Raw genomic sequence first — 55,994 nt, 5'->3', positions numbered from 1 at the left:
TAGCCCGGCTCCGGGCCGTTATTGAAGATCCACTCGGGGCGAATGCTGCCGCCCACCTTTAAACTGAGCGGTGCCAGCAACACATTGCTCTGCGGGTTTTTATCCAGAATGGTGATCTCGGCCTGTGCGCCGGCGGATAACGCCGACAGCAAGACGCCGCCAATGAATATTGGCGTTGTATTTTTTCTCATTATTACCCCTGCCCGAAAAAATTATTGTTATAAACACGGTGGTCTTAAGCCACGCAGAAATAATTAACCGATGTGAACAGCGCACGCAAGATATAAAATTTCACGCCATAACCTGTCATTATTTCAGGTTGGATTTAATTTCAGCAAAAACGTGTTAATCTGTAACGCAGAGAAAAATAATGTAATAACCGCAGCACAAAATAAACCAATCCGCACGTTTCACCCAAAATAAACCGGCGTGATTATCCGGGAATAAAGATAGCAAATAACAAATAAATATTATTGCCGCAGGTAAACCGTCACGCAGGGGAATTAACTCATGGCGGGAAATAACGACGGAGCGCATTGCACGCTCCGAGAGAGAATTCACTACTGCGCCAGCCAACCGCCGTCCATGTTCCAGGCGGCGCCGCGCACCTGCGCCGCCGCATCGCTGCACAGGAACAGCGCCAGCTCGCCGAGCTGCTCTGGCGTAACGAACGCTTGCGAAGGCTGCTTCTCCGCCAACAGCTCATCGCGCGCCCGCTGTGGATCGGTGCCGGCGGCAATGCGCTTGTCGATCTGCTGTTGCACCAGCGGCGTCAGCACCCAGCCGGGGCAAATGGCGTTGCAGGTGACGGGCGTGCGCGCGGTCTCCAGCGCCAGCGTCTTGGTCAGCCCCACCACGCCGTGCTTGGCTGCCACATAGGCCGACTTGTCTTTCGACGCCACCAGCCCGTGCACCGACGCCACGTTGATGATACGCCCCCAGTTGCGTTCGCGCATCCCCGGCAGCGCCAATCGGCAGGTGTGGAACACCGCCGACAGGTTGATGGCGAGGATGGCGTTCCATTTCTCCACCGGGAACTGATCCAGCGGCGCCACATACTGAATGCCGGCGTTGTTCACCAGAATGTCCACGCCGCCGAACTCACGTTCGGCATACTGCATCATGTCCGCTATCTGGGCCGCATCGCCGAGATCGGCGCCGTGATACCCCGGCGCGGCGCCCAGCCGCGCGACCTGCGCTTGTGCCTGCTCCACGTCGCCGAAGCCGTTGAGGATCACGCGCGCGCCGGCGGCGGCCAACACAGACGCTATCCCGAGGCCGATGCCGCTGGTCGAGCCGGTCACCAACGCGGTTTTGCCTTGTACACTCATGGTATCGCTCCTTTAAACAATGCCGGTCAGGTAGAACACGCCGATCACGAACAGCACCGCGGCGCTCTTGATCAGGGTGATGGCGAAGATGCCGCCATAGGCCTGCCGGTGGCTGAGGCCGGTGATCGCCAGCAGGGTGATCACCGCGCCGTTGTGCGGCAAGGTGTCCATGCCGCCGCTGGCCATCGAGGCCACCCGGTGCAGCACCTCCAGCGGAATCTGTGCCGCATGGGCGGCGGCGATAAAGCTGTCGGACATCGCCGCCAGCGCGATGCTCATACCGCCGGAGGCCGATCCGGTGATGCCGGCCAACAGGGTGACGCTGATCGCTTCGTTCAGCAGCGGGTTGGGGATCGCCGACAGCGCCTGCGACAGCACCAAAAAGCCCGGCAGCGCGGCGATCACCGCGCCGAAGCCGTATTCGGAGGCGGTGTTCATCGCCGCCAGGATCGCCCCGCCGACCGCCGTCTTGCTGCCTTCCGCCAGCCGGCCGCGAATATTGCGAAAACCGAACACCACCACCAGCAGAATACCCGACACCAGCGCCGCTTCCACCGCCCAGATGGCGGTGATCTTCGCCACGTCGGTGGCGATCGGCTTGGCCAGCCCCGGCAGCGTCAGCTCGTGGCTGGCGCCGTACCACTGCGGGATCCAATGGGTGAAGCCAAGGTTGAATACCCCGACCAAAATCAGCGGCAGGATGGCGATCAGCGGGTTCGGCAGGTTGATGTCGTCCGGGGTTTCCGGCTCGTTCAGCAGATCGGAGCCGTACCCTTCTCCCTTCAGCTGCGCCTTGCGCCGCTGGCGTTCAAGATACAGCAGACCGACCGCGATGATGAACAGCGAGCCGATCAGCCCCAGCCACGGCGCGGCCCAGGCATTGGTGCCGAAGAAGCTGGTCGGGATGATGTTTTGGATCTGCGGCGTGCCCGGCAAGGCGTCCATGGTGAAGGAGAAGGCGCCGAGCGCCACGGTGGCCGGGATCAGCCGCTTGGGGATACCGCTCTGGCGGAACAGCTCGGCGGCGAACGGATAGACCGCGAACGCCACCACGAACAGCGACACCCCGCCGTAGGTCAGCAGCGCGCACACCAGCACGATCACCGGAATGGCGTGACGCCGGCCGAGAATGCGGATCGCCGCCGCGACGATCGAACGGGAGAAGCCGGACAGCTCGATCAGCTTGCCGAACACCGCCCCCAGCAGGAACACCGGGAAGTAGAGCTTCACGAAGCCGACCATCTTCTCCATAAACAGCCCGGTGAAGGTCGGCGCCACCGCGCCGGGATCGGTCAGCAGCACCGCGCCCAGCGCGGCGATCGGGGCGAACAAAATCACGCTGTAGCCGCGGTAGGCGGCCAGCATCAGTAATCCCAGTGCTGCCAGGGCAATCAAAACGCTCATCGGTCACCTCAGTATCGTTGTTATTGTCAGGTACGGAGTGCGAAATTACGGTTTCAGCGCAAAGCGCAGCTGATGCGCCCGTCGCCGTTGAATGCGTTCCCTGCGTGCGTCATCCCAAAGATAAAATCCCCGGCCGCTGCGCTGGCCGGTATCGCCGCGCTGCAGCCGCTGTTCCACCAACGCCATCATCTCGTCGCCGGTCGCCAGTTCAGGGAACAGGTGGCGAGCGATGTCCGCCACCGTCGGCAGCCCGGTCATGTCGGCGGCCTCCAGCGGGCCGACCATGGCGTAGCGCCGCCCCAGCGAGGCGCGCATCACCTGATCCACCACCTCGGCGCTGGCGATGCCGCTGTGGACGATGTGCAGCGCCTCGCGCAGCACCGCAAACTGCAGCCGGTTGCCGACAAACCCCGGCGCGGCGCGCTCCAGCAGCACCGCCTCCAGCGCCATCCCGCCGAGCAGCGCCTGCACCGCCGCCAGATGGCGCGGATCGGTGGCGCGGCCGGGCACGATCTCCACCAGCGGGATCAGGTGCGGCGGGTGCCAGAAGTGGGCGATCAGCAGGCGCTGCGGGTGGGTCATGCGCGCCGCCAGCTCGTCCGGCGGCAGGCCGCTGGTGTTGCTGGCAATCACCGCGTCGTCGGCGATCAGCCCTTCCAACTGCTCATACAGCGCGTGCTTCAGCTCGAGCCGTTCCGGGATCGCCTCGATAAGCAGCCGGGCGCGCGCCACGTCGTTCAGCTCACCGGTCACGCGCAGGCGCGCTAGCGCCGCGTCGCGCTCATCGTTATCAAACTGCCCGACGTCGCTCAGCTCGGCCAGAATGCCGCTCGCCACCGCCGGCGCCTCCACCCGGCGCTGCGGATCCGGGTCATACAGCAGCACCTCATGGCCGTGGCGAATAAAGTGGGTGGCGATGCCCACCCCCATCAATCCGGCGCCCAGTACCGCATAATCAGATGACTGCATCGTGCCCTCCTCGGTTGTTTACGGGCGCTCTACCGCCAGCGCCACGCCCTGCCCGCCGCCGATGCACAGCATCGCCAGCCCCTTGTTCACCCCGCGGCGCTGCATTTCGTACAGCAGCGACACCAAAATGCGACAGCCGGACGCGCCGATCGGATGCCCCAGCGCGATCGCCCCGCCGTTGACGTTGACCCGCTCCGCCTCCCAGCCCAGTTCTTTGCCCACCGCCAGCGCCTGCGCGGCAAAGGCTTCGTTAGCTTCGATCAGATCGACCTCCTCCAGCCGCCAGCCGGCTTTCTCCAGGCAGCGCCGAGTGGCCGGCGCCGGGCCGATGCCCATGATCGCCGGATCGACGCCCGACGAGGCGTAACCGGCGATGCGCGCCAGCACCGGCAAGCGCAGCGCGGCGGCTTTTTCCGCGCTCATCAGCAACACCACGGCGGCGCCGTCGTTGAGCGACGAGGCGTTGCCGGCGGTCACCGTGCCCTCCTTGCGAAACGCCGGACGCAGCCGCGCCAGCGCTTCCAGGCTGGTGTCGCGCGGCTGTTCGTCGTGCTTAACAAGCGACGCTTCGCCCTTCGGCTTCGGCACCGTCACCGGCGTGATCTCCTGCGCGAAACGCCCGGCCTGCTGCGCCGCCTGCGCCTTCTGCTGCGAGCGCAGCGCAAAGCTGTCCTGCTCGGCGCGGCTGATGGCGTATTTCTCCGCCAGGTTCTCGGCGGTGATACCCATGTGGTAGTCGTTGAAGGCATCCCACAGGCCATCGTGGATCACGCTGTCCACCATCTGTGCGTGACCGAGGCGCAGGCCGGCGCGCGCGCCGGCCATCAGGTAAGGCGACCGGCTCATGCTCTCCTGGCCGCCGGCGATCACCGCCTCGGCGTCGCCGCTGCGGATCGCCTGCACCGCCAGATGCACCGCCTTCAAACCAGAGCCGCACACCTTGTTGATAGTCAGCGCCGGCGTCGTAACGGGCAGCCCGGCATTCAGCGCGGTCTGGCGCGCCGGATTCTGCCCGCAGCCGGCGGTCAGCACCTGGCCGAGGATCACTTCATCAATTTGCTGCGGCGCCACCCCGCTTTGCGCCAGCAGCCCTTGCACCGCCGCCGTGCCCAGTTCCACCGCCGTCAACGGCGCCAGCGCGCCGTGAAAACTGCCGACCGGCGTGCGCGTTGCCGCCACGATCACCACTTCACGTTGTTGCACATTCACCTCCGTCTCAGAAACGCATTTCAGGCACTTGATCCGGCACGATCAGCCGGCCGGCGGTTTTGGCGACAATCTCCGCCACGCTGACGCCGGGCGCGCGTTCGCGCAGCACGAAGGCGCCGTCTTCAATTTCCAGGTAGGCCAGATCGGTCAATACCTTGCGGATGCAGCGGGCGCCGGTCAGCGGCAGCGTGCAGCGCGGCAGCAGCTTGGACTCGCCGCTCTTCGAGGCGTGGGTCATCACCACGATGATGTTCTCCGCCCCCGCCACCAGATCCATCGCGCCGCCCATACCCTTGACCATCTTGCCGGGGATCATCCACGAGGCGATGTTGCCCTCGACGTCCACTTCAAACGCCCCCAGCACGGTCAGATCGACGTGGCCGCCGCGGATCATGGCGAACGACTGCGCCGAATCGAAGATCGACGCGCCGAGGCGCGCGGTGACCGTCTGCTTGCCGGCGTTGATCATGTCGGCGTCCAGCTGCTGCTCGGTCGGAAACTCGCCCATCCCCAGCAGGCCGTTTTCCGACTGCAGCATCACGTCCATGCCCGCCGGCACGTAGTTGGCCACCAGCGTCGGGATGCCGATGCCCAGGTTGACGTAGTAACCGTCCCTCAGCTCTTGCGCCACGCGCTGCGCCATTTGTTCACGGGTAAGCATGCGAATTCTCCTTATGCCCGCAGGGTGCGTTGTTCGATACGCTTCTCGAAGGTGCCCTGGATCAGCCGATCGACGTAGATGCCGGGGGTGTGGATCGCCGCCGGGTCCAGCTCGCCCGGTGCGACGATCTCTTCCACTTCCACCACCGTGATGCGCCCGGCGGTCGCCATCAGCGGATTGAAGTTCTGCGCAGTGTGGCGGTAGATGACGTTGCCGAAGTGATCGGCCTTCCAGCCTTTAACGATGGAGAAATCGCCGGTGATGGCGGTTTCCATGATGTAAGGGCGGCCGTTGAACTCGCGCACCTCTTTGCCTTCGGCGATCGGCGTGCCGTAGCCGGTGGCGGTGAAGAACGCCGGGATACCGGCGCCGCCGGCGCGGATCTTCTCCGCCAGCGTGCCCTGCGGCGTGAGATCGACCTCCAGCTCGCCGCTGAGCGCCTGCTGCTCGAACAGCGCGTTTTCGCCGACGTAAGATCCCACCACCTTGCGGATCTGATGGGTTTCCAGCAGCCGCCCGAGGCCGAACCCGTCGACGCCGCAGTTGTTGGAGACCACCGTCAACCCGCGCACGCCGCGCCGGCGGATCTCTTCGATCAGATTTTCCGGGATGCCGCACAGGCCAAAGCCGCCCGCCAGCACCGTCATGTTGTCCGTCAGGCCTGCCAGCGCTTCCTGGTAGCTGCCGACGCGTTTGTCGAGCCCTGCCATATCGTTGCCCCTGCATGTTGCGGCGCAGGGCGAAATGCCCTGGCTTGCGTGAGGGCATCTTCAGGTCACAAAAATGATTTGTTAATTTTGTTTTTATGCCTCATTCATTTAGAATTTTTATTAATCACACGTTAACCGACAATTAACAAAGAGTTAACGCCAACCAAAATGAAAATGAGCATCAAACAGTTACGCGCGTTTTTAGCGGTAGCTCACACTCTGAACTTCGCCCAGGCCAGCGAGCGGCTGAATATTTCGCAGCCGGCGCTCAGCCTGGCGATCCGTGGGCTGGAAGACGCGCTGGGCGGGCCGCTGCTGCTGCGCACCACCCGCCGGGTGACGCTGACGCCGGAGGGGGAAACCTTCTTCCCGATGGCGCGCCAGCTGCTGGCGGACTGGGACAACGCGGAAGAGGCGATGCGCCAGCGCTTCACCCTGCAGATGGGCAAGGTGGCGATCGCCGCCATGCCGTCGTTCGCCGGCAACCCGCTGCCGCCGATCCTCAAGGCATTTCGCGATCGTTACGCCGGCATCAACGTGGCGGTGCACGACGTCATCAACGAGCAGGTGTTTGAAATGATCCGCGAAGGGCGGGTGGAGATGGGCATCGCCTTCGAGCCGGAGCCGAGCGACACCCTGCACTTCACCCCGCTGTGCCGCGATCGCTTTCTGGCGGTGGTGCCGAAGGATTCGGCGCTGGCGCGCAAGGCGCAGGTAAGCTGGAAGGAGCTGCTGACGCTGGATTTCATCACCCTGCAGCGGCCATCGGCGGTGCGGCTGCTGCTGGAGCAGGAACTGGCCCGCAGCGGGCGAACGCTGGAGGTGGCGTTTGAAAGCCACCAGCTGGTGACGGTCGGGCGCATGGTGGCCAACGGCCTCGGCGCCAGCGCGGTGCCGGCGCTGTGCGAGCAACAGATGGATGAGCTGGGGGCGGTCTGCGTGCCGCTGATCGGCCCGATCATCGAACGGCGCGTGGGCCTGATCCGCCTGGCGCAGCACCAACTCTCTTCCGCCGCGCAGGCGCTGGCGACGGTGATCGAACGGGAAATGGCGGAGAGTGGCGCGCAGCCCGCGCTTAGACCGTAAACCCGACGTGCTTGCCGCCCGGCAGCTCAACGTCCAGGCGCAGCGTGCCGCCCATCGCTTCCACGTAGCGTTTCAGGGTCGAAATCTTCAGCTCGTTGCCGCGCCCTTCGATGGCCGCGACCGAAGGCTGGGAAATGCCCAGCGTTTTCGCCAGTTCCTGTTGGGAAATATTCAGCGCTTCCCGCAGCTGGTGCAGGTGCGCTTCAAACAGCATCTCTTCGGCCATTTCCTCGATGCGCCGGCGGCTCTCCGGGGTGCGGGAGGCCAGCAGTTGCTTTAAGGTGCTCATGGGTTACTCCTTGAAATAACACATCAAATATTGGGTGAACTGCGCATCCGCGATGGGCAACATCACTTTATAAAACCGCTTCTCATTACCCATTTTGTCGCCCGCACACAGCACAATCGCCTGCCGCGCCGGATCAAAGGCGAAAAAAGCGCGAATCGGCCGCCCTTTGTGCTGAATACGCAACTCTTTCATGTTGGGATGCAACGAACCTTTCAGCACGTCGACAAAAGGCCGCCGAAGAGAAGGCCCTGCACGCTCGAGCATCACCAGCGCGGCCAACACCTTTTCCTGCGTCGATTCATCCTGTTCACAGAGCCACCGATCAAACTCTTCCGTTGTCATTACCGTCCACATGGCATCTCCTGATTATAGAGTACAATCTATGACAAGACGATAGACCGGAATATATAATTTTCTCCAGACCGCCATTGGCGTTTTGCCTGGCAGCTCGCAAAAGAAACCGATAAGACACCATTCAGCAATTCAATCGAAAAAAGGAAAGGAGTGGCAGATTTAGCGAAATACCGCTGTTTTCAGATGATTCTCCGATCGAGAGCGTGAGCCAGAACCTGTTACCACCCTGTAGAAAATGTTAAGTTTCCTAAAAATAAGGAGGCTTTTCGACATGGAACAGAAGTCCAGCATCATCGCACCGGGCTATTGCATCGCCCAACAAACCGGCCCGCTCGCCTTCCACGCCAACTACCTGTTCGGTGGCAAGCTATCGGAAGCGGCACGCTTTTTTATGCAGCTCAATGCCGATACGCCGCTGGTTCAACCGGGGCAAATGCTGATCGTCGCCGATCCGCGCAATCATAATCAATCTACGCAGATCGCCGCCCTGATGCAGGCCAAGAGCCGCACCAGCAAAGCGGTGAAAGCCGGTGACAGCGATTTCTCCACCTTCTTGCACCGCAATTACGCCGCTATCGCCGCCTTCACCAGCTATGGGGAAACGGTCGTCGGGCTGGCTTCGGATGCCGGAGAACGCTACTTCAGCCAGATCAAAAATATCCTGGTCGAGATTGAAAAAACCTACCAAAATCAGTTCCGCACGAGTGGCGCTTTGATTGGCACGCAGTTTCAGGTGGAACGGGCGCGGCTGTTCGGTACATTAAAACCATTACTGAATCGCCTTACTCGTGCTCAACTCAATATGAAAGAGTATGCGCAAATCAAACACGCGCTGGGGCTCTCCAGTAAATCGCTGGTGCATGAATGGAGCACTGCCGGCGTCGGTGCCATCAAGGGCTATTCGAACTACGTCGACAGCGCCAGCCGTGCGGCCAAGTTTATGAAAGCCGGCGGCTGGATCGGCATCGGATTGAGTGGGCTGAACACCACCAACGACGTCTACAACGCCTGCACCACCGGCCGTGAACAGGAGTGCGCCAAGATCGCGGTGAAGGGATACAGTCATTTTGCGGCAAGTACTGCGGCGGAGATTTTGGGAGGTGAAGGTGGTGCGATGTTAGCAATGACAGCTTGTAGTATCGTCTTAGGCGCCTCCACGTTTGGTACCGGTATTTTAGCTTGCGGTATAGCAGGCGCTGCTCTGGGTGGCGCAGCTGGCAGTTGGGGTGGCGGTGTAGCCGCCGACAGCATTACTGGTTTCATTTTTGGTGAATAATGAAAATCGCTATCGTCCTGTTCTTCACTCTGACATTGATTAGCGCCCTGGTTCAGTACCTTTACTATCGGCGCTATAAAAAAGAATTTTCTGAATTCTATCAACGTTATGTACAAAGCGCCCATCCCTTGCCTCCATTTGTCATCTTCGCGGATAACCTTGGTTTGCTCGGTGTGTCTATCAAAGCGCAATGGTTCCGTTGGATATTGAATGGCAGAAAAATAAAGATAGGGAAAAACGCTTTTCTGAGCCCAAAAACCTACGAATTCGTGAATGAAAACACATCTCAACGCCTCAAAAACTGGCTTCGAAAAGACTTCATCTTAAGCGTGCTGAAAATGGGGTGTTTGGCGTTGATGTGTATCTTTGCTTTTTTGAGCAAGGCATAACGCCCCTTGAACCTTAGCCGGTGGCTTATGAAAACAGCATCACTTATTGCAGCCGTGCTGCTCTTACTTTGTTGGCTTGTTCAATATATTTACTCTCGTCGCTATAAACGCGAGTTCGATGTTTTTTATCAACGCTATACCCAACAGGGCCACTTTGTCCCTGCTCACGTCGCAATTGCCGATGGCCTTGGCTCTTTAGGTACTTCCATCAAAGCCCAATGGTTCAGATGGATCCTTTGCGGGAAGAAAATCAAGGTAAAGAAAAACCAATATCTTCCCGCCAAGATCTATGAATTTGTTCGTCTTTCATCATCTGAACGCTTGCAGACCTGGATGAAAAATAACGGCACGCTTTTGGCGCTGGAAGGCGTGCTCTTCATCATGGCATTGATCTTTATGATAATAGCGAGAATGTCGTGATTCAGGCTGCTCAATGAAAACCCTTGTCATATTATGCTTAACGCTGCTGGTTTTAAGCGCCTGCATCCAATTCATTGGCTACCGTCGCCATAAAAAAGAGTTTGACGCGTTCTATCAACGTTATGCCGGCAGTGGACATTTTATTCCGCCCCACCTCGCCTTTGCCGACGGCCTCGGCATGCTAGGTACCTCATTGAAGGCACAGTGGTTTCTTTGGATCCTGAAGAGGAAAAAAATCAAGATTAGGGGCCAGGTTTGGCTCGATGCGAAAACCTATGATTTCGTGCAAAAAACCGCCTCTCCTGAGCTACAGAAATGGCTGGCGATGGATTTTATACTTTTACTCGTAGAGGCCATTATTACCACCGTGGGCTGTATTTTTATTTACCTCATCAAGCATCAAGGTTGAGCAGACGCGTTGCTCCCCTCCACCGCCTGCACCGCCGCCTTCTGCGTGGCGCGCTGATATAAGCACAGCTCCCTGCCCGGCTTGTTTTTCATAAACGGCTGCGGGTAGCGCCCGCCGATAAACAGCGCCGAATAGCCGACGTCGTCGCCGTAGTGAACGATCGCCCCTTCCACCCTGGCGTTTTTTAGCCCGCTGGTTTTCAGGCAGGCGGCGCGCATCGCCCTTTCGCTCTCGGCCCACGCCTGTGGGGAAGACGCGGTGGCGTTGAACGCGGCCAGCGCGGCGATAAGCAGCCCTATTCTCTTCATCATTGCCTCTCCTTCAACGACCCGTCTCGCCAGTATAGACCGTGCCGGCGCGGCCAACCCGCCAACGCCGCCACGCTCTTTACGGCATTTTTATTCCACGCCCCGTTAACGTTACGGCGTTTTTACAGACAGTTTTTGCCGCCGCAGATACCCTTTTCACATCGCCGCTATGGCCTCACAAGAGAGTTGTCCCATGCGTTTATCCCTGCCTCTGGCCGTGACCGGTCTTCGTTCTGGAGCGCGCCATGCATTCTAATATCATCGGCTTCAATCCGCTGCTGGCGGAGCTGCCCGCTTCGCCAACGCGCGCCTTCCACAAAGAGCTGGAACACTACCTGCAGCGCTATCCGCAGACCGAACAGTTGGATATTTATCTGCACGATCTGAACGGCCAACTGCGCGGCAAGCGGCTGCCGATCGCCGAAGCCTTTGGGCTGGAGAAAGGCTGCTACTTCCCGCTGTCGATCTACGCCCTGGATCTGCACGGCCGGGTGATTGAAGAAAGCGGGCTGGGGCAGCGGGCGGGCGAGCCGGACCGTCTGTGCCTGCCGGTGCCCGGCACGCTGCGCCCCTGCGCGCGCGATCCCGAACGCCACGCCCAGCTGCTGCTGACGATGCAAAATGCCGACGGCGGCGCCTGCGAGCTGGAGCCGCGCGTGGTGTTGCAACGGGTGCTGAAGCGCCTGCACGAGCGCAACTGCTTCCCGGTGGTGGCGGCCGAACTGGAGTTCTACCTGCAGGATCCGCAGCACCCCGCCGCGGCGGAAGCCTGCCCGACGCAGAGCTTCGCGGTGGATGCGCCCGAGCGCCACCATGCGCTGCTGAGCGACATCGAACGGCACGCCCGCCTGCAAAACCTGCCGTTGACCGGCGTGGTGGCCGAAGCCGCCTCCGGCCAATATGAGCTGAACCTGCATCACAGCCGGCGCGTGCTGGAAGCCTGCGACCAGATCATGGCGCTAAAGCGCCTGACGCGGCAGATTGCCGAGCAACATCACCAGCACGCCTGCTTTATGGCCAAGCCCTGCGCCCACGCCGCCGGCAGCGGGCTGCATTTCCACATCAGCCTGCAGAACGAGCACGGCGAGAACCTGCTGACCGGCGCGCCGGGCGAACTGAGCGACAACATGCAGCAGGCGATGGCAGGCATGCTGGCGCTGATGCCGGCGTCGATGGCGATCCTGGCGCCCAACATCAACGCGTTTCGCCGCTTCCGCCCCGGCATGCACGTGCCGCTGCGCGCCTCCTGGGGCCACAACAACCGCACGGTGGCGCTGCGCCTGCCCTGCGCCGACAGCGCCAACCAGCGCATCGAATACCGCCTGGCCGGCGCCGACGCCAACCCTTATCTGGCGCTGGCGGTGATGCTCGGCGGCCTGCTGCACGGGCTGGAACACCCGCTGCCGCTGCCGCCCGCCGCCAACGGCTGCGAGAGCGACAACGCCGCGCCCTTGCCGCTCGGCCAACAGGAGGCGCTGGCGCTGTTCCGCCACAGCGATCCGCTGCGTGAGCTGCTCGGCCCGGCGTTCTGCACCCTGTGGCACACCTGCAAAAGCGCCGAACTGCGCCGCTTCGAGGAACAGGTCACCGCCGCCGAACTCGGCTGGATGCTGTAACCCCCCGGTTCATTAACCTAAGGATAATCATGAATATGCAACCGCAACGAGCGCCCGTGCAGCCGCTACTCTGCTGGCGCAAAGGCGTTTTTCATATCAGCACCGATCGGCAATTGTTGGATATCGAGGCGATCCAACGTTTTCTCAGCCTGCCGGATCGGGCGGCGGCCGAGCGCCTGGTGTACCACGGCCTGTGCTTTGGCCTGTACCGCAAGCGCCACCTGCTCGGCTTCGCCCGCATGGTGACCGATTACGCCACCTTCGCCTCGGTGAGCGAACTGTTCGTCAGCGCCGAATACCGCGGCGTCGGGTTGGGAAGCTGGCTGACGCGCTGCTGCCTGGCGCATCCGGCCTTGCGCGGCCTGCGCGTCACGCTGCCCGCCCTGCAAGCACCCTGGCGCGCCGATGGTTCGGCACACGCCCTGCGCGCCCTTCACTGATGAGGAGACCCCCATGTCTCGTTTGGTGCTGATTTCCAACAAGCAGTGCGACGGTAAGGATCTGGCCTGCGCCGGCCAGACGCTGGCGACCGATGCCGAACCGGGGCTGTGGCTCGGCTGGAACGGCGACGTGCAGAATTTCGCGCAGCGCCCGATCAGCTGCCGGCAGCGCGCCGGTTACGATCAGGTGACCTTTCCGCTGTCGATCGAGGAGTTTCGCCGCCACTATCAGGGCTATTACCACGACGGCCTGTGGCCGGTGTTCCACAACCAGCCGGAGAAGGCGCACTTCACGCCGGAAAACTACCGCGCCTATCGGCAGCTGAACCGCCGGTTTGCCGATATCGCCTGCGAGCACCTGTGCCCCGGCGATACCGTCTGCATCGACGACTACCAGCTGCTGCCCTGCGCCCAGGCGCTGAAGGAGCAAGGGCTGCTTAACGCCTGCGCGTTTTTCTTCCACCTGCCGTTCCCGTCGGCGGCGCTGCTGCGGCGCATCCCGGAACATCGCCAGCTCATCGCGTCGCTGCTGTTCTACGATCTGATTGGCTTTACCACCACCGACGATCGCAATGCCTTTCTCAGCTGCCTGGCCGCCGAGTTCCCGCTGGAGATGCTGCCCGACGACCAGATCCAGGCCAACGGGCATATTTTCGCCACCGGCATTTTCCCCGCCGGCATCAACGGCAGGCAGGTTTATTGATTTACGGCGGCGCGCACCCTTCAGGCGCGCCGTTTTATTTCGCCGCGATTTATTTTTACCGTCTTTATTGCCATCACCATGCGTTATTTTATTTTCCGGATATAGCGATTAAAAAATGAATATTTATCCTGTTACACATCAACCGTAAAAACCGCGCGACGCCAATTGCTTTTTATTGGCGAAAAACATTACCCTCTCCCTGCCATATTTAAACCGAGGAGGGCCCCATGGGCGATGAAAGTTTTAGTTTTACGCTAATGCTATTGGGCGTCTTTCAGTAATGCCATCCGCGTTGCATTCTGAAAGACACGGAATGCGGCAACCGTTCCCCTTCTGACGGCCTTTCCCACTCTGCCGGCCCACCCATCGCCCCGCTGCGAAAACAACGTCTGTCTCACCGCTACAGCGGTATTTATCTGGTGTCGCCGGGCATATTCCCCGAGCGCCGACGGATTTCTTATGGGAAAAATAAGGTATTGCGTTATGCAAAATAACCGGGGTACATCTGTTTTCAGAAAGTCTTATTTAAATGACTTTATCGTTATCGCCATCGGTGTTTTTTTCATTGCCTTTTTTATTCGTGCCTGGGGTGACATGCACGGTGACTTCAATGAACAAAACGTCTCTGCCATTAGTCTTGATGCCTGGAACCTGCTTTATTATTCGCTCAGAACCAGCATGCGCTTTCTCCTCGGCATGGCCTGGTCGCTGCTGTTTTCTGTAGTATTCGCCGTGCTGGCCGCACGCTATACGCCACTGCGCCGGGTGATCCTGCCCTTCGTCAACTTTATGGAGTCGGTGCCGCTGGTAGGGTTCCTGACCTTCACGACCGTGTATTTTCTCAACCTCTACCCGCACAGCGTGATGGGGCTGGAGTGCACCGCCATCTTCGCGGTGTTTACCGGCCAGGCTTGGAACATGATGCTGACGCTGTATCAGACGCTGCGCATCGTGCCCAAGGAGCTGGATGAAGCCGCCCGCAGCTTCAATTACAACCCGTGGCAACGCTTCTGGCGGCTGGAGTTCATCTATTCGGTGCCGGGCCTGCTGTGGAACGCCATGGTGTCGCAATCCGCCGCCTGGTTCGCCCTGGTGGCCTCCGAAGCCATTCCGGTCGGCGATCGCTCGGTCGAACTGCCCGGCGTCGGCTCCTACATCGCCGAAGCGCTGGCGCAGCAGAACGTGCCGGCGATCCTGTATGCGATCGTCGCGCTGGCCGCCAACATCGTGCTGCTCGATCAGCTGGTTTTCCGCCCGCTGGTGCGCTATACCGCGCGCTTCAAATACGAAGACGTCACCGCCAGCCGGCCGCTCGGCAATCCGTGGTTCTACAACAGCCTAGCCTTCTCGCACGTCGGCGCGGCGCTCGGCCGCACGCTGCGCGCGCTGGCTGACCTGTGGCTGTTCAAGCTGCCGCGGCTGTGGTACGCCCTCGGCCTGCACCGCCTGTTCAGGCTCACCGCCAAGGGGAACTGGCTGTGGCGCAGCCTGTGGTATCTCGGCGTGGTGCTGGCCTGCATCTGGTTCGGTTACCGGCTGTGGGAATACTTCCCCAAACAGTACTTCGCCATGCTGCCGGAATGGATGCTGCTCACCACCGCGCGCGTGGCCGCGGCCATGCTGCTCAGCGTGGCGATCCTCACGCCGCTGGGGGTGTGGATCGGCATGAATCCGCGGCTGGTGAAGATCTTCCAGCCGATCATCCAGATCCTGGCGGCCATTCCGCCCAACATTTTCTACCCGCTGATCGCCGCCTTCATCGCCATTTATCATCAGGATCTCGGCTGGTGGGCCATCCCGATGATCATGCTGGGTACCCAGTGGTACGTGTTGTTCAACGTGATCGCCGGCGTTTCCGCCATTCCAACGCAGATCACCGAGGTCAGCGAAAGCTTCGGGCTGCGCCGCTTCCGCTGGTGGCGCTACTACATGCTGCCGGCGATCTTCCCCTACATCGTGACGGGCATCATCTCCGCCGCCGGTGGCGCCTGGAACAGCGCCATCGCCGCCGAGGTGATCCAGTGGGGCAGCACCACCCTCAGCGCCACCGGGCTGGGCGCGTTCATTTCCGTGGTCACCGACGCCGGCAAGAACCCGGAGTCCGCGCTGGGCTGCGCCGCCATGTGCGCGCTGGTGGCGCTGTGCATCATCTTCGTCTGGCAACCGCTGTATCGCATCGCGGAAACCAAATTCAAATATGACTGATCAAGGGGGAACAACATGCTGACTCAAGACGTGATTATCAGCGCCCGCCGGCTGAACAAGACGTTTATCGGCGAAAACAAGCGCCCCAAACCCGTGCTGCGCGACGTGACGCTGACCGTGCACGCCGGCGAGTTCGTCACCATTCTGGGGCAATCCGGCTCGGGCAAGTCCACGCTGCTGCGCATGCTGGCCGGGCTGATCCCACCGGACAGCGGCACGCTCACGCTGGCGGGCAAACCGGTCGACGGCCCGAGCGCCAACGTCGGCATGGTGTTTCAGTCCTACGCGCTCTATCCCTGGCTGACGGTGTACGACAACATCGCCTTCGGCCTGCTGGCGCAACGGCTGCCGCCGCAGACGATCGCCGAGCGGCTGGGAGCGCTGCTGCGCCTGGTGGGCCTGACCGGCTATGAGCACGCCTGGCCGCGCGAGCTCTCGGGCGGCATGCGTCAACGGGTGGGCTTCGCCCGGGCGTTGGCGGTAGAGCCCGACCTCTTGCTGCTGGACGAACCCTTCTCCGCCCTCGATATCTTTACCGCGCAAAAACTGCGGGGCGACCTGCTGGCGCTGTGGGGAGACAACCGGCTGCGCACGCGCGCCATGGTGATGGTGACACACGACGTCGAAGAAGCGGTGCTGATGTCCGATCGGGTGCTGATCCTGGACGCGACCAGCAAACGGATCGACGACGAGTTCAGCGTCAATCTCCCGCGTGCGGCGCGCAACCGGGACAGCCTGCGGCACCTCACCGATCGGCTCCGCAGCTGTCTGTACAAAAAAATCGCGCAAGCGCAATCGGCCGGTTAACGGCTCTGTTTTCATTCACTTGGGGAACTGAAATGAACCATAAAAGCGTGCTGATGACGCTGGTCATCCTGCTGCCGGCGGCCGCCACCGGCGCGGAAATCGTCAATAAAGACGGCAATAAACTGGATCTGTACGGCCAACTGAACGGCGTGCATTACTTCAGCAGCGACGCCGACAATAACGGCGACCGCTCCTATACCCGCTTCGGCTTCAAAGGCGAGACGCAGATCGGCGACGCGCTGACGGGGTATGGCCAATGGGAATATCAGGCAGGGCTCGATCAGCCGGAGAGCGCCGGGCCGGGCGACAGCTATACCCGCCTGGGCTTCGCCGGATTGACGTTCGGCCACTGGGGCAGTCTGGATTACGGCCGCAACTACGGCCTGCTGTATGACGTGGCCGGCTGGACGGACGTGCTGCCTGAATTCGGCAACGACAGCTACGAAGCGGCCGACAACTTTATGACCGGCCGCGCCAACGGCCTGCTGACCTACCACAGCCGCAGCCTGGGCGGTCTGGTCGATGGCCTGGATCTCGGCCTGCAATATCAGGGGAAAAATCGGGGGGAAGACGCTCAACGGGCGAAGGATATCCAGACGCAAAACGGCGATGGCTACGCCTTTTCCGCCACCTACGACACCGGCGTGGGGCTCAACGTTGGCGCCGCTTACGCCAACTCTGCGCGCACGCTGGCGCAACAGCGCTTCGGCCTGGCTGACGGCGATCGCGCCCGGGCCTGGACGCTGGGGCTGAAATACGACCAGGACAACCTCTACCTGGCGGCAAGCTACGCGCGCACCGAGAACATGACCTACGTCGACGGCGATCGCTACGCCGGCTTCGCCCCCCGCGCGGACGCCGTCGAGGCGGTCGCGCAGTATCACTTCGATTCCGGCGTCACGCCCTCGGTGGCCTACCTGCAAACGCGCGGCCGCAACCTGCCCGGCATTGGCAACGCCGATCTGGTCAAATACCTGGATCTGGCGCTGAATTACAGCTTCAACGCCAACATGTCGACCTACGTAGAGTACAAACTCAACCTGCTGCAACGGCAGAACGCCGTCGGCGCCGGCGCCGACGACATCGTCGAAACCGGCATCATGTATCAGTTCTGATCCTCATCCCGGCCGGAGGGCGCTCTCCGGCCGGTTTATTATGTGACTTTCCGCTGGCCTCTTATTCTCTCGTTTAATTCAGGTTTATATTTCCATAAAATGATGCCTATATTCATTCTCGCACCTTCCGTTTACGCCCCGTTTAATGAACAAAGAAAATCTTTCCCGCATTCATATTAAATTACATTTTGCCGCCATAATTCGGCGTAACCACATTGAATAACAGGCTATGGCACGCGTATTATGGCCACACGAAAAATAACGGGAGAATGATATGGACGGCGACAGTTGGTTGTTTATTTTATTGTTGGAATCGCTGAGGTCACAGGAGCAATAGTCATCCCATTGCATCCTGAAAGTGTCAGGATATAAGTCAGTTATAGCATCCCTTCGCTTTACCCTTCAGCCTCTGGCCTGCGCGCATGCCGCACCGGCACGCCCGATGGGCTAACCCCTCCAGCATAAGCGTATTAACAGTCCGATAACGGTCAGGCTTATTTGCACCCGCATTTATTTTACGCCTGTCCGGCGATAAATATCGGCCCTTTTTCCATGCTCATATTTTTAATTGGGTGGAGACAGATCATGTTGGTAAAAAAAACCACGCTGCTGACGGTCAATAACGTCAGCAAAAGCGTTCAGCCTACCGGTAAAGAAAAACGTCTGGTGCTGAATGAAATCAATTTGCGCCTTTACGACAACGAGGTCGTCAGCATTTTGGGGCAGTCCGGCTCGGGTAAATCCACCCTGCTGCGCATGCTTTCCGGCCTGATCGCGCCGGATCTGGGCACCGTGATGCTGGGGGATAAAAAAGTCTCGGGGCCGAATCCGCAGATCAACATGGTGTTCCAGACCTTCGCCATTTTCCCGTGGCTGAACGTCTACCAAAATATCGCCTTCGGGCTGCAGGCGCAGGATCTGCCGCCGCAGGTGGTCGAAGCCCAGACGCTGAAAATGCTCGATCTGGTCGGGCTCTCGCCCTACCGCGACGCCTACCCGCGCGAGCTTTCCGGCGGCATGCGCCAGCGGGTCGGCTTCGCGCGCGCACTGGCGGTAGAACCGATGCTGCTGTTGCTGGACGAGCCCTTTTCCGCGCTGGACGTCTATACCGGCGAACACCTGCGCAGCGATCTGCTGCGTATCTGGAGCACGCGCCAAATCAAAACCCGCTCCATCGTGCTGGTCACCCACAGCGTAGAGGAGGCGGTGATGATGTCTGACCGCGTCCTCCTGCTGGGCGCCGGCACCCTCGACGGCTGCTATCACATCACGCAGCGCCGCGAGGCGCGCACCCGCGAGGGGATGCAGCCGCTGACGGACAAAATCAGCGAGACGCTCAGCCGGCAGATCGCCGCCGCGCACTGAGCGCCGCCCTGGCCTGGCGGGACGGAACCCCGCCAACTTAACTACCTGTTTATCAAGAGTTACCCCGCCACGGGTGGCTCATGATAAGCGGATAATACATCGAGTTATTATCATGCATTTCATTCATACACTGCTGACGCTGCTGACCGCGTCCGTCCTGGGCGCCGCCATCGGCTACGAAAGACAGTTCCGCCAGCGCACCGCCGGGCTGCGCACCAACACGCTGGTGGCCACCAGCGCGGCGATCTTCGTCCATCTGGCCATGACCATCGACGGCAGCGGCGGCGCGGTGCGCGTCATTTCCTACGTGGTCTCCGGCGTCGGCTTTCTCGGCGCCGGGGCCATCATGAAAGAAGGGATGAACATCCGCGGCCTGAACACCGCCGCCACGCTCTGGGGCTCCGCGGCGGTCGGCGCCTGCGCCGGCTGCGGCCTGTACGGCGATGCGCTGGCCGCCACGCTGTTCGTGCTCGCCGCCAACACCCTGTTGCGCCCGCTGGTCAATATGGTCAACAAGCAGCCCTTCAATGACGTTAACGGCGAGTCTACCTACCAGATTTGCGTCATTGCCTTCGAGCATGAGCAGCGTGAGGCGCTGGCCAAATTCAAACAGGTGCTGCAAGGGGAAAACTGCTTTATCTCGCATCTGGATATCGAACCCTTCGGCGACGACGACGTGGAGATCACCGCCACGCTGATGCCGGCCTCCGTCACCACGCCGGTGCTCGACCAGACCATCAATAAATTGCTGAACGACAGCATGATGAAACAGGCCTATTACAGCCGCATCGCCGGCTCCGGCTGATGCCTTTCACTTCCAGGGAGATCAACCATGAAAACCATGCCAAAGCTGGCTCATCTGACGATGTTCAAGGACATTGTCCACTGTGGAAGCTTGCACGAGGCCGCGAAAAAGCTGGCCATCTCGCAGCCGACGCTCAGCCGGGTGCTGAAAGAGCTGGAAATGACCATCGGCGCGCGGCTGCTGGAGCGCAGCAACCGCGGCGTGCGCCTGACGGCGGTCGGCGAGCTGTTTTACCGGCGAATAGACGCCGCCACCAATCAGTTGCTCAACGCGTTTGACGAGCTGCGCGGCATGAGCGCTGACGGCGAGAAGCGCCTGCGGGTGGGGATGAGCGTCGATCCGCTGCTATGCTACCTGCCTCAGGTGCTCGAAGGCTTCAACCGCCGCTACCCGCATACCCGGGTGACGGTGGTGGAGGACGGCCCGGAAGGCCTGCTGGCCCGGCTGCGAAACTGCGAGCTGGATTTGGCGGTCAGCAGCCTGAACGGCGCGGCGGGCGGCGCCGATCTGGCCATGCAGGCGCTGAAAAGCGAGCGCTTCTCGCTCTATCAGGGAGGCGATCTAACCGCAGCCGGGCAGCCGCCGGCCGAGGCCAAATGGGTGGTGCCGCGCTCCTGCTCGGTGGGGCATGCCGCCATCCGCGAGATCGCCGAACGCTACACGCCACACGGCCAGATCGTCGAGACCGACTCCTTTCTGGCGACCTGGTGCCTGGTCAGGCAGCAGGGCTATATCGCGCTGCTGAGCGATCGGGTGGTCGCGCACTACGCCCCGCAGCTGCACCTGCAGAAAATCCCGACGCAGGAGATAGACATCAGCGCGCGCTTTTACGTCTTTACCCGCCATGAGCCGGCGACGCCGCCGCTCAGCGCCGCGTTTATCCACCTGCTGCAGGCCATGCAGACGGCCTGAGGAGACAGGCCGTCGCCCGCCGGCGGCCGAATCTCTTCTCCAGGCCGCCAACCGCTTACCCCGCCAATCCAACCGTTCACCCGGCGAATCTGACCGCTGACCGAAATACGCCTGTCTTCCCCCCTTACCCCCGGCGATGATGAGCTGTTCCTAAACCCGCCTTACCTCGGGAAAGACGCTACGGCTCACCGCGCCACTCTGACATCTCTTACAAGCGGATGAGTTCATTCATATTTTGCAGACTGGAATTAAGGATACCTCATGAAACGAGAGGGGATTTTAAAGCACATTCCGTGGATGCTGCTGGGGATACTCGGCGCAGCCTGCCTCGGCGTGGTGGCGCTGCGCCGCGGCGAACACATCAGCGCGCTGTGGATCGTCGTCGCTTCGGTGGCGGTGTATCTGGTGGCCTACCGCTACTACAGCCTGTACATCGCCACCAGGGTGATGAAGCTGGACGCCGGCCGCGCCACCCCGGCGGTGGTCAACAACGACGGCCTGAACTACGTGCCGACCAACAAGAACGTGCTGTTCGGCCACCACTTCGCCGCCATCGCCGGCGCTGGGCCGCTGGTGGGGCCGGTGCTGGCCGCGCAGGTCGGCTACCTGCCCGGCACGCTGTGGCTGCTGGGCGGCGTGGTGCTGGCGGGGGCGGTGCAGGATTTTATGGTGCTGTTCATCTCCTCGCGCCGCAACGGCGCCTCGCTCGGTGAGATCATCAAAAAAGAGATGGGGCCGATACCAGGCACCATCGCGCTGTTCGGCTGCTTCCTGATCATGATCATCATCCTGGCGGTGCTGGCGCTGATCGTGGTGAAAGCGCTGGCGGAAAGCCCGTGGGGGGTATTCACCGTCTGCTCCACCGTGCCGATCGCGCTGTTTATGGGCATCTACATGCGCTACCTGCGCCCCGGCCGCGTGGGTGAAGTGTCAATCATCGGCATCGTGCTGCTGGTGGCCGCCATCTGGTTCGGCGGCGTGGTGGCGCACGACCCGTACTGGGGCCCGGCGCTGACCTTTAAAGACACCACCATCACCTTCACGCTGATCGGCTACGCCTTTGTCTCCGCCCTGCTGCCGGTGTGGCTGATCCTGGCGCCGCGCGACTACCTGGCCACCTTCCTGAAAATCGGCGTGATCGTCGGGCTGGCGATCGGCATCGTGATCCTCAACCCTGAGCTGAAAATGCCGGCGGTCACCCAGTTCGTCGACGGCACCGGCCCGGTGTGGAAAGGTACCCTGTTCCCGTTCCTGTTCATCACCATCGCCTGCGGCGCGGTCTCCGGCTTCCATGCGCTGATCGCCTCCGGCACCACGCCGAAGCTGTTGGCCAATGAGACCGACGCGCGCTTTATCGGCTACGGCGCGATGCTGATGGAGTCCTTCGTCGCCATCATGGCGCTGGTGGCGGCTTCTATCATCGAGCCGGGCCTGTACTTCGCCATGAACACCCCGCCGGCGGCGCTGGGCATCACCATGCCGGACCTGCATCGCCTGGGCACCGAAGACGCGCCGATGATCATGGCTTCGCTGAAGGACGTCACCGTGCACGCGGCGGCGGCGGTCAGCTCCTGGGGCTTCGTCATCAGCCCGGAACAGATCCTGCAGACCGCCACCGACATCGGCGAACCTTCGGTGCTGAACCGCGCCGGCGGCGCGCCAACGCTGGCGGTGGGCATCGCCCACGTGTTCCACCAGATCATTCCCGGCGCCAACATGGGCTTCTGGTACCACTTCGGCATTCTGTTCGAGGCGCTATTCATCCTGACCGCGCTGGACGCCGGCACCCGCTCCGGCCGCTTTATGCTGCAGGATCTGCTGGGCAACTTCGTGCCGTTCCTGAAGAAAACCGACTCGTTGGTGGCCGGCATCGTCGGCACCGCCGGCTGCGTCGGGCTATGGGGCTACCTGCTGTATCAGGGCGTGGTGGATCCGCTCGGCGGCGTGAAGAGCCTGTGGCCGCTGTTCGGCATCTCCAACCAGATGCTGGCCGCCGTGGCGCTGGTGCTGGGCACCGTGGTGCTGATTAAGATGAAGCGCACCCAATACATCTGGGTGACCGTGCTACCGGCGGTGTGGCTGCTGATCTGTACCACCTACGCGCTGGGCCTGAAGCTGTTCAGCGACAACCCGCAGCTGGAAGGCTTCTTCTTCCTGGCCGGCGAGTACAAGCGCAAGATCGCCGAAGGCGGCGCCGAGCTGAGCGCCCAGCAGATCGCCAACATGAACCACATCGTGGTGAACAACTACACCAACGCTGGGCTGAGCATTCTGTTCCTGCTGGTGGTGTACAGCATCATCTTCTACGGGGTGAAAACCGCGCTGGCGGCGCACAAAAACCCGAAACGCACCGACCAGGAAACGCCTTACGTACCGGTGCCGCAGGCCACGCCCGCCGACGGCGTAACTGAGGGGGAGGTCAAAGTTTCGACCCAGCATTGATGTGATTTAACGGATACCCTGCATAATAACGTTAAGTAGTACCCAAAGCCGCACGGCCTGCGTATCGCAAGATGCCAGGCGTGCGGCGCGATGCAATCGAGATACCCGGGGCGACCCGGAGGTGGGGCATCCCTGCGGGAACCCCATCCCCCGGCTTCCCCTAATATCAGGCTTAAGCAAGCGCTGTAGTGATGCAGGGTAAAGTTGGAGAAGGCTTATGTTCGGAAATCTCGGCCAGGCGGGGAAATATCTCGGGCAGGCGGCGCGCATGTTGGTGGGCGTGCCTGACTACGATACCTACGTCCAGCACATGAAAGACAACCACCCGGACAAGCCGGTGATGACCTATAAAGAATTTTTCCGCGAGCGCCAGCAAGCGCGCTACGGCGGCGACGGCAAAGGCGGCATGCGCTGCTGTTAACCCGCAGTCACAAGGACCCGTATGAAACCCATCGCAGTCACCATCCTGACCGGCTTTTTGGGCGCCGGCAAAACCACCCTGCTGCGCCACATCCTGAACGCCGAACACGGCTATAAAATCGCGGTCATCGAGAACGAATTCGGCGAAGTGCCGATCGACGATGCGCTGATCGGCGATCGCGCCAGCCGCATCACCACGTTAAGCAACGGCTGCATCTGCTGCAGTAAATCCAACGAACTGGCGGACGCGCTGCTGGATCTGCTGGACGGCGTCGACAGCGGCCAGCTGGCGTTCGACCGGCTGATCATCGAATGCACCGGCATGGCCGATCCCGGCCCGATTACCCAGACCTTTTTCTCGCACGAGATCCTGTGCGAGCGCTTCCTGCTGGACGGCATCATCACCCTGGTGGACGCGGCGCACGCCGACCAGCAGCTGAGCCAGTTCAGTATCGCTCAGGCGCAGGTGGGCTACGCCGACCGCATCCTGCTGACCAAAACCGACGTGGCGCCGGACTGCGAGGCGCTGATCCAGCGGCTGCAGCGGATGAACGCCCGCGCGCCGGTCTACAAGGTGACACACGGCGACATCGATCTGAGCGTGCTGTTCGACATCGAAGGCTTTACGCTGAACGACAAGCTCAACCTGACGCCGCCCGCCCCGCTGTTCCGCCGCATCCCGCAGCCGCAGAGCGACATCCGCTCAATTGTCGTGACGCTGGAGCGCCCGCTGCCGCTGATGCAAATCTCCGACGTGATGGAAGGCCTGCTGCTGGAATACGCCGATAACCTGCTGCGCTACAAAGGCATTCTGTCTATCGAAGACGAGCCGCGCCGCCTGCTGTTCCAGGGCGTGCAGCGGCTGTATAACGCCGACTGGGATCGGGAGTGGCTGCCTGGTGAGGAACGTCGGAGCACTTTGGTATTTATTGGTGTGGATCTGCCGGAGGAGGAGATTCGTGGAAGGATTGGGGGGTTGGGGTAAGATAAACCATTCCCCAGACCAACGCGGCCCCTATCCGACAAACTCAAGGATGAACGATGGCAAACAACGTGATGCTAGTAGCATTAAAGGCGCTTAACCTGTGCGCGAGCACTTATATCGTCATCAAACTGAGCACGGTATTAGCCATCGGCATCATGTTCCTTATTGTCTCTTACGCCGGCGTGGGGGACGTTGGGCTGTCCAATCTCCTCGCCGGGGCATTCATTATCCTGCCGCTGTTGGTCGTCGTCGGCGGAACACTTATCGTCTGCGCCGTCGCCGCCTATCTCAACCTAAAGGCGCCCTATCGTAAAAAAGCGCTGTTCTTTAGCCTGCTGCTGGGCAGCATCTCTGCGGCTGGCCTGCTGTTGCCCTACACGCGCGAGTTCGCGCTATCCACGGCAGCCGCCAGCGCCCTGGCGTTGGGCAGCGCGCTGGGGATTTTTGCTTTGTCGAAGGGACGGGTTCAAGCGTTGTAGCACCTGAAAAAGGCGGGTACGCGATTATGTCTTTCCCCAATACGGCCCCGCCGCCACCGACTCGCGCTCGATCAGGCTGGCCGTGAAGCTGGGGCGCTTGCTCAGCTCGCCGCAGTTAAACATCGATAGCTGGTTTAACCGGCCCCAACTATCTCCTCTACTCTTCTTGCCGCCGCACCGCCGCAGGGTGCCGGTTGCTGGCCAGATTGATGCCCAGCAGCAGCACGGCCAAAGCGGCCGCCAACGCGAAGGAAAAACGGTAGCCCAGGCTGGCGGTCATCCCCACCATCAGCATATTGCTGACCATTTCCCCGATATCGCGCGAGCTTTGCACCATGGTCATGTCTGTGCCCGCCTGATCGCCCTGCGCAGCGAACTGCATGCCGGCAGTCATGATAGCGACCGAGGTCACTCCGGAAGCCAGCGCGCCTCCCATCACCGCGGCGATCACGCCGCCGGATTGCAGACCCCAGTTGGCCATCGCCAGCCAGCACAGCGAGGCGCACAGCGCACAACCCAGGCCAACCGCGAACGCCTTCCACACCCCGAGCCGGCTCACCAGCCAGGCGCCGCCACCGCACCCGAGCACCAGCGTCACCATGCCGCCGGCCATGCCGATCTGGCCGACCTGCGCCGGCGTCCAACCGTGATCGGTTAAAAACAGCTTGGCCAACCCGAAGCCGGATACCGCGGTCACCGCCGACAGCAGCGTGAACGTCAGCAACCGCGCCGCGCCGCGACGGCGCAGCGTGCGCAGCAGGCTGGCCGGACGCGAATCGGCGCGTTCGGGCGGCAGATCGGCGTGTTGTCGGAAGCGGCCAATCGCCAGCAGGCTGACGGCAGGGAAGATCGCCATCGCCAGCAGCGCACCCTGCACGCCTACCCGGGCACTCAGCATCATCATGCCCGCCCCGCCGACGAAGAAGCCGCTCATCACCCCGGCGATTTGAATGGCATTGACGCGCGACAGCAACTCACCGCTGACGTGTTCCGCCGCCATGCCATCAGTGGCGATATCCTGCGTAGCGCTGGCCAGCGACGCGACGGCCAGCAGCGCGACGCACAGCCCTGCCGCCGCCGCGGAAATGCCGACCGCGCTGAGCAGGATCAGGCACATCGTCACCACGCACTGCAGCGGAATAATCCAACTGCGGCGGCGTCCGAAGCGTGGCGACCAGTGATTATCCACCAGCGGCGCCCAAAGAAACTTCACCACCCAGGGCAACCCCACCAGCGGCAAAAACGCCAGCGCCTGCAGGCTGGCGCCGTCATGGCGCAGCAGGGTCGGCAACGCATCCATGGCGATGCCGATCGGGATGCCCTGACTAAAATAGAGCAGCCCCAGGGTCAGCACCAGATGCCGATGTTGCAATAGTTGTCGCATGTTTTACTCCAATTGGCGCGGCCAGGCACCGCGCGATTGCCATAACAAGGAGCCGGCGGCGAACAGAGCCGCGCTGACTAACAGTAAAGCGCTGTCCAGCCAGTACAGGCCGGGGCCGGCGCTGAGCATATGGCCGAGCGCCGCCACCAGCAGCGCCGTACCGCTGGCCATTCCGCTGAGGAACAATAACCACCCCGGCCAAACTCGCCACGCCAACAGCGCCACCGCGCCCCACATTCCCCAAAACAGCCAGGCGGCAGGGAACGCCGCCAGCGGCCGGGCGGCCAACAGCAGACTTCCCGCCACCGTCAGACCACAGCAGACGCCGGTGATAAAGCGCGCGGCACGGCGCTGCGGCTGCCGTAGGCACCACAATCCCAGCCCGCTCAGCGCCAGCGTCGCCGCGCCGAACCCGGCCAAAAAATGCAGCGCGCTCACCGCCGCCGCCGCCCGCGGCAACCAGGCGTATTGGCCATAGTGCAGCGGCTGAACGGCGATGAACGCGCGCGTCCATGGCCCCTGATGAGCGGCGCTGCGCCGCATCAGCGCCGGCTGCTCGCCGCTGCCGAAACGAAATTGCTCGAACAGCGCGCTGCTGGGAATACCGCGAGTGACGCCGCCCACCGCCAGCAATGCACCATCCGGCGCGCGCTGCAGGGTTTGCGGCGTAAATTCCGGTGCCTGGCGCCGCAGCGCCGCCATCGTCTGCGCAAGAGTACGCCCGGCGTCAGGCAAGGGCGGTGCAGGTTGCGCACCGCCCATCAGCTGCGCCATCACCCGCTGCGGCGCACCGGGGCTGACGCGGTCGGCCAGCAGCACAGTACCGAGCGCGCCGAGGCCGGATAACGCGCCGGTCAAAGCGAACATCACCAGCCACGGATAGCACCAAAGCCCCAACAGATTGTGCAGATCGAACAGCAGCACCCGCAGCCCCTGACGCCGCCGCAGCTGCAACAGCTGGCGCAGCCGTCGACCATGCAGCGCAATCCCGCTGATCAGCAGCAAAGCGAACGCGATGCCGAACAAACTGAGAAACACCCGACCGGGAAAGCCGAGAAACAGGTTCTTGTGCAGCGTCACCAACAGCGTGGTAGGTGCCGTCAGGCTGACCAGCCGCCCGCTGACGGCGCTCAGCGCGAGGGCGCAGTCGTCCGGGGCGCGGCAAAAGCGAATCACCGGATAACGCGCGCTCGGCAGCATGACGTAAGGCGCCGCGCCGTCTTCACCGTAGGCTTTCGCGTCGTCCAGCAGCTGCGCCAACGGCCGTTGCTCGCCGCTCATCGTCACGCCGTTCCACCACAGCGTGAAGCTGTCGCCGGCCAGGCTCCAGCAGCCGGTGAACAGGACCACGAACAGCGCGCAGCCGAACAACGCGCCGCAGCCCCGATGCAGCGACGCCAAAGCCCGTCGCGCGACGGCGTTCATCGCCACGCCTCCAGCAGCGCCAGCGGCAGCGGCCACCACAACCAGGCGCGCAGCAGCGTGCGACGCCAGTCCGGCGCCAGCAGGCTATACGTCAGCAACGCGATGCCGCCGAACAACGCCAGAAACAGCGCGCCGTAAAGCCGATCGAGCGGGTCGGCCGAGGGATAGCCGCGCGCCAACAGCAGCGCCAGGGTAACGCCCCCCATGGCGCTGCCGAGGCACGCCGCCCATACGCGCATATTCATCAAAACTCGGCCTTGACGGTGAACATCAGGTTGCGCGGTTCACCGTAACGGTTGTTCCACTGCGGCGAGAAAAGCCCGGCGTAGTAGCGGCGATCGAACAGATTGTTGACGTTGAGCGCCGCCGACCAGGTCTCGTCGATGCGATACCCCAGCCGTGCGTTGACCAGCGCATAGCCGCCCTGGCGCAGCGTCGTCGCGCCATTGGCGCTGCTGAACGCGCTCTGCGCCTGGATGCCGCCGCCGATGCTCCACTTGCGCTGATCCCACGGCAGGTCGTAATCGCTCCACAGCCGCAGCATATGACGCGGCGTCAGGCTGTTGTAGGCGCGCCCCTGGTTGCCGGCGTCGCGGGTGTAGCGCGTGTCGGTATAGGTGTAGCCGAGCGTGACGTCCCACCATGGCGTGAGGTATCCGCGCCCTTCCAGCTCGAGGCCTTCACTGCGAGCCTTGCCGCCGCTGATATACCAGGTATCGAAACCGCCGCCCGGGTGATCGGGATCCACCTGCGGGTTGTTCTCCAGATCGATGCGGAACGCCGCGGCCGAGAGGTTGAGCGCGCCATTCATCAGCGACGCCTTCACCCCGCTTTCCAACGTGCGGCCCTCCACCGGCTTAAGCATCTGCCCGCTCCAGGTTTTGCCGCTCTGCGGCTGAAACACCGTGGCGTAGCTGGCATACCACGACCAGTCTTTGGCGAAATCCCAGATCAGGCCGCCGTAGGGGGTCAGACGCGCGTTCTCTTCCAGAGTGTCGCTGGGCGAACGCAGTTGCCACCAGCTTTCGCGCGCGCCGGCCACCAGCGTCAGCGGCTCCGCCAGTTTAATGCGGCCCATGCCGTACACCCCGTGCTGAACGGTTTTGGTCGACCCCGGCGAGCTGTAAGCGCCGATCGCTGGCTTCGGCACGCCGTGCGGATCCCAGCGGTAGACGTTCACCGGCACCTGAAACACCGAATCAAACCGTGCGGTGAACTGTTCTTCTTCGGCATGGGTGTAGCTGGCGCCGACGACCAGCTCGTGCCGCAACCCCCAGGCGTCGATCTTGCCGTTCAGGCTGGCGTCCAGCCCCAGCTGCTGATTGCGAAAACGATAGGCGCCGCCCATCAGCGCCGCGCCGTCGCCGGTGGCCGGATCGACGTTGCCCCAAGCGCCGGCATACAGCAGGCGAGACTTGGCGTGCAGATAGTCGCCGCTCAGCTTGGCCTGCCAGTCGTCGTTCAGCCGATGCTCCACCGCGGCGAACAGCCGCGTGGTGTCCCATTTGAAGCGATCCCAGTCCACGTCCAGATAGGTGCTGCGCGGCAGGTGCAGATCGCTGCCGTCTTTCCCCATCGGCACCCCGGCCATATTGGTGACGGAATCGATGGTTTGGTACTGCGCGCCGACACGCAGCAGGGTATCCGGCGTCAGATCGGCGTCGACGGTGGCATACAGCAAACGGGTTTTCTGATCCGAGACGCGATAGAAATAATCGCGATCTTCCCATGCCATCACCGCACGGCCGCGCACGCTGCCCGACGCGTTCAGCGGGCCGCCCACGTCCGCTTCGCCGCGATACTGATTCCAGCTCCCGGCGCTGGCGGTAAACTGCGCGCGGTTTTGCGCCAGTCCGTGCTTGCGCACCATGTTGACCGTGGCCGCCGGGTTGCCGAGCCCGTGCAGCAGGCCGTTGGAGCCGCGCAGGATCTCCACCCGCTCATACACCGCCATGTCCTGCGGCGAGCTGGCGGTATTGCCCAGCAGCGTCGGCACGCCGTCCAGTTCGAACGAATCGATCTTGAAGCCGCGCGCATACCACGCGGTGGTCAGCAACACGAAGGGGGCGCTGGTGACGCCGGTGGCGCGCGTCATCACCGCATCCAGCGATGTGAGATTCTGCTGCTCCATCTGCTGGCGATCGATCACGCTGACCGACTGGGCCACTTCACGCGGTTTCAGCGGGATTTTCCCCAGCGTGGTGACGCCGGGAGCCACATAGTCATCCCGCGCCGCCGCGCCGGCGGTCACGGTGAGGGTATCTTCTTTTACGTCCGTTTTGGCCGGCGCATCCTGCGCCAGCGCCCCGGTGCCGCACAGCGCGCACAGCAACGCGCCGCGGCGCATCGCGGCCGCCACTGGTGAGAGGTGAATGAGTCGCATGTTTTTCCCTGATTGTTATTGTTAAATGATAATCGTTATCAATCTAACAAAACGGCCGCCGCGACTTTTTCGATTGCCGGAGTTTCTCTATCGATCGCCGGTCATTTTCGCCTGGCAGAAACGGGCGAACCAGCCCCCCGCCTCGCGCAGCGCATCCGGGCTGCCCGCCGCCGTCAGCCGCCCGCCTTCCAGCACCCACACTCGATCCGCCCGACAGGCCAACGCGGGATCGTGGGTGACGACGACCCGCGTGCCGGGCCAGCCGGCCAGCAGGGCCGCCACGCGCTCGGCGTTGCGCAGATCCAGACTGGCGCCCGGTTCGTCCAACAACAATCGTGGCGCCCCCTGCAGCAGCGTGCGCGCCAGGCACAGCCGTTGCTTCTGCCCGCCGGAGAAACGATCGCCGTCGCTGCCGACCTCTTCTTCCAGCACGTCGGGCGGCAGATCCAGCGCCGCCAACAGCGCCAGCAGACGCTCATCGCCGATATCCGTTCGCCCCTGGGTCAGATTCCAGCGCACGCTGCCGCGCAGCAGGCGATTGTCTTGCCACATCACGCCGCGACCGCCCGCCAATTGCCGCGCCGACAGCGCGCGCACGTCACGGCCGCCGTAGAACACCCGCCCCGCCGTCGGATCCTGCGTGCGCGCCATCAGGCTCAGCAGGCTGCTTTTGCCGGCGCCCGAAGGGCCGACGATCGCCAACATCTCTCCGGCGGCACAGGCTCCGCCTATTTCCCGCAGCCGCCAGCCGCCGTGCGCCGCCGCCAGGCTCAGCGCCTCAAGCGCGATGCCGTCGTCCTGCGGCGCCGCGCCGTCCCGTTCCGGCAGCGGCAACGCGGGCGACGCCAGCGCCTGCCGCAGTTGCGCCCACGCGCTCTTCAACTGACGCAGCGCCTGATCGAGGTGAGAAAGCTGAAGCAACGGCTCCAACAAGCGGGCCAGGACAATCATCAGCGCCAGCCATTGGGCGACGTTCAGGCGCTGCGCCAGCACCTCATGGGCACCGAACCACAATGCCGCCAACAGCGTCAGCTGCAGCCCGGCGCTGAACAACAGGTGATATGGCAAGCTTTGGCGCAGCAGCGCGGCGTGCGCCCGATGATGGTCATCCAACCGTTGCGTCAACGCCTCGGCGGCGGCCGCCTGCCCGTAGCCGAAGCGCAGCAATGCCTGATGACGGGCAAACTGCATCAGCGCCCCTTCAATACTCTGATTGGCCTCCCCAAGCTCTCGCTCTCGCCGGTGCAGCCGGGCCGCCGAACCGCGCAACACCAGCATCAACAGCACGCAGGCCGCCAGCAGCATCAGCGCCACTCCCGGGCTCAGGCAGGCCAGCCCGGCGATCAGCGCCAGCGGCGTGACGACCGCGCCAACCAACGGCGCCAGCAGGTGCGCGGGTGCCGACATCGTCTGACCGATGGCCCCGGCCAACAGACCCGGTGCCTGCTCCTGCGGCGACAGCGCGCGCGGCAGACGGCGGAACAGCGCCCGCAGCAACGCGCTCATCACCGCGCCGCCGGCGAAGAAACCGCGGGAGGCCGCCGCATACTGCACCGCCAGCAAGAGAGGCGTAGCCAGCGCCAGCAGCCCTAGCCAATGGCCGGGATTTTGCTGCCAGTTCGCCACCGCTGCCGCCAGCAGCAAGGCGCAGACGCCATCCAACGCGGCGGCCAGCGCCATCAGCAACAGCGCCGGGGCCAACGCTTTCACCAACTCAAACTTCATCGTCCGCCTCCTGGCGCTCGGCCAACGCCGCCAACAATGCCGGATGATCCGCCATCTCGGCGGGCGTGCCGACCGCCAGCAACCGCCCCTCCGCCAGCACCGCCACCCGATCGGCGCGGCGGCACAGTTCCGCGTCGTGCGTTGCCACCAGCCGGGTGGCGGGCAGCTGCGCCAGCGCCGTCAGAATGCGTTCGCGATTTTGCCGATCCTGCGCCGAAGTCGGTTCGTCGGCCAACAGCAGCGGCCGCCGCGCCAGCAACGCCCGGGCGATGGCGAGACGCTGCGCCTCCCCGCCGGAAAGCGAAGGCGTATCGTCCAACCTATCCTGCAAACGCGCCGCCAGCCCCAGCGCGGCCAGCACGCGCCGCAGCTGCGCATCGTCGGCCCCGTCGACGAACAGCGTCAGGTTGTCGCGCAGCGACATCGCCGGCGGCGTATTCTCCTGCGGCACCACGGCCACCATCTGATTGAATGCCTGCGCCGAGAACGCGTCGGCGAGCACGCCGTCGAGCGATACCGTTCCGCTATCCGGCTCGCTATAACGGGCGATCAACCGCAGCAGCGTGCTTTTACCGCTGCCCGACGCCCCGACAATCGCCAGCCATTCCCCCGGTTCGACGGCCAGATTGACGCCCTGCAGCAACCAGCGTTCGTCCTGCCGGCAACCGAGATCGCTCAGCTGCAGCGCCGCCCCCTGCGGCGCCGAAGCGATCGTCGAGCGCCCTCCCCAGCGTATTTCGGGATGCGCCAGCAGCGCCCGAATGCGGCCGGCGGCCAGCGTCGCCGCGCGCAATGCATCGCCGCCGTGCCCCATCGCCATCACCGGTTGCGCCACGCTGCGCAACAGCAACACGAACAGCGCCAGCTCCGCCAGCGTGAGATTGGGCGCCAGCCAGCGGGCGCCGAGCAACAGCCAACCGGCCGACAGCGCGGCGCTGAGCAGTAATTGGGTCACGGCGCCGAGCGCGCCGATACGCCGCAGCCAACGGTGAAAGGCGGCGAGAAAGCCCCGCAGGCTCTGCCGCGCACGCGCTTCGATGCCCGCACCGGGAAACTGGCGCGCCAACAGCGGATGCGCCGCCAGCTGCCGATAATCGTCGTTCAACTGCCGAAACGCCCGATCGCGTTGTTCAAACGCCGGCCGCAGTCGCGGCGAACGGATGACGCGAAACAACAGCGCGGCCGCCAGCAAAGGTATCAGCGCGAACAGCAGCAGCGGCCACTGCACCGCCGCCAGCAGCGCCAGCGCGCAGCCGGGTACCACGGCCAGCTGCACCAACTCCGCCGGCGCATGGGCCACCAGCTGATGCAGCGCCTGAATGTCCTGCGACAGCGCCCGGGCGGCGCCGCTCTCGCCCTGCCGCACAAACCAGTTCAGCGGCAGACGCACCAGCTTGGCGGCCAATTGGCTGCGCAGCCGATGACACAAACGCGCGTCGAGCAGATGAGTGAGGTGCAGCGCCAGCGTTTGGGCGAACAGCCACAGCGCCAAGCCACCGGCGGCGACGCCAAGCCAGAAGGAATAGGCCGCCGGATCGGCGTCCACCAGCCGGGCTATCGCCAGCCAGGGAAACAGCGAACTGACGCCGGCCAGCGCCTGCAGCGCCAGCGCGGAATACAGCATGATGCGGAAAGGACGCGTCAGCGCCCGCAGGTCACTCAGCATGAGATCCTCCACGGCAAAGGCGCTTACTGTAGCCAAAAGCGGCGGACGTCCTCATCCGTAAAGGCTTTCGCCGGCGAGACTTTTTCTTTCGATTGCGTGGCTAACGCTTTTTGACGTCGCAGGGCATGACGCCGAAACGCTTGCGGAAGGCGACGGAGAAGTGCGCCGGCGTATAACCCACCTGCCAGGCGACGGTGGAAACGTGCAGATCCTGCTCGCTCAGCAAGCGCCAAGCGGTTTGCAGCCGGTGCTCCTGCAGCAGGCCGAATACGCTGGCGCCAAACAGCTGGCGGAACCCTTGCGTGAGTTTGCGGGTGTTCAACCCGGCGCGCTGAGCCAGTTGATCCAGGCTCGGCGGCTGCTCCATCTCCGCCAACAGGATTTCGCGCGCCAGCTGCAGGCGCGCCACATCGCGCGCGGCCAGGTGCACGCCAACAGACGGCGCGGCAGCGCTGCGGTTCCAGCATTGATGCAGGCAATGCGCCGCCAGCTCGTTGGCCCTGGCGCTGAACCACAGCCCGCGCTGCGACTCGTGCAGCGGGCAGGCGAACAGTTGCCGGGCCTGGCCGATCAGCGCTGCCGGCGCCGCCAGCGGCACCAATTGCGCATGCCGCCGCCCATCGAGGCCGGGCGGCAGGCGGACATCGTTCTGTTCCAGCCAGGCGGCGGAGAACTGCAGCAGGGTGTAATCGAGCGGTTCGCCGGCCTGGAACAGGTTGTTCAACACAAAGTCGTCCCGCCCGGCGGCCAGCAACAGCGAAGGGCCGTTCAGCTCCACCTGCGGCCCCGTTCCGCTTTCACAGCGCAGACGCCCGCGGCGGATCACCACGATCTTCAGCCCCGCGCGGTGGGGTTCATCCAGCTCGATGTCGACATCGGCGGCCAACACGCCGCGCCGCGCACGCAGCATGTCCGACAGCGCATAGTCCTGCGCTTGCTGATGATATTCCTGCAGTAACCGCTGGGGGGACGTAGACATGTTCGCCCTGCCTGTGAATGATGACGCCGACCGTCGACGAGGTTTTTGATAGTGATTCTCATTAGCAATATAAGGCCGGCCGTCGGGTTTGTCTATTGAGGCGCGGATGGATCAGTTACCTACCCAATACGGCCCCGCCGCCACCGACTCGCGCTCGATCAGGCTGGCCGGGAAGCTGGGGCGCTTGCTCAGCTCGCCGCCGTCCAGCATCGACAGCAGGCGGTTGATGGTCTCCTGGATCATCTCGGTGACCGGCATCTTCATGCTAGACAGCGACGGCACGGTATAGGGCGCCAGCGGGATGTCGTCGAAGCCGATGACCGATACCGCTTCCGGCACCGCCACGCCGCGCTCCGCCAGCCGCTTCATCGCGCCGATGGCCATCTCGTCGTTGCCGGCGACGATGGCGCTGAACGGCTGCCCGCCGGCCAGTAGCGCATCGACCGCCGCCACGCCGCTTTGCGCGTGCCATTTCCCCTCGACGATCAACGCCTCGTTAACCGCGATGCCCTGCTGCGCCAGCGCGGATTTGTAGCCGGAAAGCCGCTCCAGCCCGGTGGGAGAATCGAGCGAGCCGGTGATAAAGGCGATGTCGCGATGCCCACGCGCGATCAGGTGCGCCACCGCCGCCGCGCCGGCTGCGTGCTGATCGCTGAAGATGCAGTAGCTGTCGTTCAGCCGCAGCCGCCGGTTGATCACCAGAATCGGCTGGCGGTGTTGGGAGACGATCTCGTCCATTTCCGCGATCGACAGAAAACGCGGATAGATGATCACCCCGTCGCAGCGCAGATCCAGCAAAAACTGAATGGCGGCCCGCTCCTCTTCGGCGGTGTGCTTGCCGTCCGCCAGGATCAGTTGGCGGCCGTTCGCCTCCATGATGCGCGCCGACTGCGCCATCAGTTCGCTGAAGTAGTTGCCGCTGTAGAGGGTGTTGGTGACCACCAGGCCGAGGGTTTGAGTGGTGTTGGTCGCCAGGCTGCGCGCCAGCAGGTTGGGCCGATAGCCGGTTTCCGCGATGGCTTTATCCACCAACGCGCGTTTCTCCTCGCTGACATAGCCGCTGCCGGACAACACGCGCGACACCGTCGCCTTTGAAACGCCGGCCTTTTTCGCCACCTCGAGTATCGTTGCCATCTGTGCGCCGCCAAAATCCATGGGTTCAGCGCAGTCTACCCAAGACGCCCGGCGTTTGGAACGCTTTCACGCCCCTGTGCGTCGGTGCGCACTTACCCCTGACGATCCAGATCACGAAAACGAAACGCCAAAAATCATAGTTCTTGCCAACAACAAAACACAAATACATGATTTTGTGAAACCGGTTTCTTATGGGCGTTTCATACAGATGGAACGACGGATCGCCCAGGCAGTAAATATGCGCCTTTGGGCTATCCGAATTGCTATCTGAGAGACGACACGCCATGCCGAAGAACTACGCAGAGATCTCGCACACCATCGTGGGCGCCCTGGGCGGCGCGGGCAATATCGAGGCCGTGACCCATTGCATGACCCGCCTGAGATTCGTGGTGAAAGACAAAACGCGGATCGACACCCCGGCTCTGAAAGCTATCGACGGCGTGCTGGGCGTGGTGCACAGCGGCGAGCAGTGCCAGGTGATCATCGGCAACGAGGTGGCCAAGGCCTATCAGGCGGTGCTGGCGCTCAGCATGCCGGGCGCGGCGGCCCCCGCCGCCCCGGTGAAACGCCAACTCACCCTGAAGGGCATCGGCGCCGGCATTCTCGACGCGCTGGTGGGCACCATGTCGCCCCTGATCCCCGCCATCATCGGCGGCTCGATGGTGAAGCTGCTGGCGATGATCCTGGACATGGCCGGGGTATTCGAAAAAGGCTCCTCGACCCTCGTCATCCTCAACGTGATCGGCGACGGCGCATTCTTCTTCCTGCCGGTGATGGTCGCCGCTTCGGCGGCGCTGAAGTTCAAAACCAACATGTCGTTGGCGATCGCCATCGCCGGGGTGTTGGTGCATCCCAACTTTATCGATCTGATGGCCAAGGCGGCACAGGGCCAGGCGGTGGAATTCGCCTTCATCCCGGTGACGGCGGTGAAATACACCTACACGGTGATCCCGGCGCTGGTGATGACCTGGATCCTGTCGCACATCGAACGCGGGGTGGATCGCATCACCCCGGCGGTGACCAAGAACTTCCTCAAACCGATGCTGATCGTGCTGATCGCCGCGCCGATCGCCATTCTGCTTATCGGGCCGCTCGGCATCTGGATCGGCAGCGGCATCTCTGCGCTGGTCTACACCGTGCACGGCTATTTGGGCTGGCTCTCCGTGGCCATCATGGGGGCGATTTGGCCGCTGCTGGTGATCACCGGCATGCACCGGGTGTTCACCCCCACCATCATCCAGACCATCGCCGAGACCGGCAAAGAAGGCATGGTGATGCCTTCGGAGATCGGCGCCAACCTGTCGCTGGGCGGCGCTTCGCTGGCGGTGGCGCTGAAAACCAAGAACCGCGAGCTGCGCCAGACCGCGCTGGCCGCCGCCGCCTCCGCCATCGTGGCGGGGATTTCCGAACCGGCGCTGTACGGCGTGGCGGTGCGCCTGAAACGGCCGCTGATCGCCAGCCTGATCAGCGGCTTCGTCTGCGGCGCGGTCGCCGGCATCGGCGGGTTGGCCAGCCATTCGATGGCCTCGCCCGGGCTGTTCACCAGCGTGCAGTTCTTCGATCCGGCCAACCCGATGAGCATCGTGTGGGTGGTGGCGGTGATGGCGCTCTCCGTAGTGCTGTCGTTCGCGCTCACGCTGATGCTGGGCTTCGAGGATCTGCCGGAAAACGCAGCCGCACCCGGCCAAACCGCACCGGCGGCGAACGCCGCCAGCGCAACGCATTGAGACACCAGAGGATTGCATGTCCGATTCAACATTCCCGACAGGATTTTTATGGGGCGGCGCTTTAGCCGCCAACCAGGCGGAAGGCGGCTATCGCGAGGGCGGCAAAGGGCTGACCACCGTCGATATGATCCCGCACGGCCCGCACCGCATGGCGGTCAAACTCGGGCTGGAGAAGCGCTTTAGCCTGCGCGACGACGAGTTTTACCCCAGCCACGACGCCATCGATTTCTACCACCGCTACCGCGACGACATCGCGCTGATGGCGGAGATGGGCTTTACCGTGTTTCGCACCTCCATCGCCTGGAGCCGGATTTACCCCAACGGCGACGAGCTGACGCCCAACGCCGAAGGCATCGCCTTCTACCGCAGCCTGTTCGAAGAGTGCCGCCAATACGGCATCGAGCCGCTGGTGACCCTGTGCCATTTCGACGTGCCGATGCATCTGGTGACCGAATACGGTTCCTGGCGCAGCCGCAGGATGGTGGAGTTCTTCACCCGCTACGCCCGCACCTGCTTCGAAGCCTTCGACGGGCTGGTGAAATACTGGCTGACCTTCAACGAGATCAACATCCTGCTGCACAGCCCGTTCTCCGGCGCCGGGTTGGTGTTTGAAGCGGACGAAAACCCCGAACAGGTGAAATACCAGGCCGCACACCACGAACTGGTGGCCAGCGCGCTGGCGACGCGCATCGCCCACGAAGTGAACCCCGCCAACCAGGTGGGCTGCATGCTGGCCGGCGGTAACTTCTACCCGTGGTCCAGCAAGCCGGAAGACGTGTGGGCCGCGCTGGAGAAAGACCGCGAGAACCTGTTCTTTATCGACGTGCAGGCGCGCGGCGCTTACCCCTCCTACGCCGCCCGCGTCTTCCGCGAGAAAGGCGTGAGCATCGCGATGGCGCCGGAAGACGCCGACATCCTGAAGCACACCGTCGACTTCGTCTCCTTCAGCTACTACGCCTCGCGCTGCGCCTCCGCCGACATGAACGACAACAACAGCAGCGCCGCCAACGTGGTGAAATCGCTGGCGAACCCGCACGTGCCGCGCAGCGACTGGGGCTGGGGCATCGATCCGCTGGGGCTGCGCATCACCATGAACATGATGTACGACCGCTACCAAAAGCCGCTGTTCCTGGTGGAAAACGGCCTGGGCGCGCACGACGAGTTCAATGCAGCAGGCGAGATTGAGGACGACTACCGCATCAGCTACCTGCGCGAACACATCCGCGCCATGGCCGACGCCATCGCCGACGGCGTGCCGGTGCTGGGTTACACCACCTGGGGCTGCATCGACCTGGTGGCAGCCTCAACCGGCGAAATGAGCAAGCGCTACGGCTTTGTCTACGTCGACCGCGACGACCAGGGCAACGGCACCCTCGCCCGCACCCGCAAGAAATCGTTCTGGTGGTATAAAAAGGTGATCGCAAGTAATGGGGGGGATTTGGGGTAGGTTTGGGCGGTGGGGTTGGGGGCTGAAATTCGTTTAAGCTGCCCCAGCTTTTGTTCCGCTTTTCGTTGCAACATGGCAAAGAACACCACCGCGGTAGTACCCCAGCTCTCCGGCACAAACTCATCTGAAAAATGCTCCGCCATGCCCTCGTTTATACGCCCCGCATAGGTGGCCTGAAATTTTTTGGCTTCCTCGAGGATATCGCGGATGACCTGGCTACCGTTTTGCTCAAGGAAGCCGTCAATCACCCCCTCGGCCGTTTCGGCATCAGTAAACAGATCATAATCCTGACCGAAGTAAATACTGAATAAGCTACTGAGCTCGCTAAAGTGATTGCGAATCATGATGGTGCTCAAAGCGCTTTCACCGCAGCGCTTCTGGCCTGTTGCAGGAATGCGGAAACCGTGGTTCCCCATAGCTGCGGGCTGAAGGTAAAGCCGAAACGTTGGTTGAATAATGACTCCACATTATCCTGCGCCAGTAGCTCATCGATCTCATTGACCAAAGCCTCACACTGCTGATGAGTCGCCAGACGAATGTACTCTGCGATCAGCGCAGTAATATCGCCCTCTGCATTTATCAGGTCATAGTCTTGACCAAAATAAACGACGATCAGTTTATCAAGTTCGCTGGTTTTCATCGGCTTATCTCGCAGGGAAAGCGCTAAGGATAAAGTAAGGTTTGCCACTACTGCGTATGAGCTCAATTACAACACCAGACCGAGATCCAAGCTCGAATAACTCGGCATCCTCTACGTTAATTAAAGCTGCCCAGCTTTTGTTCCGCTTTTCGTTGCAACATGGCAAAGAACACCACCGCGGTAGTGCCCCAGCTCTCTGGCACAAACTCATCTGAAAAATGCTCCGCCATGCCTTCGTCTATACGCCCTGCATAAGTAGCCTGAAACTCTTTAGTCTCCTCGAGGATATCGCGGATGACTTGAGTGCCATTTTGCTCCAGGAAGCCGTCAATCACACCCTCGGCCGTTTCGGCATCAGTAAACAGATCATAATCCTGACCGAAGTAAATACTGAATAACTTACTGAGTTCGCTGAAGTCTCCGTGCAATCTCATCATTACCTCAAAAGTCGGGAAACGCTGTCAGTATGAAGTAGGGTTTACCTTGAAACTGCTGATAGTGCAACACGACCTTTAATCGCGATGTTCTCACTAATTGCGTTGAATTTTTACTCAGGCCATAACCAATATCGCTGGACATAATATGGGTCAATTCAAGATTTGGTCTTCCCGCAGGATTCGTGGCCCACAGTTTTATCCACTCTTTATTTGCTTTTAACGCCGAGCTGACGGCGACTTCCGCGGCCCCTAATGATTTAAACGAAGAGGCCTTGTTCACTCGTGGATTTTTTAAACGCTCTAACAGTTGCTCTTTCGTCACCCCAACATGGCGTTTAATGGTATGCCCACCCGGTTTCATCCCAGTAGGGGACTCGTGCTCAACCAGCTTAACTCGCCCCATGCGCACAGATGCCACTCGGGCTGCGCCAACCGCTCCGGCAAAGACAAAAGGCACTGCAATATCGACCGTTAAACCGACGTTATAAGCCGTTTCCCGATCGGCACCCAATGCTTGTGCCAACACAACGGCAGACTGATAAGTGTCAGTCGTCGTTGGCTGCCCGGTAATCATCTGATTGGAAGCGGCCTTGATGCTGTCCAGGCTATGCGTTCCCACCACCACGCACCCGACTTTGGTGATAAACGTCGGATCCGGCGCATAGCACAATACCCCCGCCCCCATCAGCTCAACGACACCACCGGCAAGCCCCAAACCGCCAAGCAGACGGTTACTGAGCGTTTCACCTTCAGTGACACTCTCATCAGACAGCACCGCCGCAAGCTGCACCGGCGACAGGGCAATACGCAACTCATCTTCATTCGCCATGTTCGTTCATTCGTGAATTAGCAAAGCCGTATGATTAACATAAGCTCTAGAAAGGATAAATACTGGAACGGTTAACGTCCCGCGATCGCGAATAAAGCTTATCCACCATAATATTCATTTAGCGACGGCATGTACTATTTAATATATTCCCGGTGTATATATAGGCAATATTTTCAGTATCTAAGACTACTGTGAATAACTGCGATCTGTATTCCAATCCTAAAAGTAAATTAACTGTAATTCCATACAGATTATTTTTTTCTTTTACTGATAACGCTATAGTTTTTCCGCTGCGGCAAAATCCGCAGCCGGAGTTAGCGTTCCGAACACTTACACAAGGCAGCATTATGTATATAATGTTGGGGCTTTAAACATCCAGAATTATGGTGGCCCAAGTGGGGGCTTCGCAAGAAGCGCCGGTTTCCTTCGTGTCCGGTAACGCTAACTCCGCTTGGGCTACCACCATGGGTTTAGCGTCTCATGTGGTAGTACGCATACTACACACTAAGGATAAAGACACATGGAAAATGTCGCCATCACCGAAAACACCACAAGTACCCTCACCCTCTACCGCCAACTGTTTAACCATTTCGAGCTTAGCGCACTTAATCCCACAGATCTCTTAGACCTGGCCGCACTCTCTGCCGAGCAAGCGGAAGGTCTGTGCCACGGGCTGATGCTGTTCGGCCAGTTACTGCAAAAGCACCCACAGTTGGACACTGAAGGCTGGGAGCAGATGAATCGCTACCTCAACGCCACGGCACATCTGGTTCCTGCGCTGTGTAACCTTTATGGGCGGGCGTTGCGGGAGATGGAAACCTGCGGCTAACGTAAATGACAATCAGGGCGATGCTCATCGCCCTTCGTAATCACGCTTTTCCAATAGATCTGACTGACATATCACAACAAAAGCATTCATCAAGGTAGGCATTCCCTCCCCTACCTGGCATAGTTAACGCATTCGGTAAATCGATGAGTTAACTGCTGGGTATTGATGCATACTGCTCTCGTCAGCAAGCACATTACTCAGAGTCTGCTCGGTAATGTGAGGACGTGGTTTTGGCAACTGCAATAGAGGCGTTATCTTCAAAAGAATTCGTTTTAAAAGCCATCGAAGAATATAAAAAAATTGGCCGAGATGAATTCTTAAAAAAACATAAAATAAAGAAATTTAAAAAACAAACCCTTCTTTATAATGGCGAGAAGTACGATATCCGCGGCATTGCCGCTAGAGCATACAGTGAGCAGCATGGCTATCCGTTAAAGGGAATAAATGCCGATAGCGGCACGGAAAAAGCCATCCAATATCTCAAAGATCTCGGTTTTGAGCTCGTCGAAACACCGCATCCTTTTGACTACTTAACCGAAGGCAAGCTGTACACACGCAAAGCGCTTATCGAGCTCTACGGTGGGCAGCTGCAAGGCGGTATCTGGACCCCACGGGAATTCCCGGTGATCTTTATCTTCACCGGAGAAAGCGGTGAAACCTACGGCTACAAAGATGGATGGACAGCCGAAGGCAGCTTCTCTTATACGGGAGAAGGCCAAAAAGGCCCTATGGAATTTATTCGGGGTAATAAATCCATCCGCGACCATAAAAAAGACGGCAAAGACATCTTCCTGTTCGAAGACAACAAGAAAGAAAAAGGCGTTCGCTATCTTGGCATGTTTGAGTGCGACTCTTGGGATCACATTCAGTGCTTAGACTTCGAAAATAACATGCGGCAAGGCATTACCTTTAACCTGTTCAAAGTCTCGTCACTGCACGCGGTTGAAGAAGAAGCAGAAACCGATGAAGCTGATACACAGACAGAGGCGCTCGAGCAGTTGCGCAAGAAGGCACTTCAGTCCTCAAAGCAATCAGGCCAGCGCCAACAGAGTGACAGCAAAAAATCCTGGTTCAAACGCAGCGAAGACGTAAAAAAATACGTGCTACGACGCGCTAATGGCATCTGTGAAGCCTGCGACCAACCTGCACCGTTCATGAAAAGGAACGGTGAGCCCTACCTCGAACCCCATCACACTAAACGCCTAGCCGACGAAGGCCCCGATCACCCTCAGTGGGTGGGCGCTATCTGCCCGACTTGCCATCGACGGATTCATAGTGGGGTGGATGGGAAAGAGGTGAATAAGAAGTTGATGGTGAAGTTGGAGTTGAAAGAGGCAGCTACCGGTTAAAAGTTGCCTACAACAGCGTGCTACCTGTCAACTTCAAAACCGAGTTTGTGCAGTATCATAGGAATAATAAGGAAAAACAGGGAACCTCAGCATGTCAGTACCTACCTACGACCAATTCATCGAGCCAGTGCTTCGCTTTTTGGCAACTAAGCCCGAAGGCGCACTTGCTCGGGAAGTGCAAGATGCAGCAGCAGACATACTCAACCTAAACGAAGAACAACGGGCAGAGACTATTGCCAGCGGCCAATTGGTTTATAAGAACCGTACCGGCTGGGCTCACGATCGTTTGAAACGTGCTGGGCTCTCGCACAGCTTATCCAGAGGCAAATGGTGCTTAACCGCCAAAGGCATCGACTGGTTAAAGCAGCATCCAAACCCGCTCACTGCAGCAGAAGTCGAGCATCTCGCTTTGGCTTATACCAACGTCAAACTTCAACAAAATAGTGATGCGGTGGATTTGGACCCGGTTACAGAGCCCCTTCTCACTGAAGCGATGTTAACAAATAGCCCAGACGATCGCCTGGAGCAATCAATCAAAGAGATCCGTGATGCGGTTGCAACGGAACTGCTGGAGAATCTAAGCCAGGTATCCCCAGGCCGCTTCGAAGTTATCGTGTTGGATGTGCTGCACCGTTTAGGCTACGGCGGCCACCGCGATGATTTAAAGCGTGTCGGAGGCAGCGGTGATGCGGGGATTGATGGCGTAATTTCTTTAGACAAGCTCGGCTTAGAAAAAGTGTATGTGCAAGCCAAACGCTGGCAAAACACCGTAGGCCGCCCTGAGTTGCATGCATTCTACGGTGCACTTGTGGGACAAAAGGCCAAACGAGGGGTATTCATCACGACATCTGGCTTTACTAAACATGCCGTTGCCTACGCGCAATCGGTAGAAGGCATGGTATTGATCGACGGCAACCGATTGGTACATCTGATGATGGACAATGAGGTGGGTGTTAGTTCAACGTTGCTGAAGGTTCCTAAACTCGATAGCGACTACTTCGACCAGTGATCCCCTTGCAAAATCGGTAATTTCTTAGAGGTCGAGCACATATCTCCTGGCCGATGTGTGGCCATGCCGTATTTTGTCCCTTTAGTTGGCTTATGTCGTTTAAGATTGCTCTGCTTGCGGGTATCATTTTGCGATACACATTCCAAATGACTAGTTCAGATTTAGCGTTTCTTGAGGATTTTCATGAATAACAACGAGCAGCTTTTCTTAAACGAGCTGGATAACAAATTTTGGAAGGCCGCCGACAAGCTGCGTGCCAATATGGATGCCGCCAACTACAAGCATGTAGTCCTGGGGCTGATCTTTCTAAAATATGTTTCCGATGCCTTCGAGGCTCGCCAGCAGGAGCTGATCACTTTGTTCCGCGATGTTGGCAACCCGGACAACATCTATGCCATGTCACGCGACGATTACGATTCTGATGAAGAGTACGCTCAAGCGATCCAGGAAGAACTAGAGGTCGAAGATTACTACACCGAGAAAAACGTCTTCTGGGTCCCCAAAGCCGCACGCTGGGAAACGCTGAAAAACAAAGCCATGCTGCCGACCGGGACGGTATTATGGGTCGATAAGACCACAGGCCAAGAAATTAAACTGCGATCGGTCTCTTGGCTTATCGACAATGCGCTGGATGAAATTGAAAAAACCAACCCAAAACTGAAAGGTATTTTGAACCGCATCAGCCAATTCCAACTGGGCAATGAGGTTTTGACTGGCCTCATCAACACCTTCTCCGACGCAAACTTCAGCAAACCAGAATATAACGGCGAGAAGCTAAGCTTAAAAAGCAAAGATATTCTTGGACACGTTTACGAATATTTCCTTGGCCAGTTCGCGCTGGCAGAAGGCAAGCAGGGTGGCCAGTACTACACGCCAAAAAGCATCGTGACCCTGATCGTCGAAATGCTCCAGCCTTATAACGGCCGCGTGTATGACCCGGCGATGGGCTCCGGCGGGTTCTTTGTGTCCAGCGACCGCTTTATTGAAGAGCACGCGGGCGAGAAACAGTACAACGCCGCAGAGCAGAAACAGAAAATCTCCGTCTACGGTCAGGAGTCCAATCCGACCACCTGGAAACTGGCGGCGATGAACATGGCGATCCGTGGCATCGACTTTAACTTCGGCAGCAAAAACGCCGATACGCTGCTGGACGATCAGCACCCGGATCTGCGCGCCGACTTCGTAATGGCTAACCCACCGTTCAACATGAAAGAGTGGTGGAGCGCCAAGCTGGAAAACGATGCGCGCTGGAAATACGGCACGCCGCCGCAGGGCAACGCCAACTTCGCGTGGATGCAGCACATGATCCACCACCTGGCACCAAAAGGCTCAATGGCGCTGCTGCTGGCAAACGGCTCGATGAGTTCCAACACCAACAATGAAGGCGAGATCCGCCGCAACCTGATTGAAGCGGATCTGGTGGAATGTATGGTGGCGCTGCCGGGCCAACTGTTTACCAACACCCAAATCCCGGCCTGTATATGGTTTCTGACCAAAGACAAATCCGGCGGCAACGGCAAAGCGCACCGCAAAGGTGAAGTGCTGTTTATCGACGCGCGCCAGATTGGTTATATGAAAGACCGCGTGCTGCGCGATTTTACCCGCGAAGATATTGCCAAAATAGCCGACACCTTCCATGCCTGGCAGGCAGATAAAAATTATGAAGACGAAGCCGGATTCTGCTTCTCTGCAGCGCTGGAAGACATCCAGAAAAATGACTTTGTGTTGACCCCAGGGCGCTATGTCGGCGCGGCTGAGCAGGAGGAAGACGATGAGCCATTTGCTGAAAAGATGGCACGGCTGACGGCACAGCTTAAAGCTCAATTGGAAGAGAGTGAAAAACTGGAAGCACAGATTAAGGCAAATCTGGGGGGGTTGGGTTATGAGTTTTGAGTTATATGAATACAAAATTGAGGATCTAGGTAAAGTTATCACTGGTAAAACACCGCCTTCCAAAATTAGTGATGCTTTTAGCGCACAAGGTATTCCTTTTGTAACGCCAAAAGATATGGACGGTCGTAGACTTATAGATAAAACCGAAAGGTATTTGTCTTCCCAGGGTGTCGAAGCGGTGCGGAATTGCTTACTGCCTCAAAATAGTATTGCGGTGTCTTGTATTGGTTCAGATATGGGTAAAACGGTTTTATTACCCGGTAAAAGCATTACTAATCAGCAGATAAATGCCATCGTTGTAGATTCAGAACGTTTTGATTACAAGTATGTCTATTATTATCTTTCAACTCTGCAGGATGATTTCAAAGCAATTGCTGGAGGAAGTGCAACTCCAATTTTGAATAAGGGGCACTTTAGCCAATTTAAGGTTTCATTACCCGTTAAACTCGTGCAAAATAAAATCGCTTTAATACTTGACTCCTTGGATACAAAAATAGAAGTAAATACCGAAATCAGCCATACTCTCGAACAAATGGCCCAAGCCCTGTTCAAAAGCTGGTTTGTCGATTTTGAACCGGTGAAAGCCAAAATGGCGGTGCTGGAGGCGGGTGGTTCACAGGAAGACGCGACTCTTGTGGCGATGACGGCGATTTCTGGGAAAGATACTGATGCGCTGGCGGTTTTTGAGCGTGAACACCCTGAGCAATATGCTGAGTTAAAAGCCACGGCAGAGCTGTTTCCGTCTGCGATGCAGGATAGTGAGTTGGGGGAGATTCCGGAAGGGTGGGGTGTAGAAAATTATCGTACTTTTTGTGATTTTGTTCAAAGTGGCGGGACACCAAAGAGATCAGAACAGGCTTATTGGGAAGATGGCGATATTCGATGGCTATCATCAGGTGAGGTCAGAGATAAAATAGTCTTTGATACAAAAGAAAAAATAACGGAAGTTGGATTGAGAAATAGCATCGCTAAGCTTTGGCCGAAGTATTCAACTGTTATGGCGATGTATAGAGCAACAGCTGGTGAAATTTGTTTACTTGCAAGTGAAATGTCTGCTAATCAGGCTTGTTGTGCTCTTTACTCTAAAAAATATTCGTTCTTTATTTATTTTTCATTGTGTAATAGCGCATCTGTTATTGCATCGAAAGCTTCAGGTTCAGCCCAGCAAAATTTGAATAAAGGTATAATAGAAAACGCGGTTTTCTGTAAGCCAACGGACAGCCTAATAGAGATTTATAATAAATCGATTAATGACTTAATGTTAATGTGGATTTCGAATGTTAAATGCAATAATAATTTAACCCAACTCCGCGACACCCTCCTCCCCAAGCTCCTCTCGGGCGAAATCACCCTACCTGAAGCCGAGCAGGCGGTAAGTGAGGCGGAAAATGTATAAAGTCGATACGCCTACCAATAGCCTGCACTCTCTGCAAGAGGTCTCGTTCAGCAGCCTCGGTTATACCGAGCGCTACCATCTGCAGGAGTGGCTGGCGAAGAACCCGCAGGCGTTGACCCGCGATAATGACGACGAACTGCTGATTATCCAGAAAGAGTTCGCCGGCTTTGACGACACCAAAGAGCGCCTCGATCTGCTGGCGCTCGATAAAAAAGGCAATCTGGTCATCATCGAGAACAAGCTCGATGATTCCGGGCGTGACGTCGTCTGGCAAGCGCTGAAATACGCCGGGTACTGCGCCAACCTGCGTCAGGAGAGCGTGGTTGAGATTTTCCAGCTCTATCTGGATCAGTACGATCCCAACGAGAATCGCCAGGCGGCAGACGTCATCGCCGAATTTATGGGCTGGGAAAGCCTGAAAGAAGGGGTGCTCAACCGTAAAGGCACCCAGCGGGTCATCATGGTCGCAGCCAATTTCCGCAAAGAAGTCACCAATACTGCGCTGTGGCTGATGCAGTTTGGTATCCGGGCGCAGTGCTTCAAAGTGACCCCTTACCGTTTCGGTGAAGATGTATTTGTCGATATCCGCCAGGTGATCCCAACCCCGGAAGCGGAGTCGTACATGATCGGCATGGCTCAGAAAGAGGCGGAAGAACAGTCAACCTCCAGCAGTAGCGAACTGCAGCAGCGTCACTATCTGCGCCGCGAGTTCTGGACGATGGCGCTGGAAAAATTCCGCACCAGCCCCTGTTCACTGTTTAACAACCGGGCACCATCAACCGATCACTGGCTGGCTGCCGGGTCGGGCGTCAGCGGCGTGCCCTTTGAACTGATCTTTTCCCAGAAAGACGCTCGCGTGCAGCTCAATATTTCTCGTGGGGATGCGCTGGAAAATACCTGGCTATATGAACGCCTTCTGGAACGCAAAACGCATATTGAATCGCTATTTGGTGAACCACTCGACTGGCGGCTGCTACCAGAGAGGAAAAGCTGTCAGATTGTCTGCTCAAAAATATTTGATGGCGGGAATAAAGCACTCTGGCCCACCATTATTGACTGGATGATGGATGGCATGAACCGCCTAGAAAAAGCGATCCGTCCGAGCTTATTAGAACTGGCGATTGAGCTTAAGCAAACAGGGTTAATTACCGGGGGAGAGGAAGAGTAATGCTGAGTGAAGACGATTTAGAACAGCAAAGCCTGCAGTGGTTTGCTGAACTGGGTTGGGAGGTGTTACATGGCCCGGATATCGCGCCCGACGGTGATAATCCGCTGCGTGCTTCGTTCCACGATGTGTTTTTGCGCCCGTTATTGCTGGAACAGCTGCAAAAAATTAATCCGCATCTCCCGGTTGCCGTGCTGGATGAGGTGATATTGCGTATCGCCCATGCACAAAGCCCGGACCTAATCGTCAGTAACAAAGCCTTCCATCACCTGCTGCTCGACGGCGTGCCGGTACAGTACAAGCAGGACGATAACGTTATCCACGATAAAGCACTGTTGATGGATTTTTACCACCCGAACCATAACCGTTTTACGGTGGTCAATCAGGTAGCCATCCAGGGAACGAAGCAGGTGCGTCGCCCGGATGTCATCTGCTATATCAACGGGTTGCCGGTGGCAGTGATTGAACTGAAAAGCCCAATCGATGCCAATGCCGATATCTGGGCTGCATTCAATCAGCTACAGACCTATAAAAACGAACTCAGCGATTTGTTTATCTGCAACGAAGCGCTGGTAGTCAGCGACGGCTATAACGCCCGCATTGGTTCCCTTACCGCGAACGAAGAGCGTTTTCTTCCGTGGAAAACGCTGTCTAACGAAGACGACAAGCCGCTGTTTGAGTGGCAACTTGAAACGGTAGTTAAAGGATTCTTTAACCGTGAATTGCTGCTCGACTATATTCGCTACTTCATCCTGTTTGAAAACGACGGCAAACGACTGATTAAAAAGATTGCCGCTTATCATCAATTCCATGCCGTGCGAGAAGCGGTGGCAGCGACAATTGTGGCCTCTACCGGTAAACATTTGCCGCTACGCAGCAACATCACGCCAGGCAGTAAAAAAGCGGGCGTAGTTTGGCATACTCAAGGTTCTGGGAAGAGTATTTCAATGTGCTGCTATGCCGGGAAGCTGCTGCAACAGGCAGAAATGAACAACCCGACTATCGTGGTAGTGACCGACCGTAACGATCTCGACGGACAACTTTATGCCACGTTCTGCCAGGCGCAAGATTTGCTTAAGCAGGAACCGTTGCAGGCGAACGACCGCGACCAACTCCGCGAGATGCTTAATGCCCGCGAATCAGGCGGAATTATTTTTACCACCGTACAAAAATTTGCCCCGCTGGACGGCGAAAAAACTCACCCAGCGCTCAATCTACGCAGCAATATCGTCGTCATTTCCGATGAGGCGCACCGCAGTCAATATGGCCTTAATGCCACGTTGGATCGCGAAACAGGCGCTTATAAGTACGGTTACGCCAAACATATGCGCGATGCATTACCCAATGCATCGTTTATGGGCTTTACCGGAACACCTGTATCTTCCGAAGATAAAGATACTCGCGCGGTATTTGGTGATTACGTCTCTATCTACGATATTCAGGATGCGGTGGAAGATGGCGCAACCGTGCCTATCTACTATGAATCACGTCTGGCAAAACTCGACCTTAACCACGAAGAGCTGGAAACGCTCTCTGAGCAAGTTGATGAGCTGGTCGAAGACGAAGAGACCGATCAGAAAGAGAAAACTAAAGGCGACTGGAGCCGCCTGGAAAAACTTGTAGGTTCTGAACCGCGTATCAATCAGGTGGCTGCCGATCTGGTTCAGCATTTTGAGGCCCGTAACGCCACCATGAATGGCAAAGCGATGATTGTTGCCATGAGCCGTGAAATCTGCGTGAAACTGTATAATTCATTGGTCACCTTACGTCCGGAATGGCACAGCGATGATGTTGAGAAGGGTGAAATCAAAATCATCATGACCGGCTCAGCCTCCGATAATAAATTCCTGCAGCCGCACATCTACAATAAGCAGACCAAAAAACGCCTTGAAGCGCGCTTTAAAGATCTCAACGATCCGCTAAAACTGGTGATTGTGCGCGATATGTGGCTTACCGGGTTTGATGCCCCCTGCTGCCATACCATGTATATCGACAAGCCAATGCGCGGACATAACCTAATGCAGGCCATTGCACGCGTTAACCGAGTCTTTAAAGACAAACCTGGCGGGTTGGTGGTCGATTACATCGGGATTGCTAACGAGCTGAAGCAAGCTTTGAAAACCTATACCGATTCAAAAGGTAAGGGACAGACCACTATCGATGCTCATGAAGCTTTCGCTATTCTGCTTGAAAAGCTGGATGTGATTCACGGCATGTTTGCCAAAACACCAACCGCTGCCGGGTTTGATTACACTGGTTTTGAAGAAGTACCCCAACGGTTTTTACTCAAAGCTGCAGATTACGTGCTGGGCCTCGATGATGGTAAAAAACGCTTTTTTGATGTCGTACTGGCAATGAACAAAGCCTGGTCACTGTGCAGTACGCTGGATGAAGCCAAACCATTGCAAAAAGAGATAGCGTTTCTGTCAGCGGTGAAAGTGGCGATTATCAAGCTGACGACAACCGACAAGAAATTCAGCCAGTCAGAGAAAAACACGCTGCTCGGTAAAATCCTTGATAACGCTATTATTGCGACCGGGGTGGATGATGTGTTTGCACTGGCGGGGTTGGGAAAACCCAATATCGGCTTACTTTCAGAAGAGTTTTTAGAAGAAGTGCGTGAAATGCCTCAGCGTAATCTGGCCGTTGAATTGCTAGAGAAGTTGTTGAACGACGGTATTCATGCTCGCACAAAAAATAACGTAGTACAGGAGAAAAAGTATTCAGATCGCCTTAGGGCCGTATTGCTTAAGTACAATAACCGCGCAATAGAAACTGCACAGGTAATTGAAGAGCTTATACAGATGGCTAAAGAGTTCCAAGAAGCCATGGCGCGCGACGATGCTCTAGGTCTCAATCCGGATGAGATCGCGTTCTACGATGCATTAGCAGAAAACGAAAGTGCTGTGCGTGAACTAGGTGACGAAACACTCAAAAAACTGGCAATTGAAGTTACCTTGAAACTGCGGCAGTCCACTACGGTAGACTGGCAAGTACGAGAAAGTGTGCGTGCCAGACTGCGTATTTTAGTAAGACAGACACTGCGTAAATATAAATATCCTCCGGATAAAACCGCAGGTACCGTTGAGCTTATTTTGAAACAAGCCGAGGTTGTTTCGAATAGTTGGACTAGCTAATAAATATAAAGGGAGGGCACCTCACCTCCCATCTCTAATAATTTAGGCTTGCGAGGATAACATCTGATGAATCGTTCAACAAAACAGTTGAAACTCTTGGACTCACTTAGATTACATGAAAAAAACAATCATAAGTTCTCTATAAAAGATCTTGTTAACTCTACCGGCTACAATGAAAATAGCATCAGAAAATATATTAATGAAAAGTTAAACGGCGTTTACTTACACCCAATCAATGAAAAAGAATGGCGATGCGATGGGCTATTAAAATTATCAAATGATGATTTTATAAGAATGATGTCTCAATCTTTGAAAGCAAAAACCGTCACACCTGAGTTGAAGATATATAAAGGACTATTAAAGCGCAGTTTAGATGCTTTCATCCTTTCACTTGAAGTATATAACAGGCCAAGCTTAGATAACCGTGTTGAAGCATTTTGCATTCTTTCAATAAATGCGTGGGAATTATTGCTTAAGGCTGAATTAATTAAAGCGCTAAGTTTGGATACTGTATTCAAGTCTAGTGGCCATTCGATTAGTATAAGTGATGCACTAAATAAAAGATTACAACAGAATGATCCCGTCAGGAAGAATCTAGAAACACTAGTTGAATTACGAGATAGCGCGATACACTTACTTATCCCTGAATTACAGCCCGAGTTGTCAAGACTCTTCCAAGCAAATGTACTGAACTATCAACAGCGATATTTAAATGAAACAGGTTCATCACCGTTATCAGGCCAAAGCATTGGAATGCTCAGCTTAGTTATTGATGGTCCACAGAGTGACATCTCTATTATTAAAGAAAACTATGGGAGTATGACAGCAGCAGTAGCTGAAGAGTTTCTGGGAAGATTCAATAAAAATGCAAGTGAATATGATTCTGTAGAATTCACAATACCAGTGGACTATAAGTTAACGCTAACAAAAAATACTAAAGAGAGTGATTTGTCATTAGGCATAGGTGAGAAAGGTCATAATGCCATTATTATTAGAGAGGTCAGAGATCCCGATATCACCCACCCTTATTATGAAGGGACAGCCATTGAAAGAATAAACAATCAGCAAAGTGAGTTCTCGATCACTCGATATTCATTCAGAGCTGTAATTTGTAAACATAAAATTCAAAACAACAAAAAGTCCCCTATGCATTTTGAAATTGACAAGAGACATAGATACTCTGAAAAATTCATAATATGGTTTGTAGATAGTTTAAAACAGCCAGGGTGGTTAGATGATGCAATTAGTTATTTAAAAAATAAGAAAGGGAAAAAGATAGCTAGTTAATTATCCTAATATAGCAGCTATGCATGCACCGTCGTAAGTAGCTGCTAACTTTTCATAGTAAAACAGAGTTTGTAAACAGCTAGACAAATCATTTTAATTAATCCTAATAACACACATGGATTCCTATCAACTTCATGAATAGCACCATTTAGTTAGCAAGAAATAAAAATCATTATTAGGACGATGTTCTATTTTACTATCATATTGAAAACTAATTCGACTCCAACATAACCTCTTCACCTCGCTTCCACACAATAAACCCGGCCTCATAAGGATGCAAAGGCGTACTGACAATAACACTGTACCCTTCACCGGGGAGAAAATCATACTCATCGACTCCAGGAACACACTTCCCGGGTTCCAACTCTACCGGGGTGTTGGCATATGATTTTTCATAGACATAATGATCATTGCCATACCTCCATATGCCTACTTTTAGAATGAACTCTTCTCTTACCATTTCATTTTTATCGACAAAAACGCAGATCTTGCTGCCGACAGCCGTTGCTTTTGCCGGGCGTAAATTGACTTTATCCCCCATAGGGCAACCAGAGATAAAAAGAGAAATAAAGAGTAAGAGGATTTTTTTCATAGTGGCAGCCCTGCGCTTCCTATTACAGGTTATAAATTCTATAGAATTAATAAATTACTCTCATGATAATCTTTAGTTAAAAAATCTCATTGCAATCTAATCGGGCTTCAGCATCATGCTTTCACCTTTCTTCCACACAACAAAACTGGTCCGATAAGAGTTCAGCGGTGTTCTTACCAACACGGTGTACCCTTCATCAGCGATAAAACTAAACTCACCGATACCTGGAACACACTTGTTGGCCTCCAACGTTACCGGATTGTAGGAATATGACTTTTCATAAACATAGTCATCCCCTCCCTGTCTCCAGATGGCGATATCCAGTATGGATTCATTTTTTACGATATCGTTCTCATTAAAAAAGACGCAAACTTTACCGTCTACGAGCTTACTTTGTACTTGATAGAGGTTAAACCTGTCACCCGTTGGGCAACCCGAGATAAAAAGAGGAAGAAGAAGGAATAAATATTTTCTCATAGCGGCAGCCCTGCGCTTCTGATTATGGGTTGAAATTGTGACAATGTCCGTCTGTCCACTATCCCGATGAGTTTCCTGTTTGGCAAGCGGAAGAAGGCATTCACCCCATATCTCTTGAGAATGAAATAGTCCGCAATTATCGATGCTTGCTGTTCCATGCTGTAGTGGCGCAGCAAAGGTTTATCAAGCCGATATTGATAACTTACCGCCCAACTGAGAAGCCCACGGGTACGTACCCACATGCCCTTCTGGTGCTGCCAAACGTGTGCCATCTCATGAATAAAAAGATGCTGAGCTTCAGGATCCTGGCTCGCATAATCCTTTTTATATAATGCCCTACGAAAATACAACTCCCCATTCGGGCTCATCGCCGTGTACTGATTCTGCAACCCAAATGGCAGGTAGCTGTCGCAGTGAACCAACACGCTCTGATAGAAAATGGTGCTGCCAAACACTGAACGCGCCAGATTGACTTCGCCCGGTGTTAACGCCCGCGTGATCCCTTCCTGTTGTGGCTCCATCCTGGAATTCCTTGATCCAAAAGGGTTCAATGAAACGCCATTTTAGCCTTTAAGGTCAATCAGATAGGCCTTAGAAAAGCATCAGGAAGATCCGGTTTTTACTGAGGTGAGAAGCGCATCACCTCGTGGCTGATAATTGAAAGTAGTCATACAAGGCAAACTTCTAACACAAAAAAGCCACCTCTCGGTGGCTTCTTGTTTGCACTGTACTAACGCTGCCAGATGATAAGCTACCGCCCTCATCTCCATTAACGTAGTCACACATTCAGCGTGTTTTTAAATATCACGCCTGAAGTTGCAAGAGGTCTTATCTGTGCAAATCACCGACGGTAAGTATTTATCCTCCCGCACCTTGGTTGGGATAACCGCACACTGTTTGCTCAGTTCTAGCCTGCGCGTTGCTCTAACGGTCATCGACTTATCTTGGGGAATAACGAAATTAACTTCGATTTTTTCTGGCTTGTCTCCAAACCACAAGCCAATCGTACCTTTGGCCTGTACCATCTCCTCTCCTTTCTCATCAAAAACATAGTAACTGCCAGTGCCACTACGATTTTCTAGTATACGGATTGGACCGCTGGGATAATTATTGGCAATGGCATCATTCTCCCACAAATCTCGTACACAATATGCCATCCCTGCTGTACCCGGTGTTCCCGTAAAAGTATCCACAACTTTATTCGTACTGCAAGCTGACAAAGCAAGAAAGGACAGAAAAAATAGAGGTTTAATAGACATTTAATCAAAGCATCCTTGGCTTTATTTTGGAAATGCTTATCATATCACTGACACACCTTAATGAGAATGAATATCAATATCACATGTGTAATGCATCTCTATACGAATTTGCCAACTGATGCGCTAGATAAGCTATTTTACCAGATCGATGATGAGCCTTCTCACTGGGCAGCCATCGTGCCAGTTGCATCAGCAAATTTCGGTCAAATCAGTCTCAGTAGCACTGCGCAAGGCGTATCGCAATTATGAATGACCCCAAGACACATAACTCTACTTAGGAGGTAGCAAGGAACAAAGGCAGGGGGTTGTTTGCAACCAAATTCTAGGCACAAAAAAACCACCTTTCGGTGGCTTCTTGTTCGCGCGGTACTTAATGGTGCGAAGGCCGGACTCAAATCACCAAACAAGACACTGAAAAATATAAAGTTATTAAAAACAAATCAAGATTGTGCCCCCTTTTGTGCCCCCAGTATAAATTTCGTGAAACGCTGGAAGATTAGACTATTGCTCTGAAAACAGCATAAAATTCAACCATACAAAGAATTCGGTTAGGTTCCGTGTCACGAACCCAAACCAAAAATCTTGTTACGCATAAATTTACCGTCGCCATTTTCTGTTCGTAGCACTCATCTCTTGGACTTACAGCCCAAAAAAAAGATTTATAGAAAAACTGTTCACCCTATACACCTTTTTAATTTACCCTTTTATTTCAATGT

At 57.9% G+C, this 55,994-nt stretch carries 55 protein-coding genes (1 of these 55 running past the window's edge); 29 read left to right on the top strand and 26 right to left on the bottom strand.

The features are described from left to right. From ACF8MC_RS18300 to ACF8MC_RS18270, 7 genes are all read right to left on the bottom strand, one after another. Positions 1-191: the 5' portion of a porin gene (locus ACF8MC_RS18300; protein WP_164105653.1), read on the bottom strand. 946 nt of this gene lie to the left of the window's left edge; the window shows 191 of its 1,137 coding nt (coding positions 1-191); it begins with the start codon at positions 189-191; its stop codon lies beyond the left edge, outside the window. 369 nt (positions 192-560) lie between these two features. Further along, positions 561-1,331: a 3-hydroxybutyrate dehydrogenase gene (locus tag ACF8MC_RS18295; RefSeq protein WP_060422146.1), complete on the bottom strand. Its 771-nt coding sequence runs from the start codon at positions 1,329-1,331 to the stop codon at positions 561-563. Positions 1,332-1,343: 12 nt separating this feature from the next. Next, entirely contained in the window at positions 1,344-2,735 is a 1,392-nt protein-coding gene (locus ACF8MC_RS18290; RefSeq protein ID WP_089186807.1) for a GntP family permease, read from the bottom strand. Between the two features lie 45 nt (positions 2,736-2,780). Beyond that, entirely contained in the window at positions 2,781-3,704 is a 924-nt protein-coding gene (locus tag ACF8MC_RS18285) for a 3-hydroxyacyl-CoA dehydrogenase family protein (RefSeq protein WP_060451815.1), read from the bottom strand. 18 nt (positions 3,705-3,722) lie between these two features. Beyond that, a complete protein-coding gene (locus tag ACF8MC_RS18280) occupies positions 3,723-4,907 on the bottom strand; it encodes an acetyl-CoA C-acetyltransferase (RefSeq protein ID WP_164105651.1) in 1,185 nt (394 codons plus the stop codon). 13 nt (positions 4,908-4,920) lie between these two features. Next, positions 4,921-5,574 carry a CoA transferase subunit B gene (locus ACF8MC_RS18275; RefSeq protein WP_041037752.1) on the bottom strand — a complete coding sequence of 218 codons (654 nt, stop codon included), beginning with the start codon at positions 5,572-5,574 and terminating at the stop codon, positions 4,921-4,923. 11 nt (positions 5,575-5,585) lie between these two features. Beyond that, entirely contained in the window at positions 5,586-6,284 is a 699-nt protein-coding gene (locus ACF8MC_RS18270; protein WP_164105648.1) for a CoA transferase subunit A, read from the bottom strand. Between the two features lie 168 nt (positions 6,285-6,452). Here ACF8MC_RS18270 and ACF8MC_RS18265 point away from each other — a divergent pair, with 168 nt between their 5' ends. Continuing rightward, positions 6,453-7,370 carry a LysR family transcriptional regulator gene (locus ACF8MC_RS18265; RefSeq protein WP_033636930.1) on the top strand — a complete coding sequence of 306 codons (918 nt, stop codon included), beginning with the start codon at positions 6,453-6,455 and terminating at the stop codon, positions 7,368-7,370. Here ACF8MC_RS18265 and ACF8MC_RS18260 read toward each other — a convergent pair. Both ACF8MC_RS18260 and ACF8MC_RS18255 read right to left on the bottom strand, forming a co-directional pair. After that, positions 7,360-7,659, bottom strand: coding sequence for a helix-turn-helix domain-containing protein (locus tag ACF8MC_RS18260; RefSeq protein ID WP_019453270.1), 300 nt, complete (start codon positions 7,657-7,659; stop codon positions 7,360-7,362). The two genes, ACF8MC_RS18265 and ACF8MC_RS18260, sit on opposite strands and share 11 nt — an antisense overlap. 3 nt (positions 7,660-7,662) lie before the next feature. Further along, entirely contained in the window at positions 7,663-8,013 is a 351-nt protein-coding gene (locus ACF8MC_RS18255) for a type II toxin-antitoxin system RelE/ParE family toxin (RefSeq protein WP_164105647.1), read from the bottom strand. A 271-nt stretch (positions 8,014-8,284) separates the two neighbouring features. Between ACF8MC_RS18255 and ACF8MC_RS18250 the strand changes: the two genes are divergently transcribed. Genes ACF8MC_RS18250 through ACF8MC_RS18235 form a run of 4 tightly spaced genes read left to right on the top strand, consistent with a single transcriptional unit; the run spans position 8,285 to position 10,507 of the window. After that, on the top strand, positions 8,285-9,289 hold the full coding sequence (locus ACF8MC_RS18250; protein ID WP_164105646.1) for a hypothetical protein: 1,005 nt from the start codon (positions 8,285-8,287) through the stop codon (positions 9,287-9,289). Continuing rightward, positions 9,289-9,678, top strand: a complete 390-nt coding sequence (locus ACF8MC_RS18245) for a hypothetical protein (protein WP_033652822.1) — start codon at positions 9,289-9,291, stop codon at positions 9,676-9,678. Before ACF8MC_RS18250 ends, ACF8MC_RS18245 begins: the two co-directional genes overlap by 1 nt. Before the next feature lie 27 nt (positions 9,679-9,705). Beyond that, on the top strand, positions 9,706-10,098 hold the full coding sequence (locus ACF8MC_RS18240) for a hypothetical protein (RefSeq protein WP_164105644.1): 393 nt from the start codon (positions 9,706-9,708) through the stop codon (positions 10,096-10,098). A 13-nt stretch (positions 10,099-10,111) separates the two neighbouring features. Further along, entirely contained in the window at positions 10,112-10,507 is a 396-nt protein-coding gene (locus ACF8MC_RS18235; RefSeq protein ID WP_164105642.1) for a hypothetical protein, read from the top strand. Here the strand turns inward: ACF8MC_RS18235 and ACF8MC_RS18230 are convergent. Beyond that, the gene (locus ACF8MC_RS18230) at positions 10,498-10,815 is read right to left on the bottom strand and encodes a hypothetical protein (RefSeq protein ID WP_164105692.1); all 318 of its coding nucleotides are present in this window, start codon (positions 10,813-10,815) and stop codon (positions 10,498-10,500) included. The two genes, ACF8MC_RS18235 and ACF8MC_RS18230, sit on opposite strands and share 10 nt — an antisense overlap. Positions 10,816-11,060: 245 nt before the next feature. Between ACF8MC_RS18230 and ACF8MC_RS18225 the strand changes: the two genes are divergently transcribed. The 13 genes from ACF8MC_RS18225 to ACF8MC_RS18165 all read left to right on the top strand — a co-directional run bounded on the left by ACF8MC_RS18225 (position 11,061) and on the right by ACF8MC_RS18165 (position 25,109). Continuing rightward, the gene (locus ACF8MC_RS18225; RefSeq protein WP_060439129.1) at positions 11,061-12,431 is read left to right on the top strand and encodes a glutamine synthetase family protein; all 1,371 of its coding nucleotides are present in this window, start codon (positions 11,061-11,063) and stop codon (positions 12,429-12,431) included. 35 nt (positions 12,432-12,466) lie between these two features. Continuing rightward, positions 12,467-12,871, top strand: coding sequence for a GNAT family N-acetyltransferase (locus tag ACF8MC_RS18220; protein WP_230199957.1), 405 nt, complete (start codon positions 12,467-12,469; stop codon positions 12,869-12,871). A 13-nt stretch (positions 12,872-12,884) separates the two neighbouring features. Beyond that, the gene (locus ACF8MC_RS18215) at positions 12,885-13,574 is read left to right on the top strand and encodes a trehalose-6-phosphate synthase (protein ID WP_033652815.1); all 690 of its coding nucleotides are present in this window, start codon (positions 12,885-12,887) and stop codon (positions 13,572-13,574) included. 678 nt (positions 13,575-14,252) lie between these two features. Next, positions 14,253-15,779, top strand: a complete 1,527-nt coding sequence (locus tag ACF8MC_RS18210; RefSeq protein ID WP_152692907.1) for an ABC transporter permease subunit — start codon at positions 14,253-14,255, stop codon at positions 15,777-15,779. A gap of 15 nt (positions 15,780-15,794) precedes the next feature. After that, positions 15,795-16,586, top strand: coding sequence for an ABC transporter ATP-binding protein (locus ACF8MC_RS18205; protein WP_049212501.1), 792 nt, complete (start codon positions 15,795-15,797; stop codon positions 16,584-16,586). A 32-nt stretch (positions 16,587-16,618) separates the two neighbouring features. Continuing rightward, a complete protein-coding gene (locus tag ACF8MC_RS18200) occupies positions 16,619-17,701 on the top strand; it encodes a porin (protein ID WP_164105640.1) in 1,083 nt (360 codons plus the stop codon). A gap of 585 nt (positions 17,702-18,286) precedes the next feature. Then, positions 18,287-19,066: an ABC transporter ATP-binding protein gene (locus ACF8MC_RS18195; protein WP_074027157.1), complete on the top strand. Its 780-nt coding sequence runs from the start codon at positions 18,287-18,289 to the stop codon at positions 19,064-19,066. A 112-nt stretch (positions 19,067-19,178) separates the two neighbouring features. Then, positions 19,179-19,871, top strand: a complete 693-nt coding sequence (locus ACF8MC_RS18190; RefSeq protein WP_019453282.1) for an MgtC/SapB family protein — start codon at positions 19,179-19,181, stop codon at positions 19,869-19,871. 27 nt (positions 19,872-19,898) lie between these two features. Continuing rightward, positions 19,899-20,783, top strand: coding sequence for a LysR family transcriptional regulator (locus tag ACF8MC_RS18185; RefSeq protein WP_033652809.1), 885 nt, complete (start codon positions 19,899-19,901; stop codon positions 20,781-20,783). A gap of 261 nt (positions 20,784-21,044) precedes the next feature. After that, the gene (locus ACF8MC_RS18180; RefSeq protein WP_164105638.1) at positions 21,045-23,225 is read left to right on the top strand and encodes a carbon starvation CstA family protein; all 2,181 of its coding nucleotides are present in this window, start codon (positions 21,045-21,047) and stop codon (positions 23,223-23,225) included. 217 nt (positions 23,226-23,442) lie between these two features. After that, positions 23,443-23,646 (top strand): YbdD/YjiX family protein, encoded by a 204-nt coding sequence (locus ACF8MC_RS18175; RefSeq protein ID WP_004953088.1) that lies wholly within the window; start codon positions 23,443-23,445, stop codon positions 23,644-23,646. A gap of 21 nt (positions 23,647-23,667) precedes the next feature. Then, positions 23,668-24,630, top strand: coding sequence for a GTPase (gene yjiA, locus ACF8MC_RS18170; RefSeq protein WP_164105636.1), 963 nt, complete (start codon positions 23,668-23,670; stop codon positions 24,628-24,630). A gap of 56 nt (positions 24,631-24,686) precedes the next feature. After that, complete coding sequence (locus tag ACF8MC_RS18165; protein ID WP_033652806.1) at positions 24,687-25,109, top strand: hypothetical protein; 423 nt, start codon at positions 24,687-24,689, stop codon at positions 25,107-25,109. A 157-nt stretch (positions 25,110-25,266) separates the two neighbouring features. On the opposite strand, the gene ACF8MC_RS18160 is transcribed toward ACF8MC_RS18165, so the two are convergent. From ACF8MC_RS18160 to ACF8MC_RS18125, 8 genes are all read right to left on the bottom strand, one after another. Beyond that, a complete protein-coding gene (locus ACF8MC_RS18160) occupies positions 25,267-26,493 on the bottom strand; it encodes a RhtX/FptX family siderophore transporter (RefSeq protein WP_164105634.1) in 1,227 nt (408 codons plus the stop codon). Between the two features lie 3 nt (positions 26,494-26,496). Next, complete coding sequence (locus ACF8MC_RS18155; RefSeq protein ID WP_060422620.1) at positions 26,497-27,918, bottom strand: PepSY domain-containing protein; 1,422 nt, start codon at positions 27,916-27,918, stop codon at positions 26,497-26,499. Next, positions 27,915-28,163: a hypothetical protein gene (locus ACF8MC_RS18150; RefSeq protein WP_033652804.1), complete on the bottom strand. Its 249-nt coding sequence runs from the start codon at positions 28,161-28,163 to the stop codon at positions 27,915-27,917. Before ACF8MC_RS18150 ends, ACF8MC_RS18155 begins: the two co-directional genes overlap by 4 nt. Continuing rightward, on the bottom strand, positions 28,163-30,301 hold the full coding sequence (locus tag ACF8MC_RS18145) for a TonB-dependent siderophore receptor (RefSeq protein ID WP_193145599.1): 2,139 nt from the start codon (positions 30,299-30,301) through the stop codon (positions 28,163-28,165). Before ACF8MC_RS18145 ends, ACF8MC_RS18150 begins: the two co-directional genes overlap by 1 nt. Before the next feature lie 87 nt (positions 30,302-30,388). Next, a complete protein-coding gene (locus tag ACF8MC_RS18140) occupies positions 30,389-32,026 on the bottom strand; it encodes an ABC transporter ATP-binding protein (protein WP_049195544.1) in 1,638 nt (545 codons plus the stop codon). Continuing rightward, complete coding sequence (locus ACF8MC_RS18135; RefSeq protein ID WP_049195545.1) at positions 32,016-33,692, bottom strand: ABC transporter ATP-binding protein; 1,677 nt, start codon at positions 33,690-33,692, stop codon at positions 32,016-32,018. The genes ACF8MC_RS18140 and ACF8MC_RS18135 overlap by 11 nt, the downstream gene beginning before the upstream one ends. 100 nt (positions 33,693-33,792) lie before the next feature. Continuing rightward, positions 33,793-34,671 (bottom strand): AraC family transcriptional regulator, encoded by an 879-nt coding sequence (locus tag ACF8MC_RS18130; protein WP_047569528.1) that lies wholly within the window; start codon positions 34,669-34,671, stop codon positions 33,793-33,795. A gap of 111 nt (positions 34,672-34,782) precedes the next feature. Further along, positions 34,783-35,805: a LacI family DNA-binding transcriptional regulator gene (locus tag ACF8MC_RS18125; protein WP_145956992.1), complete on the bottom strand. Its 1,023-nt coding sequence runs from the start codon at positions 35,803-35,805 to the stop codon at positions 34,783-34,785. Positions 35,806-36,089: 284 nt separating this feature from the next. Between ACF8MC_RS18125 and ascF the strand changes: the two genes are divergently transcribed. Continuing rightward, positions 36,090-37,532, top strand: coding sequence for a PTS cellobiose/arbutin/salicin transporter subunit IIBC (gene ascF / locus ACF8MC_RS18120; protein ID WP_164105632.1), 1,443 nt, complete (start codon positions 36,090-36,092; stop codon positions 37,530-37,532). A 16-nt stretch (positions 37,533-37,548) separates the two neighbouring features. Beyond that, positions 37,549-38,979, top strand: a complete 1,431-nt coding sequence (locus ACF8MC_RS18115) for a 6-phospho-beta-glucosidase (protein WP_164105630.1) — start codon at positions 37,549-37,551, stop codon at positions 38,977-38,979. On the opposite strand, the gene ACF8MC_RS18110 is transcribed toward ACF8MC_RS18115, so the two are convergent. The 4 genes from ACF8MC_RS18110 to ACF8MC_RS18095 all read right to left on the bottom strand — a co-directional run bounded on the left by ACF8MC_RS18110 (position 38,871) and on the right by ACF8MC_RS18095 (position 40,885). Further along, positions 38,871-39,335 carry a contact-dependent growth inhibition system immunity protein gene (locus tag ACF8MC_RS18110; RefSeq protein WP_234721829.1) on the bottom strand — a complete coding sequence of 155 codons (465 nt, stop codon included), beginning with the start codon at positions 39,333-39,335 and terminating at the stop codon, positions 38,871-38,873. The genes ACF8MC_RS18115 and ACF8MC_RS18110 overlap by 109 nt on opposite strands. After that, positions 39,332-39,619 carry a contact-dependent growth inhibition system immunity protein gene (locus ACF8MC_RS18105; protein WP_164105806.1) on the bottom strand — a complete coding sequence of 96 codons (288 nt, stop codon included), beginning with the start codon at positions 39,617-39,619 and terminating at the stop codon, positions 39,332-39,334. Before ACF8MC_RS18105 ends, ACF8MC_RS18110 begins: the two co-directional genes overlap by 4 nt. A gap of 116 nt (positions 39,620-39,735) precedes the next feature. Beyond that, positions 39,736-40,056 (bottom strand): contact-dependent growth inhibition system immunity protein, encoded by a 321-nt coding sequence (locus tag ACF8MC_RS18100; protein WP_133159872.1) that lies wholly within the window; start codon positions 40,054-40,056, stop codon positions 39,736-39,738. Between the two features lie 4 nt (positions 40,057-40,060). Beyond that, positions 40,061-40,885 carry an RNase A-like domain-containing protein gene (locus ACF8MC_RS18095; RefSeq protein WP_047569541.1) on the bottom strand — a complete coding sequence of 275 codons (825 nt, stop codon included), beginning with the start codon at positions 40,883-40,885 and terminating at the stop codon, positions 40,061-40,063. A 383-nt stretch (positions 40,886-41,268) separates the two neighbouring features. Here ACF8MC_RS18095 and ACF8MC_RS18090 point away from each other — a divergent pair, with 383 nt between their 5' ends. The 9 genes from ACF8MC_RS18090 (at position 41,269) to ACF8MC_RS18050 (ending at position 52,950) form a co-directional block, all read left to right on the top strand. Next, positions 41,269-41,511, top strand: a complete 243-nt coding sequence (locus ACF8MC_RS18090) for an ash family protein (protein WP_161764334.1) — start codon at positions 41,269-41,271, stop codon at positions 41,509-41,511. Beyond that, a complete protein-coding gene (locus ACF8MC_RS18085) occupies positions 41,406-41,714 on the top strand; it encodes a hypothetical protein (RefSeq protein WP_164105805.1) in 309 nt (102 codons plus the stop codon). Before ACF8MC_RS18090 ends, ACF8MC_RS18085 begins: the two co-directional genes overlap by 106 nt. 230 nt (positions 41,715-41,944) lie before the next feature. After that, on the top strand, positions 41,945-43,063 hold the full coding sequence (locus tag ACF8MC_RS18080) for an HNH endonuclease signature motif containing protein (RefSeq protein ID WP_164105804.1): 1,119 nt from the start codon (positions 41,945-41,947) through the stop codon (positions 43,061-43,063). A 91-nt stretch (positions 43,064-43,154) separates the two neighbouring features. After that, positions 43,155-44,072: a restriction endonuclease gene (locus tag ACF8MC_RS18075; protein WP_103799013.1), complete on the top strand. Its 918-nt coding sequence runs from the start codon at positions 43,155-43,157 to the stop codon at positions 44,070-44,072. Between the two features lie 183 nt (positions 44,073-44,255). Then, entirely contained in the window at positions 44,256-45,965 is a 1,710-nt protein-coding gene (locus ACF8MC_RS18070) for a class I SAM-dependent DNA methyltransferase (protein WP_164105803.1), read from the top strand. Next, entirely contained in the window at positions 45,955-47,361 is a 1,407-nt protein-coding gene (locus tag ACF8MC_RS18065; protein ID WP_164105802.1) for a restriction endonuclease subunit S, read from the top strand. The genes ACF8MC_RS18070 and ACF8MC_RS18065 overlap by 11 nt, the downstream gene beginning before the upstream one ends. Further along, positions 47,354-48,529 (top strand): DUF4268 domain-containing protein, encoded by a 1,176-nt coding sequence (locus ACF8MC_RS18060; protein ID WP_164105801.1) that lies wholly within the window; start codon positions 47,354-47,356, stop codon positions 48,527-48,529. The genes ACF8MC_RS18065 and ACF8MC_RS18060 overlap by 8 nt, the downstream gene beginning before the upstream one ends. Next, a complete protein-coding gene (locus tag ACF8MC_RS18055) occupies positions 48,529-51,663 on the top strand; it encodes a type I restriction endonuclease subunit R (RefSeq protein WP_103774130.1) in 3,135 nt (1,044 codons plus the stop codon). Before ACF8MC_RS18060 ends, ACF8MC_RS18055 begins: the two co-directional genes overlap by 1 nt. Positions 51,664-51,729: 66 nt before the next feature. Then, a complete protein-coding gene (locus tag ACF8MC_RS18050; RefSeq protein WP_103774131.1) occupies positions 51,730-52,950 on the top strand; it encodes a DUF3644 domain-containing protein in 1,221 nt (406 codons plus the stop codon). A gap of 211 nt (positions 52,951-53,161) precedes the next feature. Here the strand turns inward: ACF8MC_RS18050 and ACF8MC_RS18045 are convergent, their stop codons facing one another. From ACF8MC_RS18045 to ACF8MC_RS18030, 4 genes are all read right to left on the bottom strand, one after another. Then, positions 53,162-53,542: a putative T6SS immunity periplasmic lipoprotein gene (locus ACF8MC_RS18045; protein WP_103774132.1), complete on the bottom strand. Its 381-nt coding sequence runs from the start codon at positions 53,540-53,542 to the stop codon at positions 53,162-53,164. Between the two features lie 96 nt (positions 53,543-53,638). Further along, complete coding sequence (locus ACF8MC_RS18040) at positions 53,639-54,019, bottom strand: putative T6SS immunity periplasmic lipoprotein (protein WP_103774133.1); 381 nt, start codon at positions 54,017-54,019, stop codon at positions 53,639-53,641. Next, positions 54,016-54,540: a type IV secretion protein Rhs gene (locus ACF8MC_RS18035; protein WP_103772841.1), complete on the bottom strand. Its 525-nt coding sequence runs from the start codon at positions 54,538-54,540 to the stop codon at positions 54,016-54,018. Before ACF8MC_RS18035 ends, ACF8MC_RS18040 begins: the two co-directional genes overlap by 4 nt. 276 nt (positions 54,541-54,816) lie before the next feature. After that, positions 54,817-55,278, bottom strand: coding sequence for a hypothetical protein (locus tag ACF8MC_RS18030; protein WP_133160033.1), 462 nt, complete (start codon positions 55,276-55,278; stop codon positions 54,817-54,819). Positions 55,279-55,994 lie beyond the last annotated feature (716 nt).

Source organism: Serratia sp. LACPHL-BACT-2024-00286, from assembly GCF_043109535.1.
Taxonomy (GTDB): Bacteria; Pseudomonadota; Gammaproteobacteria; order Enterobacterales; family Enterobacteriaceae; genus Serratia; species Serratia sarumanii.
Note: the sequence above shows the minus strand (reverse complement) of the source record. Positions and strands in the feature narration are given on the sequence as shown.

Excerpts from the sequence above, each read along its gene's own strand:
- ACF8MC_RS18055 (WP_103774130.1), top strand. The coding sequence starts at position 48,529 with ATGCTGAGTGAAGACGATTTAGAACAGCAAAGCCTGCAGTGGTTTGCT.
- ACF8MC_RS18070 (WP_164105803.1), top strand. The coding sequence starts at position 44,256 with ATGAATAACAACGAGCAGCTTTTCTTAAACGAGCTGGATAACAAATTT.
- ACF8MC_RS18160 (WP_164105634.1), bottom strand. The coding sequence starts at position 26,493 with ATGCGACAACTATTGCAACATCGGCATCTGGTGCTGACCCTGGGGCTG.
- ACF8MC_RS18175 (WP_004953088.1), top strand. The coding sequence starts at position 23,443 with ATGTTCGGAAATCTCGGCCAGGCGGGGAAATATCTCGGGCAGGCGGCG.
- ACF8MC_RS18035 (WP_103772841.1), bottom strand. The coding sequence starts at position 54,540 with ATGGAGCCACAACAGGAAGGGATCACGCGGGCGTTAACACCGGGCGAA.
- ACF8MC_RS18230 (WP_164105692.1), bottom strand. The coding sequence starts at position 10,815 with ATGAAGAGAATAGGGCTGCTTATCGCCGCGCTGGCCGCGTTCAACGCC.
- ACF8MC_RS18270 (WP_164105648.1), bottom strand. The coding sequence starts at position 6,284 with ATGGCAGGGCTCGACAAACGCGTCGGCAGCTACCAGGAAGCGCTGGCA.
- ACF8MC_RS18275 (WP_041037752.1), bottom strand. The coding sequence starts at position 5,574 with ATGCTTACCCGTGAACAAATGGCGCAGCGCGTGGCGCAAGAGCTGAGG.
- ACF8MC_RS18150 (WP_033652804.1), bottom strand. The coding sequence starts at position 28,163 with ATGAATATGCGCGTATGGGCGGCGTGCCTCGGCAGCGCCATGGGGGGC.
- ACF8MC_RS18285 (WP_060451815.1), bottom strand. The coding sequence starts at position 3,704 with ATGCAGTCATCTGATTATGCGGTACTGGGCGCCGGATTGATGGGGGTG.
- ACF8MC_RS18235 (WP_164105642.1), top strand. The coding sequence starts at position 10,112 with ATGAAAACCCTTGTCATATTATGCTTAACGCTGCTGGTTTTAAGCGCC.
- ACF8MC_RS18220 (WP_230199957.1), top strand. The coding sequence starts at position 12,467 with ATGCAACCGCAACGAGCGCCCGTGCAGCCGCTACTCTGCTGGCGCAAA.
- ACF8MC_RS18145 (WP_193145599.1), bottom strand. The coding sequence starts at position 30,301 with ATGCGACTCATTCACCTCTCACCAGTGGCGGCCGCGATGCGCCGCGGC.
- ACF8MC_RS18225 (WP_060439129.1), top strand. The coding sequence starts at position 11,061 with ATGCATTCTAATATCATCGGCTTCAATCCGCTGCTGGCGGAGCTGCCC.
- ACF8MC_RS18100 (WP_133159872.1), bottom strand. The coding sequence starts at position 40,056 with ATGATGAGATTGCACGGAGACTTCAGCGAACTCAGTAAGTTATTCAGT.
- ascF (WP_164105632.1), top strand. The coding sequence starts at position 36,090 with ATGCCGAAGAACTACGCAGAGATCTCGCACACCATCGTGGGCGCCCTG.
- ACF8MC_RS18105 (WP_164105806.1), bottom strand. The coding sequence starts at position 39,619 with ATGAAAACCAGCGAACTTGATAAACTGATCGTCGTTTATTTTGGTCAA.
- ACF8MC_RS18075 (WP_103799013.1), top strand. The coding sequence starts at position 43,155 with ATGTCAGTACCTACCTACGACCAATTCATCGAGCCAGTGCTTCGCTTT.
- ACF8MC_RS18185 (WP_033652809.1), top strand. The coding sequence starts at position 19,899 with ATGAAAACCATGCCAAAGCTGGCTCATCTGACGATGTTCAAGGACATT.
- ACF8MC_RS18125 (WP_145956992.1), bottom strand. The coding sequence starts at position 35,805 with ATGGCAACGATACTCGAGGTGGCGAAAAAGGCCGGCGTTTCAAAGGCG.
- ACF8MC_RS18240 (WP_164105644.1), top strand. The coding sequence starts at position 9,706 with ATGAAAACAGCATCACTTATTGCAGCCGTGCTGCTCTTACTTTGTTGG.
- ACF8MC_RS18295 (WP_060422146.1), bottom strand. The coding sequence starts at position 1,331 with ATGAGTGTACAAGGCAAAACCGCGTTGGTGACCGGCTCGACCAGCGGC.
- ACF8MC_RS18195 (WP_074027157.1), top strand. The coding sequence starts at position 18,287 with ATGTTGGTAAAAAAAACCACGCTGCTGACGGTCAATAACGTCAGCAAA.
- ACF8MC_RS18210 (WP_152692907.1), top strand. The coding sequence starts at position 14,253 with ATGCGCTTTCTCCTCGGCATGGCCTGGTCGCTGCTGTTTTCTGTAGTA.
- ACF8MC_RS18180 (WP_164105638.1), top strand. The coding sequence starts at position 21,045 with ATGAAACGAGAGGGGATTTTAAAGCACATTCCGTGGATGCTGCTGGGG.
- ACF8MC_RS18265 (WP_033636930.1), top strand. The coding sequence starts at position 6,453 with ATGAAAATGAGCATCAAACAGTTACGCGCGTTTTTAGCGGTAGCTCAC.
- ACF8MC_RS18250 (WP_164105646.1), top strand. The coding sequence starts at position 8,285 with ATGGAACAGAAGTCCAGCATCATCGCACCGGGCTATTGCATCGCCCAA.
- ACF8MC_RS18115 (WP_164105630.1), top strand. The coding sequence starts at position 37,549 with ATGTCCGATTCAACATTCCCGACAGGATTTTTATGGGGCGGCGCTTTA.
- ACF8MC_RS18155 (WP_060422620.1), bottom strand. The coding sequence starts at position 27,918 with ATGAACGCCGTCGCGCGACGGGCTTTGGCGTCGCTGCATCGGGGCTGC.
- ACF8MC_RS18190 (WP_019453282.1), top strand. The coding sequence starts at position 19,179 with ATGCATTTCATTCATACACTGCTGACGCTGCTGACCGCGTCCGTCCTG.
- ACF8MC_RS18090 (WP_161764334.1), top strand. The coding sequence starts at position 41,269 with ATGGTGGCCCAAGTGGGGGCTTCGCAAGAAGCGCCGGTTTCCTTCGTG.
- ACF8MC_RS18030 (WP_133160033.1), bottom strand. The coding sequence starts at position 55,278 with ATGTCTATTAAACCTCTATTTTTTCTGTCCTTTCTTGCTTTGTCAGCT.
- ACF8MC_RS18205 (WP_049212501.1), top strand. The coding sequence starts at position 15,795 with ATGCTGACTCAAGACGTGATTATCAGCGCCCGCCGGCTGAACAAGACG.
- ACF8MC_RS18045 (WP_103774132.1), bottom strand. The coding sequence starts at position 53,542 with ATGAAAAAAATCCTCTTACTCTTTATTTCTCTTTTTATCTCTGGTTGC.
- ACF8MC_RS18065 (WP_164105802.1), top strand. The coding sequence starts at position 45,955 with ATGAGTTTTGAGTTATATGAATACAAAATTGAGGATCTAGGTAAAGTT.
- ACF8MC_RS18245 (WP_033652822.1), top strand. The coding sequence starts at position 9,289 with ATGAAAATCGCTATCGTCCTGTTCTTCACTCTGACATTGATTAGCGCC.
- ACF8MC_RS18290 (WP_089186807.1), bottom strand. The coding sequence starts at position 2,735 with ATGAGCGTTTTGATTGCCCTGGCAGCACTGGGATTACTGATGCTGGCC.
- ACF8MC_RS18095 (WP_047569541.1), bottom strand. The coding sequence starts at position 40,885 with ATGGCGAATGAAGATGAGTTGCGTATTGCCCTGTCGCCGGTGCAGCTT.
- ACF8MC_RS18140 (WP_049195544.1), bottom strand. The coding sequence starts at position 32,026 with ATGAAGTTTGAGTTGGTGAAAGCGTTGGCCCCGGCGCTGTTGCTGATG.
- ACF8MC_RS18085 (WP_164105805.1), top strand. The coding sequence starts at position 41,406 with ATGGAAAATGTCGCCATCACCGAAAACACCACAAGTACCCTCACCCTC.
- ACF8MC_RS18200 (WP_164105640.1), top strand. The coding sequence starts at position 16,619 with ATGAACCATAAAAGCGTGCTGATGACGCTGGTCATCCTGCTGCCGGCG.
- ACF8MC_RS18130 (WP_047569528.1), bottom strand. The coding sequence starts at position 34,671 with ATGTCTACGTCCCCCCAGCGGTTACTGCAGGAATATCATCAGCAAGCG.
- ACF8MC_RS18060 (WP_164105801.1), top strand. The coding sequence starts at position 47,354 with ATGTATAAAGTCGATACGCCTACCAATAGCCTGCACTCTCTGCAAGAG.
- ACF8MC_RS18135 (WP_049195545.1), bottom strand. The coding sequence starts at position 33,692 with ATGCTGAGTGACCTGCGGGCGCTGACGCGTCCTTTCCGCATCATGCTG.
- yjiA (WP_164105636.1), top strand. The coding sequence starts at position 23,668 with ATGAAACCCATCGCAGTCACCATCCTGACCGGCTTTTTGGGCGCCGGC.
- ACF8MC_RS18050 (WP_103774131.1), top strand. The coding sequence starts at position 51,730 with ATGAATCGTTCAACAAAACAGTTGAAACTCTTGGACTCACTTAGATTA.
- ACF8MC_RS18165 (WP_033652806.1), top strand. The coding sequence starts at position 24,687 with ATGGCAAACAACGTGATGCTAGTAGCATTAAAGGCGCTTAACCTGTGC.
- ACF8MC_RS18260 (WP_019453270.1), bottom strand. The coding sequence starts at position 7,659 with ATGAGCACCTTAAAGCAACTGCTGGCCTCCCGCACCCCGGAGAGCCGC.
- ACF8MC_RS18255 (WP_164105647.1), bottom strand. The coding sequence starts at position 8,013 with ATGTGGACGGTAATGACAACGGAAGAGTTTGATCGGTGGCTCTGTGAA.
- ACF8MC_RS18040 (WP_103774133.1), bottom strand. The coding sequence starts at position 54,019 with ATGAGAAAATATTTATTCCTTCTTCTTCCTCTTTTTATCTCGGGTTGC.
- ACF8MC_RS18215 (WP_033652815.1), top strand. The coding sequence starts at position 12,885 with ATGTCTCGTTTGGTGCTGATTTCCAACAAGCAGTGCGACGGTAAGGAT.